The sequence below is a fragment of the Paenibacillus kobensis NBRC 15729 genome, from assembly GCF_004000825.1.
Classification (GTDB): Bacteria; Bacillota; Bacilli; order Paenibacillales; family Paenibacillaceae; genus Paenibacillus_T; species Paenibacillus_T kobensis.
The window spans coordinates 1-57,314 of sequence record NZ_BILZ01000039.1 but is presented as its reverse complement, the minus strand read 5'-3'; the positions used below and the strand labels follow the sequence as shown (position 1 = coordinate 57,314).

General features: G+C 47.5%; 55 protein-coding genes and 1 other annotated feature. Of the genes, 28 read left to right on the top strand and 27 right to left on the bottom strand.

All coding sequences use genetic code 11. From position 1 onward, the window contains the following. Positions 1–578 precede the first annotated feature (578 nt). Positions 579–2,264, top strand: coding sequence for an AIPR family protein (locus tag PKO01S_RS19990; protein ID WP_127533210.1), 1,686 nt, complete (start codon positions 579–581; stop codon positions 2,262–2,264). Positions 2,265–2,707: 443 nt separating this feature from the next. On the opposite strand, the gene PKO01S_RS19985 is transcribed toward PKO01S_RS19990, so the two are convergent. Then, positions 2,708–3,640, bottom strand: coding sequence for a hypothetical protein (locus tag PKO01S_RS19985; RefSeq protein ID WP_127533209.1), 933 nt, complete (start codon positions 3,638–3,640; stop codon positions 2,708–2,710). Positions 3,641–4,049: 409 nt separating this feature from the next. Here PKO01S_RS19985 and PKO01S_RS19980 point away from each other — a divergent pair, with 409 nt between their 5' ends. The 3 genes from PKO01S_RS19980 to PKO01S_RS19970 all read left to right on the top strand — a co-directional run bounded on the left by PKO01S_RS19980 (position 4,050) and on the right by PKO01S_RS19970 (position 7,751). Beyond that, positions 4,050–5,555, top strand: a complete 1,506-nt coding sequence (locus PKO01S_RS19980) for a hypothetical protein (RefSeq protein ID WP_127533208.1) — start codon at positions 4,050–4,052, stop codon at positions 5,553–5,555. 129 nt (positions 5,556–5,684) lie between these two features. Continuing rightward, positions 5,685–6,482 carry a nucleotidyltransferase domain-containing protein gene (locus PKO01S_RS19975; RefSeq protein WP_127533207.1) on the top strand — a complete coding sequence of 266 codons (798 nt, stop codon included), beginning with the start codon at positions 5,685–5,687 and terminating at the stop codon, positions 6,480–6,482. A 156-nt stretch (positions 6,483–6,638) separates the two neighbouring features. Further along, the gene (locus PKO01S_RS19970; RefSeq protein WP_127533206.1) at positions 6,639–7,751 is read left to right on the top strand and encodes a helix-turn-helix domain-containing protein; all 1,113 of its coding nucleotides are present in this window, start codon (positions 6,639–6,641) and stop codon (positions 7,749–7,751) included. A 59-nt stretch (positions 7,752–7,810) separates the two neighbouring features. On the opposite strand, the gene PKO01S_RS19965 is transcribed toward PKO01S_RS19970, so the two are convergent. From PKO01S_RS19965 to PKO01S_RS19930, 8 genes are all read right to left on the bottom strand, one after another. Further along, positions 7,811–8,272 (bottom strand): VOC family protein, encoded by a 462-nt coding sequence (locus tag PKO01S_RS19965; RefSeq protein ID WP_127533205.1) that lies wholly within the window; start codon positions 8,270–8,272, stop codon positions 7,811–7,813. 37 nt (positions 8,273–8,309) lie between these two features. Beyond that, positions 8,310–9,053, bottom strand: coding sequence for an SDR family NAD(P)-dependent oxidoreductase (locus PKO01S_RS19960; protein ID WP_164779680.1), 744 nt, complete (start codon positions 9,051–9,053; stop codon positions 8,310–8,312). A 24-nt stretch (positions 9,054–9,077) separates the two neighbouring features. After that, a complete protein-coding gene (locus PKO01S_RS19955; RefSeq protein WP_127533203.1) occupies positions 9,078–9,446 on the bottom strand; it encodes a tautomerase family protein in 369 nt (122 codons plus the stop codon). 39 nt (positions 9,447–9,485) lie between these two features. Beyond that, the gene (locus PKO01S_RS19950; RefSeq protein WP_127533202.1) at positions 9,486–10,274 is read right to left on the bottom strand and encodes a carbohydrate ABC transporter permease; all 789 of its coding nucleotides are present in this window, start codon (positions 10,272–10,274) and stop codon (positions 9,486–9,488) included. A gap of 1 nt (position 10,275) precedes the next feature. After that, complete coding sequence (locus PKO01S_RS19945; protein ID WP_127533201.1) at positions 10,276–11,157, bottom strand: carbohydrate ABC transporter permease; 882 nt, start codon at positions 11,155–11,157, stop codon at positions 10,276–10,278. 71 nt (positions 11,158–11,228) lie between these two features. Continuing rightward, on the bottom strand, positions 11,229–12,587 hold the full coding sequence (locus PKO01S_RS19940) for an ABC transporter substrate-binding protein (RefSeq protein ID WP_127533200.1): 1,359 nt from the start codon (positions 12,585–12,587) through the stop codon (positions 11,229–11,231). A 38-nt stretch (positions 12,588–12,625) separates the two neighbouring features. Beyond that, positions 12,626–13,444, bottom strand: coding sequence for a sugar phosphate isomerase/epimerase family protein (locus PKO01S_RS19935; protein WP_127533199.1), 819 nt, complete (start codon positions 13,442–13,444; stop codon positions 12,626–12,628). A gap of 1 nt (position 13,445) precedes the next feature. Continuing rightward, entirely contained in the window at positions 13,446–13,910 is a 465-nt protein-coding gene (locus PKO01S_RS19930; protein ID WP_127533198.1) for a VOC family protein, read from the bottom strand. 290 nt (positions 13,911–14,200) lie between these two features. On the opposite strand from PKO01S_RS19930, the gene PKO01S_RS19925 reads away from it, so the two are divergent. From PKO01S_RS19925 to PKO01S_RS19905, 5 genes are all read left to right on the top strand, one after another. Beyond that, the gene (locus tag PKO01S_RS19925; protein ID WP_127533197.1) at positions 14,201–15,079 is read left to right on the top strand and encodes a helix-turn-helix domain-containing protein; all 879 of its coding nucleotides are present in this window, start codon (positions 14,201–14,203) and stop codon (positions 15,077–15,079) included. 84 nt (positions 15,080–15,163) lie between these two features. Continuing rightward, on the top strand, positions 15,164–16,132 hold the full coding sequence (locus tag PKO01S_RS19920) for a helix-turn-helix transcriptional regulator (protein ID WP_127533196.1): 969 nt from the start codon (positions 15,164–15,166) through the stop codon (positions 16,130–16,132). A gap of 138 nt (positions 16,133–16,270) precedes the next feature. Continuing rightward, positions 16,271–17,071 (top strand): VOC family protein, encoded by an 801-nt coding sequence (locus PKO01S_RS19915; protein ID WP_407669675.1) that lies wholly within the window; start codon positions 16,271–16,273, stop codon positions 17,069–17,071. Positions 17,072–17,369: 298 nt separating this feature from the next. After that, positions 17,370–17,705 carry a YrdB family protein gene (locus tag PKO01S_RS19910; RefSeq protein WP_127533194.1) on the top strand — a complete coding sequence of 112 codons (336 nt, stop codon included), beginning with the start codon at positions 17,370–17,372 and terminating at the stop codon, positions 17,703–17,705. A gap of 49 nt (positions 17,706–17,754) precedes the next feature. Next, positions 17,755–18,048 carry a helix-turn-helix domain-containing protein gene (locus tag PKO01S_RS19905; RefSeq protein ID WP_164779679.1) on the top strand — a complete coding sequence of 98 codons (294 nt, stop codon included), beginning with the start codon at positions 17,755–17,757 and terminating at the stop codon, positions 18,046–18,048. A gap of 77 nt (positions 18,049–18,125) precedes the next feature. On the opposite strand, the gene PKO01S_RS19900 is transcribed toward PKO01S_RS19905, so the two are convergent. After that, positions 18,126–18,572 carry a nuclear transport factor 2 family protein gene (locus PKO01S_RS19900; RefSeq protein WP_127533192.1) on the bottom strand — a complete coding sequence of 149 codons (447 nt, stop codon included), beginning with the start codon at positions 18,570–18,572 and terminating at the stop codon, positions 18,126–18,128. A gap of 195 nt (positions 18,573–18,767) precedes the next feature. Here PKO01S_RS19900 and PKO01S_RS19895 point away from each other — a divergent pair, with 195 nt between their 5' ends. Next, positions 18,768–19,724 carry a sigma-70 family RNA polymerase sigma factor gene (locus tag PKO01S_RS19895; protein WP_127533191.1) on the top strand — a complete coding sequence of 319 codons (957 nt, stop codon included), beginning with the start codon at positions 18,768–18,770 and terminating at the stop codon, positions 19,722–19,724. 65 nt (positions 19,725–19,789) lie between these two features. Continuing rightward, positions 19,790–20,215 carry an SRPBCC family protein gene (locus PKO01S_RS19890; protein WP_127533190.1) on the top strand — a complete coding sequence of 142 codons (426 nt, stop codon included), beginning with the start codon at positions 19,790–19,792 and terminating at the stop codon, positions 20,213–20,215. An 89-nt stretch (positions 20,216–20,304) separates the two neighbouring features. On the opposite strand, the gene PKO01S_RS19885 is transcribed toward PKO01S_RS19890, so the two are convergent. Next, positions 20,305–21,900 carry a sulfate adenylyltransferase subunit 1 gene (locus PKO01S_RS19885; RefSeq protein WP_127533189.1) on the bottom strand — a complete coding sequence of 532 codons (1,596 nt, stop codon included), beginning with the start codon at positions 21,898–21,900 and terminating at the stop codon, positions 20,305–20,307. Beyond that, complete coding sequence (gene cysD / locus PKO01S_RS19880) at positions 21,900–22,796, bottom strand: sulfate adenylyltransferase subunit CysD (RefSeq protein ID WP_246070652.1); 897 nt, start codon at positions 22,794–22,796, stop codon at positions 21,900–21,902. Before cysD ends, PKO01S_RS19885 begins: the two co-directional genes overlap by 1 nt. A gap of 274 nt (positions 22,797–23,070) precedes the next feature. Here cysD and PKO01S_RS19875 point away from each other — a divergent pair, with 274 nt between their 5' ends. Further along, positions 23,071–24,093, top strand: coding sequence for a LacI family DNA-binding transcriptional regulator (locus tag PKO01S_RS19875; protein WP_127533188.1), 1,023 nt, complete (start codon positions 23,071–23,073; stop codon positions 24,091–24,093). A gap of 63 nt (positions 24,094–24,156) precedes the next feature. Here the strand turns inward: PKO01S_RS19875 and PKO01S_RS19870 are convergent, their stop codons facing one another. Beyond that, the gene (locus PKO01S_RS19870; protein WP_127533187.1) at positions 24,157–24,738 is read right to left on the bottom strand and encodes a TetR/AcrR family transcriptional regulator; all 582 of its coding nucleotides are present in this window, start codon (positions 24,736–24,738) and stop codon (positions 24,157–24,159) included. Between the two features lie 161 nt (positions 24,739–24,899). On the opposite strand from PKO01S_RS19870, the gene PKO01S_RS19865 reads away from it, so the two are divergent. After that, a complete protein-coding gene (locus tag PKO01S_RS19865; protein WP_127533186.1) occupies positions 24,900–25,790 on the top strand; it encodes a ketopantoate reductase family protein in 891 nt (296 codons plus the stop codon). Positions 25,791–25,867: 77 nt separating this feature from the next. On the opposite strand, the gene PKO01S_RS19860 is transcribed toward PKO01S_RS19865, so the two are convergent. Beyond that, positions 25,868–26,227, bottom strand: coding sequence for a winged helix-turn-helix transcriptional regulator (locus PKO01S_RS19860; protein WP_127533185.1), 360 nt, complete (start codon positions 26,225–26,227; stop codon positions 25,868–25,870). A gap of 133 nt (positions 26,228–26,360) precedes the next feature. Here PKO01S_RS19860 and PKO01S_RS19855 point away from each other — a divergent pair, with 133 nt between their 5' ends. Next, positions 26,361–26,993 carry an FMN-dependent NADH-azoreductase gene (locus tag PKO01S_RS19855; RefSeq protein WP_127533184.1) on the top strand — a complete coding sequence of 211 codons (633 nt, stop codon included), beginning with the start codon at positions 26,361–26,363 and terminating at the stop codon, positions 26,991–26,993. A gap of 50 nt (positions 26,994–27,043) precedes the next feature. On the opposite strand, the gene PKO01S_RS28890 is transcribed toward PKO01S_RS19855, so the two are convergent. Both PKO01S_RS28890 and PKO01S_RS19845 read right to left on the bottom strand, forming a co-directional pair. Next, entirely contained in the window at positions 27,044–27,931 is an 888-nt protein-coding gene (locus tag PKO01S_RS28890; protein ID WP_164779678.1) for a hypothetical protein, read from the bottom strand. A 402-nt stretch (positions 27,932–28,333) separates the two neighbouring features. Next, complete coding sequence (locus PKO01S_RS19845) at positions 28,334–28,984, bottom strand: NADPH-dependent F420 reductase (protein WP_127533183.1); 651 nt, start codon at positions 28,982–28,984, stop codon at positions 28,334–28,336. A gap of 140 nt (positions 28,985–29,124) precedes the next feature. Here PKO01S_RS19845 and PKO01S_RS19840 point away from each other — a divergent pair, with 140 nt between their 5' ends. The 4 genes from PKO01S_RS19840 to PKO01S_RS19825 all read left to right on the top strand — a co-directional run bounded on the left by PKO01S_RS19840 (position 29,125) and on the right by PKO01S_RS19825 (position 32,082). Further along, complete coding sequence (locus tag PKO01S_RS19840; protein WP_127533182.1) at positions 29,125–29,493, top strand: winged helix-turn-helix transcriptional regulator; 369 nt, start codon at positions 29,125–29,127, stop codon at positions 29,491–29,493. A 160-nt stretch (positions 29,494–29,653) separates the two neighbouring features. Beyond that, positions 29,654–29,884, top strand: coding sequence for a FeoA family protein (locus PKO01S_RS19835; protein WP_246070651.1), 231 nt, complete (start codon positions 29,654–29,656; stop codon positions 29,882–29,884). Continuing rightward, positions 29,881–31,893, top strand: a complete 2,013-nt coding sequence (gene feoB / locus PKO01S_RS19830) for a ferrous iron transport protein B (protein ID WP_127533181.1) — start codon at positions 29,881–29,883, stop codon at positions 31,891–31,893. Before PKO01S_RS19835 ends, feoB begins: the two co-directional genes overlap by 4 nt. 21 nt (positions 31,894–31,914) lie before the next feature. Further along, positions 31,915–32,082 carry a FeoB-associated Cys-rich membrane protein gene (locus PKO01S_RS19825; RefSeq protein ID WP_127533180.1) on the top strand — a complete coding sequence of 56 codons (168 nt, stop codon included), beginning with the start codon at positions 31,915–31,917 and terminating at the stop codon, positions 32,080–32,082. Positions 32,083–32,789: 707 nt separating this feature from the next. On the opposite strand, the gene PKO01S_RS19820 is transcribed toward PKO01S_RS19825, so the two are convergent. From PKO01S_RS19820 to PKO01S_RS19790, 7 genes are all read right to left on the bottom strand, one after another. Then, entirely contained in the window at positions 32,790–33,866 is a 1,077-nt protein-coding gene (locus PKO01S_RS19820; RefSeq protein ID WP_174818598.1) for a phosphotransferase enzyme family protein, read from the bottom strand. Between the two features lie 267 nt (positions 33,867–34,133). Next, positions 34,134–35,282 carry an ABC transporter permease gene (locus tag PKO01S_RS19815; protein WP_127533179.1) on the bottom strand — a complete coding sequence of 383 codons (1,149 nt, stop codon included), beginning with the start codon at positions 35,280–35,282 and terminating at the stop codon, positions 34,134–34,136. Position 35,283: 1 nt separating this feature from the next. Beyond that, positions 35,284–36,408 (bottom strand): ABC transporter permease, encoded by a 1,125-nt coding sequence (locus PKO01S_RS19810; protein ID WP_127533178.1) that lies wholly within the window; start codon positions 36,406–36,408, stop codon positions 35,284–35,286. A 14-nt stretch (positions 36,409–36,422) separates the two neighbouring features. Further along, entirely contained in the window at positions 36,423–37,358 is a 936-nt protein-coding gene (locus PKO01S_RS19805; RefSeq protein ID WP_127533177.1) for an ABC transporter ATP-binding protein, read from the bottom strand. A gap of 122 nt (positions 37,359–37,480) precedes the next feature. Further along, positions 37,481–38,596, bottom strand: coding sequence for a histidine kinase (locus PKO01S_RS19800; protein WP_127533176.1), 1,116 nt, complete (start codon positions 38,594–38,596; stop codon positions 37,481–37,483). 11 nt (positions 38,597–38,607) lie between these two features. Further along, positions 38,608–39,330, bottom strand: coding sequence for a response regulator transcription factor (locus PKO01S_RS19795; RefSeq protein WP_127533175.1), 723 nt, complete (start codon positions 39,328–39,330; stop codon positions 38,608–38,610). 54 nt (positions 39,331–39,384) lie between these two features. Then, positions 39,385–41,193 (bottom strand): putative bifunctional diguanylate cyclase/phosphodiesterase, encoded by a 1,809-nt coding sequence (locus PKO01S_RS19790; protein WP_127533174.1) that lies wholly within the window; start codon positions 41,191–41,193, stop codon positions 39,385–39,387. A gap of 576 nt (positions 41,194–41,769) precedes the next feature. On the opposite strand from PKO01S_RS19790, the gene PKO01S_RS19785 reads away from it, so the two are divergent. The 5 genes from PKO01S_RS19785 to secA2 all read left to right on the top strand — a co-directional run bounded on the left by PKO01S_RS19785 (position 41,770) and on the right by secA2 (position 48,883). Then, positions 41,770–42,441 (top strand): response regulator transcription factor, encoded by a 672-nt coding sequence (locus PKO01S_RS19785; RefSeq protein ID WP_127533173.1) that lies wholly within the window; start codon positions 41,770–41,772, stop codon positions 42,439–42,441. A 66-nt stretch (positions 42,442–42,507) separates the two neighbouring features. Beyond that, positions 42,508–44,706, top strand: a complete 2,199-nt coding sequence (locus PKO01S_RS19780; RefSeq protein ID WP_246070650.1) for a serine hydrolase domain-containing protein — start codon at positions 42,508–42,510, stop codon at positions 44,704–44,706. A 63-nt stretch (positions 44,707–44,769) separates the two neighbouring features. Next, complete coding sequence (locus tag PKO01S_RS19775; protein ID WP_127533172.1) at positions 44,770–46,092, top strand: sensor histidine kinase; 1,323 nt, start codon at positions 44,770–44,772, stop codon at positions 46,090–46,092. Next, positions 46,089–46,562 (top strand): small multi-drug export protein, encoded by a 474-nt coding sequence (locus PKO01S_RS19770; protein ID WP_127533171.1) that lies wholly within the window; start codon positions 46,089–46,091, stop codon positions 46,560–46,562. The genes PKO01S_RS19775 and PKO01S_RS19770 overlap by 4 nt, the downstream gene beginning before the upstream one ends. Before the next feature lie 38 nt (positions 46,563–46,600). Next, positions 46,601–48,883, top strand: coding sequence for an accessory Sec system translocase SecA2 (secA2, locus tag PKO01S_RS19765; protein ID WP_127533170.1), 2,283 nt, complete (start codon positions 46,601–46,603; stop codon positions 48,881–48,883). A 3-nt stretch (positions 48,884–48,886) separates the two neighbouring features. Here secA2 and PKO01S_RS19760 read toward each other — a convergent pair whose 3' ends face one another. After that, positions 48,887–49,756 carry a GNAT family N-acetyltransferase gene (locus tag PKO01S_RS19760; protein WP_127533169.1) on the bottom strand — a complete coding sequence of 290 codons (870 nt, stop codon included), beginning with the start codon at positions 49,754–49,756 and terminating at the stop codon, positions 48,887–48,889. A 59-nt stretch (positions 49,757–49,815) separates the two neighbouring features. Further along, positions 49,816–50,049 (bottom strand) — a binding site (T-box leader). A 283-nt stretch (positions 50,050–50,332) separates the two neighbouring features. Between PKO01S_RS19760 and PKO01S_RS19755 the strand changes: the two genes are divergently transcribed. Together PKO01S_RS19755 and PKO01S_RS19750 are read left to right on the top strand one after the other, a co-directional pair. Continuing rightward, positions 50,333–51,154, top strand: a complete 822-nt coding sequence (locus PKO01S_RS19755; RefSeq protein ID WP_127533168.1) for a formate/nitrite transporter family protein — start codon at positions 50,333–50,335, stop codon at positions 51,152–51,154. Next, positions 51,147–52,061: an L-lactate dehydrogenase gene (locus tag PKO01S_RS19750; RefSeq protein WP_127533167.1), complete on the top strand. Its 915-nt coding sequence runs from the start codon at positions 51,147–51,149 to the stop codon at positions 52,059–52,061. Before PKO01S_RS19755 ends, PKO01S_RS19750 begins: the two co-directional genes overlap by 8 nt. Before the next feature lie 82 nt (positions 52,062–52,143). Here the strand turns inward: PKO01S_RS19750 and PKO01S_RS19745 are convergent, their stop codons facing one another. Further along, complete coding sequence (locus PKO01S_RS19745) at positions 52,144–52,548, bottom strand: TerB family tellurite resistance protein (protein ID WP_127533166.1); 405 nt, start codon at positions 52,546–52,548, stop codon at positions 52,144–52,146. Positions 52,549–52,747: 199 nt separating this feature from the next. On the opposite strand from PKO01S_RS19745, the gene PKO01S_RS19740 reads away from it, so the two are divergent. After that, positions 52,748–53,224 carry a YiaA/YiaB family inner membrane protein gene (locus PKO01S_RS19740; protein ID WP_127533165.1) on the top strand — a complete coding sequence of 159 codons (477 nt, stop codon included), beginning with the start codon at positions 52,748–52,750 and terminating at the stop codon, positions 53,222–53,224. Between the two features lie 268 nt (positions 53,225–53,492). Continuing rightward, on the top strand, positions 53,493–54,431 hold the full coding sequence (locus tag PKO01S_RS19735; protein ID WP_127533164.1) for a phosphotransferase family protein: 939 nt from the start codon (positions 53,493–53,495) through the stop codon (positions 54,429–54,431). Between the two features lie 121 nt (positions 54,432–54,552). Here PKO01S_RS19735 and PKO01S_RS19730 read toward each other — a convergent pair whose 3' ends face one another. Continuing rightward, positions 54,553–54,768: a hypothetical protein gene (locus PKO01S_RS19730; protein WP_127533163.1), complete on the bottom strand. Its 216-nt coding sequence runs from the start codon at positions 54,766–54,768 to the stop codon at positions 54,553–54,555. 215 nt (positions 54,769–54,983) lie between these two features. Between PKO01S_RS19730 and PKO01S_RS19725 the strand changes: the two genes are divergently transcribed. Beyond that, the gene (locus PKO01S_RS19725) at positions 54,984–56,243 is read left to right on the top strand and encodes an MFS transporter (RefSeq protein WP_127533162.1); all 1,260 of its coding nucleotides are present in this window, start codon (positions 54,984–54,986) and stop codon (positions 56,241–56,243) included. A 117-nt stretch (positions 56,244–56,360) separates the two neighbouring features. Here the strand turns inward: PKO01S_RS19725 and PKO01S_RS19720 are convergent, their stop codons facing one another. After that, positions 56,361–56,867, bottom strand: a complete 507-nt coding sequence (locus PKO01S_RS19720) for a hypothetical protein (protein WP_127533161.1) — start codon at positions 56,865–56,867, stop codon at positions 56,361–56,363. Positions 56,868–57,314 lie beyond the last annotated feature (447 nt).

Below are 57,314 nucleotides of genomic sequence, written 5' to 3'. Positions count from 1 at the left end.
TTCAAATGTTCTGGTTCAAAGCTCGGTTACCCTAGCTTCGTCCCACTCCAAAGATAGTATAGAGTATTTTGAAATAAATGGCAAGATAAGAATTGGGTCGGCAGTCCGCATCTGAGCACCACGCTTCTTGATATTCCACGTATATGCTCTGAAAGGTTTCCGAAGCCAGCTCTTAAGCTGAGTGATTGGAGTAGTAATGGGGAGAATGCGGTTGCGGTGGGGGAAGAGTAAGGGTTGAAGAAAGTATAGTAGTATATGAATTGTAATGCAGAGCACGGCGAGAGGGTGCCGTTGCTCTGTATTTTTATTTTTTGGAAGTAAAAAAATCAACTGAAGAAAGTGTGTTGCAACGTTACCTCAGGGTGGTTGCATTCAAACTTCTTGTGGACATTGTTGCTTGGACTTACATGTCCTTTGAATCAACAATTAATATTACTTGGGTCAAATATCAACGAAGGATTAATAATTTAGAGTATAGGATTAATAAAATTAGAATCTTAGTACAAGAGATTTTTGGAGGGTAAATCCATTCTATGTAGAATAACTTATGTAACGATAATTATGGAGGAATACTTGGGATGAGCATGTTACACGTCAATCAAATTAAGAGTAAAATACTAGAATTATATGAGAATATTGTAGATTTAGGAGATGTTATGACTGCTCCTGATGAACATAAGAAAAACTATCTACTTACTAGATCTCTTGCAGCATATTCTCTTCAGCACTGTGCACAAATTGAGTCATCTTTAGCAGCTAGATCTATTACCGATGGCTCTGAAGATAATGGGATAGATGCGGTTTACTACGATGAGAGAAACAAGGTTTTGTATCTGGTCCAATCGAAATGGATACATAACGGGCGAGGAGAACCTGATTCTGGTGATGTCAAGAAGTTCGTTGATGGAGTTAAGGATTTATTTGATCTGTCTTTTGACAGATTTAATGAGAGAGTTAGAAAAGTTGAAGAGGTTATTACGAAGGCAGTATGTGACTCAAAAACTACATACCAATTGATTGTGTGCTATACGGGTTCCAATGATTTATCAGAACATTCGCGTAGAACTTTATATGATTTTTTAGATGAAATAAATGACACAAGTGAGCTGGTCTATCTTAATGTATTGCATCAAAAAGCCCTTCATTCATCGCTAGCTGTAGGACTTTCTGGTGAACCAATAGATTTAACTATTAGTATTAAATCTTGGGGTAGAGTTCAAGAACCAAGATTAGCATACTACGGGCAGGTTAGTGGTTTGGAAGTGGCTATGTGGTGGGACGACTACAGATCTAGGTTGTTTAATAAAAATATTAGGGGAATATTAGGGGATACAGATGTCAACGAAGAAATACGCAGGACTATAGAGAAAGAACCAGAAAAATTCTGGTATTACAATAACGGAGTAACCATGGTATGTAAGAAAGCTGAAAAGACTATGCTCGGTGGAGCGGACAGAGATGTTGGTCAATTCGTTTGTGAGGATATCAGTATTGTTAATGGAGCACAAACGGTAGGTACTATTGGTAAATATGGAGAGAAGACTAAGGAAAACTTAGATCGGGTTTATATTCCAATTAGAATTATATCTGTTGGCGAATCGGAAGATGATTTTGGTGAGCAGATTACAAAAAGCAACAATAAACAAAATAAAATTGATAGCCGGGATTTTGTTTCTCTAGATCCAGAACAAAGTAGGATAAAAACAGAGCTTGCAATTGATGGGGTAACCTATCATATTTTACGATCCGAAGTATTGGAGAAGAACGAAAACTCTTTTGATCTAAACGAAAGTACTACAGCCTTAGCATGTGCTACTGAAAATGTTAATACTGTAGTGCAACTAAAAAGTAAAATTAGTAAGATGTGGGACGACATTGAAAAAGGGTACTACAAGCAAATATTTAATCGTGCTACTACCGGTCATTACACTTGGCGTTGTGTGCAGGTACAGAGGTTAGTTGATGATGCACTTACAAATATTCTAAACGGAATTCCGAAGTCAGGAAGGGATTATGGGGTTGCAGTTCATGGGAATAGAATTATATCCATGCTTGTGTTTAAAGATTTAGATTGTAATAGGTTGAAGGATGTTAGTTTTAACTTTAACGGAGTGATCACTAAGCAGCTTATTTTTGATTATACACATAAATACTATCTTGAAATAAAAGATGTCATCGGGGAGAAATACCCTCAGGATACACTGGCTGTTTTGTTTAAAAATAGAACTAAGTGTACTGATATTGTAAATACAGTAATAAACTAGCCTTTTTATACTTGGGTCCTCATTTGAGGGCCTTTTAACTTGCTGTTACAACAGGTGAACAGTTATAAATTACTTTATTAGTTAGAGTGATTGGATAAGTTATGGGGGTAAGGGCGAAACAGACTAGACTATTATGACGAGATTTAGTAGTCCCCGCTTGAAAGAGACGGCTGGTTATAATGAGCCACAACGTTTTTTTGCCGACAGCTCTTTTGCGGGGAAACGTATCACAAGTTAACTCGACAGTTGGAGTGATTGGAGTTCGTACAGTGAAAACCCGGTTGTGACGGGAGATAAAGAAAAACCGCGTAAGGCATTACAATATGCAGATTGTAAATACATCGCCATTTGGGTTGTCCGTCACAGTGATATGTTTTTTCTTTTTTTATAGTAATTTATGTAAAAAAGCCATCAAGCAATGACGGGAATTTATGGTTAACAAATTATAATAAATGCCTAAATTCAAGATAATCCAGGCTGTTGATTCTAAAATTCAAATACGTAGTTGTAATATTATTTTTAGTATTTTCATTAAAATTCGGCTTACAATAAACAAAAAAACGCGCTCTACCTTTTAATGATAGAATTTCATTCAGTAAATTCTTCCAGTAACGTCGCATGTAGTGCTTATTTAACACTGATTCATGTACGTAAACTTCAGGATTAAAACACTTTCCCTCGTGATTAATTTGATCTATAAAACGAATTCTGTAGTCGTTGTTGCGAGCCTTAATTATTGTGGCTTCACCATAGTATATTCGTGGATATTCACTAAGTGCATTAAACTCTTGGCCATTCACTTCAACAAACATATCTTTGTAGCTTACTTTATAATCCGAGATTTTAATATGGTGCGTAGAGAGTGTACCCTCCAACAAGTAATCCTCAAATTTCGAGACCAATGGTTTTATCGTGCTATACTCAGGATCTCTTTTTGAGTTTCTCAACATGAAATAGCTCTGCTTCATTTTTTTCTTAATGTCCTTGGGGTCTACAACAGAAATACCGGAGTGAGTACTTACAATGCTTGAATGTTGTTTGAGACGTCTTAATAAGAGAACGTCTGTTTCGGAATCTACATAGCTGTTTCTAGGTACACTGGGGTCAGCGTCATCTTGTGGGCGATTTACCTTACTTTTATCAGATACAACATTACATTCTGATGAGTGAACACCATAAGATTTGAAATGAAGGATATTTTTCATTTTATCTCGTGCTTTATCTAGGTTCGCACATGTTATTCGAGCATCACAATTTTGATCGGGGCATTCAAAATTCCTTTTATCCCTAATTTCACCAGACCAAAAGAGGTCATATGCTTTTTCGGCATCCACAACATCATTATAGTCAGTGCTATATGCTTCCTCTATTTTCATTGGTTAGCTCCATTCGCTTTGGCTTATCAAAATTATAATACTAATTGTTAGAATTCTACAATTTTTTAGAGATTAAATTATAACGTTGATTAGATGCAAACAACCATTCAATGCTTCGATCTGAATCAGCCTCAGGTGTATGAAACGGTATTGCTTCCCGAGCCCCGTCATTTACGGGCTTACTGCTCTTAATGCACTCCCAAGCATCTCCAAAGAGATCGTTGCATATTGGCGTTGGCATATCCTCGGAGAGCTTAGGGTTTCGTGGGGGATAAGAAGCCGGAGTGATTGGAGCAGTAAGTGAAATTTCTACAGCTGTGTCATCTTTACTGCTGCAACCAGTTTTGTGATAAAGTAAATATAATTCTAAAACTTAATAATGCTATCGAAATGAGGTCATGAGGTCCAGATGGAGGATTTTAAAAACAAGCGGAAGATTATATATGCTAGTATGCTTTCCTTTCTCATGCTCTGTCTGCTGACTTCATGTGTACAAACGAAAGATAATGTTTCCGTTGCTCCAATGCCTACTAATACCCCCACGAAAATAGCGGATGAAGATCATTCGAGAAGGAATGATAAGCCGAAGCTAAGTTACAATCAGGCAATTGATTTAGCATGTGAGAAAATAGATATCCGTATAGATAAAATCAAGTATGTCGCTACTGACCCTACAAGTGGGTTTTATGAGGTATCCGTAGATGATATTTTTACTTATTACATAGACCCGGGAAATGGCGATTTCTTAGATGAGAATAAAGAGAAAATTATTAATCTTCTTGGTGTTCAAAATGAATACAAAGACGAAGAATATTCGGATCTTAGCATTGAGGACATCGTTATTGAAAATTTTAAAAATAATTCAAACCCTCATAGTGAAAATGTTAAATACTCGGCAGAACAAAATATCCCCTTCTTTAATTCATCCGGACAACGAAAAGAAGGGGGACTGATCATTGATAATACCTATACAACGTTGAGTGAATTGGGAATGAGCGAATCCCTTGATAGTGAATTTGGGCAATGCTATTTGACGGATGTTGATAATGACGGAATAGATGAGATAGGCTGCCATGGTTTAGGCGGAACAGGCCTTTATCCTTTTACACAATTTTTTAAAATTGACGAGGCAACCTCGAAATATTCAGAATGGAATCTTGAAATACCTGACGAAAGTGAGCATGAAGGGGAATATTCGGATATTCAATTTTTTAAGAGTAGTAATAAAGTATATCTGGTCGTGTTTGATGATATAGGACTGAGAATCTATTATGTACACGGTAATAAGGCAGAAAGGATAGCCAGCATTAATATTACCTATCCGACTTACGAAATTAGCACGAACAGTAATGAAGACGTGATCCTTTATCTTAAAGATAAATATGCTAAGAAAATGACTTTCTTTGACGAAGATATTCCAGATGAGCATGTGCTGCAAACTACTGATCATCTATATTCACTGATCGATCGTGATGCCAGGGAACCGTTTTTGGACAAAACATATACCATAGCAGACGTGGATAATGACGGAGAAGAAGAAATATTTTTTAAATGGGATGCTTGGTCACAAACTAGACTGAATTCAACATTATACGTAAATGGTTATGCAATATTTAAGAAGCAAAATAATAGGTATGAGTTGTATGACACCAATGATGAGGGGCGCAACTCCAAATATAAAATATATGATGAGAATGAAGGGTCGTCTTATCCTGAGAATATCTATTTTGAAAAGTATAAGGGTAAGATTTACACAATAATCATGGATAGAGCTTATTATGAGCATGTCGATTTTGATATACGTAATGCAGATACGATCAATGTTTATCGTATGGATAAAAGTGAGTTGAAGAAAATAGGCACAATAGATGTAGAATGGAAGCCGGATATAGCTATTACAAACCTTAAGAAGTAGCTGGCATTACAGCGTATTGGAGAATGTGTTGACAGATTTGCAGGAGCAGGTAACCTACCCTAACTCGAATCGGTGTATAATGGGAGCATCTGCAATCTATAAGATGCCAACCTAAGGGGAGTGTGCACAATGAATCAACACCATGTAGAAACGATAGAGAAATACGTCGCGCTCAACAAGGACGATCCAGCTGTATTAGCTATTTTGCTCGGAGGCTCCCTTGCACATGGTTTTGCTAAGCCGGATTCGGACGTTGATGTTATGCTCATCGTCGAAGAGTCCGAGTATGAGCGGAGGAAGGCAAGCAATCAACTTACCTTCAGTAGTTACGGCGAGTTGGACAATATTGCAAACTATCCCGGGGGCTACGTAGATTGTAAAATCGTCAGCTTGTCGCTGATAAACATGATCATAAGCCAAGGCAGCGATCCTGCGCGATATGCGTTCCAAGACTGCCGAATCCTTTGGTCCAGAATCGACAACATTCAAGAACTCATCAACCAAATCACTCAATTCCCTACACAGGATCAGAGCCGACGCCGAACTAGATTCGCTGCACAACTGTTGGCATGGAAGTGGTACTACAGCGAGGGAGTGAAGAAGGACAACCCTTACCTAAAGTCTGCTGCCATTCATAAAATCACGCTTTTCGCATGCCGCCTCATCTTGAACGAAAACCAGATGTTGTACCCTTTTCATAAATGGCTGCTAAACGTAGTCCGGTCTGCACCTCATAAACCCGCTAATTTTGACTCATCCATCGAGCATTTGCTGGCTAACCATACGCAGGATGATGTGAACGACTTCTGCCATCGAGTGCTGCAATTCATTGGGTTAGAAGAGAACTCGCTCGATTGGCCGAATCACTTCCTCCACGACAGCGAGCTCAACTGGATCGCGCATGAGCCGCCAATTGAAGACCTTTGAGTGAGCACCTAATAATACGTTGTACAGGCAAACAAATGGCCGGTGAGCCCCTCCCTTGAGGTGCATGCCGGCTTTTCTATATCGTTAGCAAAAACGGTCGAGAGCTAAAGAACGATTCGATGATAGTATTAAACCAGAACTTAGCCGGAGGAGAATATGCATTATTCAAAGCATGTACAGGAAGCCATCAACTACATCCATGCAAACCTTTCCGCAGAGATAACTCTGGCAGGCTTGGCTGACCATGTACATTTTTCTCCTTATCACTTTCATAGACTCTTTCTTCTGTGCACGGGAGAAGCGCCAATGAAATATGTACGCAGGTTACGGCTACGGGCAGCATCACAGGAATTAATATCAAAGCAGCTCAACATTATCGAAATAGCTGCAAAATACAAGTTCGAGTCTCAGGATGGATTCTGCAGAGCATTTAAAAAATATTACGGCTTAACTCCGGGTGATTACAAAAAGCTAAATGACAAAATGGCTGACCCTAAACTCGAGGAGGTAAGTACCATTATCTACGATATGAGGATTTACGAGAACCTGACTTGTAGCCATGATGAAAAGAGAGAAGCACTAAGAACGCTAGAGAAAGTGCTCGAGTTATCCGACAAGGCGCAACAGTCTGGACTATTGTCGCTTGAGCCGGAAATGGAGAGGGTCTACCCTGAATTTTTTAAAAAGTCCATTCAGTTGCTTATAGATGGAATCGAGCCGAAATCCTTAAGAGAAATCCTACAGAATTATGTCTTATGCGGAGGGTATAGAGGAAAGGAGCTGTTAATCAGAATACTCATTATGGAGGCCATGCTTTCTATTCAAGAAGGTGTCCATACTGTAGTTTTGCGGGAAAAGCTTTCTTCGTTCTTCGGTGATGATTTCATTGAAGAGATGGACAAGCATTTCGGATTGGATCGTGAATCTCAACGCAAGAAGCTGGAGACTTTTATTGCCGAGAATGAGAACAGATCCGCGGTCTCTAAAGAAACGTCCTTATTAGAGGAGCCAATCAGTCGGATGGATGACAGGTCTCTGCAGAGGCTGCTTAGGGATATTGATGAAGTCACCCTGGTTACAGCCATGTGTGGAGGAAGCGGTAAAATCCAGGCGAAGTTACTGAAGAATGTTTCGAACAAACGGGCTCTCGTTATGATGGACGGGATAAATACTGTAGGCACGCCTGCAATTTCAGATATGGCAATCTCTCAAAAACGGGTCCTCGAAACCATGCATAGTCTAAGAAATCAAGGAGATATTGTTATATAAGGATCGACACTTGGAGCACACGGAAAGAGGTGACGAACGAATTCGCCACCTCTTTTCCTTTATTTATACTGTTCTTTTACCTCAACTAAAACGCCAAGCACACTTGATGTGTCGAAGTATTCATACGCCTCATAGCCTTTTTCTTGTTTAAACAGTGATTCAAAGCCTGCATTCTTCATCGTTTCTTCGTCATTCTCTAAAGGTCCGTCCGACAACAAACAAATGGAGCAAATGGACGTGCCATGTTCCTTTAACCAAGCTGCCCAGGGGTCATTATCTCCGAGAGGCTGGATAATTTCAAACCAGAAATTATCGCTGAAAACACTCTCTACCTTCATTGGCGTATCTGTGATGTCGGCACCTTTATACTTCGTAAAAGGTGTTCTTACCGCTTTATGCTCTGCATGAAGCCCAGCAGGTTCTTTCCCTGTGCCGAGCAAAGCTTTATAGGCGGATGCTGTTTTTTCAAGATTGTCTGTTACGACAATAACCTTAACGATTTTCGTAGATGATAATGTCATTGTGATCTCCCTTTATATGATCTATTTTTTTATTCGATTATCGATTGGTGAAACCGCCGTCGGCAATAATTTCAGCGCCCGTCACATAAGAGGATTCGTCGGACGCTAAGAACAAGGCAACCGCCGCAATCTCGCTAGGTTGTCCGATATGCCCGATGGGGAGCTGCGAAACGATATGGTCTCGTAGTTCATCATCACCTTGTACAAAAGCCGTAAACGCCTTAGTATCCGTTGGACCAGGACTTATCGCATTTGCTCGAATTCCCTTCTCTGCAAGCTCTCCTGAGAACGAACGTGCCATAGATCTGACCGCTGCTTTCGCCGCGTTATAGATAATGGCGTTCTTCCCGCCTTGGAAGCCTGCGATGGACGATATGAGAACGATTGAAGATTTATCGGACATATAAGGAAGTACCTTCTGCACCGTGAAGAAAGCCGAGAAAACATTCAGGTTCATGGTCAAATGAAACTGCTCCGGCGTGACTTCTGAAATCGGGCTTGTCGGTCCGTTACCGACAATCGGTAGAACGGCCTTCAGTTTGCGCCCTGTTCTTCTAACGGATTCCGCTATTTTCTCTAAATCATTCACGTTGGTGGCATCAACCTGGAGAATGTCAACGACCTGACGGTTTCCCTCGTATAGTTTCTTTGCGTTGTCGATATTGCGATCCGCCACAATCAAATCGGCGCCTTCGCTTATGAAACGTTCTGCGATCGCTCTGCCGATGCCATTCGCTGCACCCGTGACAACGACCAATTCTTTATCCAATGACTTTCTCATTCCCATTCCTCCTAGCTGCTGCAATCAGACATCTCTTTCGCCGAGCGACCAATTCTCAGCACTGTTCTCAACAACGCAGACCAAAATATCGTCGCGCCTGATTCCAATGTCGACTAGCCTCTTTGTTAGTTCTTTATAGGTGTTTTTCTTCTGCTCCAGCGAAAACATACGAACCATTGTAATTCGAATGATGATCAAATCTTGTCTATCGCGATTGTCATAAGTCGGCGAGAAAATGATCTCTCCCTCATCATGCGGTCTAAACACCTGGAATAGATCGGTCGCATCCATGCCTAGACCCGCGACCAACGAATGATGAATGGCATTTGATAGTTCTTTTCCTTTATCCGCGAAAACCGACCTCATTAAGTCAACTTGAATCAACGGCATCATGATCACCTGCTTTTCACTAGTAATCTGCTTTTGCTGCGATTATTTCAAGGCACCGGCACTCATGCCTTTCTCAAAACTCTTCTGCATGAACAAATAAACAATGATGACGGGAATAGCGGTGAGCACGGCTGACGCTAAGATCTTCGTCTGATCATTCGTAAACTCACCTTGGAAGTATTGCGGAAGCAGCGTTACCGTCTGCATATCCGAGCTTTGCAGGAACAATAGCGGCAGGAGATAGGTGTTCCATGAGTTGATGAGCGTCAATACAATAATCGATGCAGCAATTGGTTTGGTAAGCGGAAGGATGATATACCAGAATGTCGCAACAACATTCGCGCCGTCAATTCTTGCTGCCTCCATTAACTGGCTAGGAATGCCGCTGTTAAAGTTTCTGGCAAGCAGAATGGTGAATGGCAGCTGCAATGCTGCAGTAGGTAAAATGACAGCCCAAAAGGTGTTAAACATATGCAGCTTTTGAAACGTGACGAACAATGGAGATAACAAAATAACTTCAGGTAAAGTGAGCGCAACAAGAATCAACCAGAAGAACACTTCTTTGCCGAATATGCGTAATTTCGCGAACCCGAAGCCGGCTGTCATACTGAATATATAAACCAGCAAAATGACGCCAGCCGATATAATGAACGAGTTTCTAAAATAGATTGGAACGACGCCTGTGTCCCAAACCGCCTTATAATTTAAAATTCCCGTTCCGCCGAGAGAGCCAAGGAACATTTGAACAAGCGGAATCGCATAAGGTATCGTCAGTAGAAGCAGAACGACTTGCAATACGACTTTGCTTTTTAAGCTTCTCGTTTCGAACAATTTATTTCTCGCCTCCTTTATTGGCTCTATTGATAAGGATTGCACCACAGATTGCGAGTAGAAGGAGCATGACGGATATTGCAGCCGCATAGCCAAGATGAGACTGCCTTATTCCCTGTTTGAAAATATACGTTCCTAAAAATTCGGTTGCGTGATTCGGCCCGCCGGTCGTAATCAGATAAGGAACATCGAATGTTTTTAAAGCACCTATGATCCCGAGCATGGCCAGAGAAACCGTCGTGCTTTTGCAGTTCGGCAGTACGATGCTCAATAACGCTCTGAACTTGCCTGCTCCATCTAAGTGCGACGCTTCAAGCATTTCTTTATCGATTTGACTCATCGCCGCATAATATAGAATGAAACTCATCCCCGTGAACTGCCAGACCGTAACGATCATGAGAATGAGAAGCGCCGAATCCGGACTTGCCAACCAATCAACGGTTATGCCTAAATGAAGCGTGTCGAATAGATCCTGCAGCATTCCCTGAGGCGAGAATAGCAATCGGAATACCGGTGCCATCGTCGCGGGCGCTAAGATTGTCGGTATAAAAATCAAGCACTTGTGCAATGTCGCTAACTTTACGTCTGAATGCAAAATGGCGGCAAATATAAAGCCCAAAAAGTTTTGAATGAAGAAGGTAACCAGGAAAAAAACAACCGTGTTTTTGATCGCTTTCCAGAAAATCCAGTCAGAAATCGCTTTATCATAATTGTTCATGCCTACCGTTGTCTGGATGGGATCAAGCCCATTCCAATCTAATGTAGACAATTTGAACGTATAAAATATCGAATAATAGATAAGTCCCGCAACAAAAATAAATGCTGGAAGAATCCACGGAAGTCCGTTCATCGCCGTGGATCTCGATGTATAATTGTTCTTCATGTTTACAGGTCTCCTAAACTCTACATAATAGGGGCGCTAGCATAACTAGGCCCCTATCAGAATATGATCCCCTACTCGCTATCCGCTTGAGTCTTGGCAAGCTGAGCAGCGCCATTGGAAGGAGTGATCGTTCCTCCCGCCACGCCGGCCAATACATCCATCAACGCTTGGTTCATATCCGCGTTTATTCCTCCAAAACGAGGGTTATCGCCGCTATTCATTGCGTTTTCAAGATATTTTTTGATAGGTTCGTTTTGTTGTTCGGGATTTACGAGTTTGACGTTATCCCAATCCGGAGTTGCCGTTTTCAGAGAAGGAACGACATTTAAGGAATCTGCAATAATCTGTTGACCGCTCTGAGAGGTTCCAAGCCAGACAGCAAACGTAGTTGCAGCTTTCATATTGCTCGATGTGGCAGACACTGCAGTCGAATAGTCTAAATCGCCGAACATGGATCCCGTATTTCCTGTTCCTGCAATGTCAGGGAATTGAATGGGAATCATGGTGAACGGCTCTTCTTTGGAAGCTGCGGACTCAATAGCGGACTTCATGGCATCTGGCAAAGCGTTAGACGTATACCAAGAGCCCATCATAACCATAGCCGCTTTTTGAGACATGAATAAATTGTTTGCTTCTGGATATTGTTGAAGACCAAGAGCACCTTTTTGCATAATTCCGTCATCGAACAAGCCTTTCCATAGCTCTAATGCTTTGACGATCGAATCATCACTCCATTGAATTTCGCCTCTTGTTGCTTTCGTGAAATTGCCAGGGCTTACATTGTCAGCGATTGCATGGAAAGTATCGATGTTAAATGCGCCTTGGCCTGCTCCTTGTACAAAACCATAGATGCCGTTCTTCTCGAAAATCTCGCAAGCTGCTTTCCACTCGGCAAGATTAGTAGGAATTTTTACATTATACTTATCGAATAGATCTTTGTTGATCCACAGATTTCCGGAATATACCGTTCCGACGCCTAGTGCTTTCAACTGGCCGTTGACCGTCATGGTGGTGATGGAGGCCTCGTTGAGCTTGTCTTTATAGTCTTCGCCCAAAGCCTTTTTGACAGCGTCAGTCAAGTCAATGGCTTGCCCTCCGAACACTTGAATGCCGCCATTGCCCGAACCCGCTGAAACCTCAAAGGCGTCGACGCCCTTGCCGTTTGCCAGAGCCGGTTTGAGAGCCGCGTCATAAGCATCGATCGATGTTTGTTTCCACGTCACTTTGATGTCCGGATACTCTTTGTTAAATTCCGCAATGTACTTCTCATTCGTTGGGGAACCTGGCGTCCATCCCCACCACATGACTTCGCCTTTCGTTTCAGATGAAGTATCTTCCGTCTTTTTGCTGCTGCCGCATCCCGTTAGTGCAGATGTCATCGCTAGCATTAAAGCGACTAAGCTCACAACGACTACTTTTGATTTTTTCATTCCAATTCACCCTTTCCACGATAATATTTGCTGAACGCTTAGAGCGTCATTAGTGACTTAATGTGCGCGACACTATTCAAATATTGTTCATCTGTATGAAGATGCTCGATAATAAACGGCATGTTCTTATCAAAGGATAATCCGGTTTCGATTAGGTGCTTGGTATTGATTCCACCGTCTTCGACACTGGTTTCCCTAAAGAACAGCGTATAGTCGTCCTCCATCTTGACACCCTTCAGATGGCAGCTCTTGATATGCTTGCCTAGCTTCTCGAAGCATTCGCTTATAAATTCCTCATGGAAGAAATATCTTCTTGGTGTCGTTATCCAGTTAAAAACGTCCATATGAACCGCGAATCTATCTCTGTCCACAGACTCAAGCAACTTCAGATATTCGTCTGGTCCCGTCGGGAACATCCATGGCATGGACTCGATTGTAAACCATGTATTCTTAGGGTTTACTTCATCGATGATCTGCTGAATCGTCCGAACAGCCAGTTCCCACGTTTCCTTCGTGAAATTCTCTTTATAAGCACCGTCCCAGCGGGGGCCTCGGGCGCCAATAATATTCACGCAGCAGCGGGAACCGATCCGATCAGCAAGCTCAAGCTGCCCGACGGCGTACTTCATAGTCTCTTTACGTGCAGCTTCATTCAAATCCAATGTATTGCGCCAAACCCCAACCTCTGCGATTACCAGGTCGTTGTTCCGGGCTTCTTTAACATACTCGTCAATAAGTGTTTCATCATCTTCATAAGAGAGATGGAAATTTACAGCTCCAAGTCCTAAGGCTTTATGCTTCATCACCCATTCCTGTGGACTGCTGTGGCTTAATGGCGAAGATGTCCCAAGTCTCATCTTACTTGTTGTAGCTCTCGAGGATTTCAATGACACATTTTAGATCCGGAGCATCAAAATAGTTATATTCACCGCTGCCGTCGCCATAAACGCCTCTTTGCACGAGTTGTAAACCAGCAGCTTCAGCACTTGCAATCGCAGTCTTGGAATCCTTCACTTGGAATGCAATGTGATGAATGCCCTCGCCCTTCTCCTCAAGAAAGTTTCTCCATGTCGAAGGTTCATCGTTAGGCTGAATCAGTTCAAGCTGCAGTCCCGGACCGACGTCGAAGAAAGCCATCCAGCAATAGGCACTTGGTGCCGATTTGCCCTTAAACTCTGTTTTTGTAACCGCATAATCACCAATCGGTTGCGTCGGAGGAACGTCAACACCTAATAACGCGGCCCACTTTTTCTTTGTTTCCTCCACATCTTTAACGATTAATCCTACTTGTGCCATCAAATTCGTTCCGAATACTCCAGACATTTGAAGTCTCCTCTCAGGATTGAAATTCAATATGTTTTTCTTGTCTATAAATTATCAATTTTACAAGCAACTCGCTCTCTGAAACTTGTTTATTACCTGCGCATATTTTGTTGAAATTTTTTTACATTGCAAATACTACAACCCGTAAAAACGTTGATATAAAAGCATTCTATTCATTATGTATGCGTTTTCATTCTTTTAACCTATCAAGTATTGCTCTTTTACAACGTAAATGATAGCCTAGCCATATCCAAAACTTCATCCATAACCAGTCAGGGAGGTTTGCGATCATGCAATTGAATAATTATTTCGAGAGATTGAATTTCAATAACGGGAAGAAAATTAATGTATCAAAGAAAGTCGATCTCAATTTTTCCGGGAAGATGCATTGGCATCCTTTTGTCGAGATCCTTGTAAGCCTTTACGATAATAATGAAGTAACGATTAATTACACCAAACACGTTCTTAAAACGAATGACTTGGTCATCATCTACCCGGGTGACTTGCACTCTTTTGATCATATAGATGAAAATGCTTTTATAATTGTTCAATTCCCGCTCGACTTACTGATGATCATGGGTGAATTTAATACAAACATCTCCATTTTTTATCAGTACCATTACATTAAATATGACCCCTCGAATATTGATGCTGATAGAATGATCATTTTAATCAAACAATTGCCCGATCTATATGATTCCGACACTCTGTTTAATGAAGTACGTATCTATTCGCTTCTTCTAGAGTTTTTTGTCATGCTTGGACGATACTGCGTCAATGCGAAGAAAGAAGGCTTCTCAGGCGATGCAAGCACCGATTATAAGGCTACTAAGCTAATGGCGGAAGCTTGTCTTTACATCTCGCAGAACTGCACGAGTCCCCTTACACTCGACGATGTTTCTCATCACGTAGGGGTTAGCAAATACCATTTCTCGCGTATATTCAACAAATTTACGAATATGACATTTATAGATTTCCTGACTACCGAACGAATCAAGAGGACGGAATCTTTGATTTTGAATCCCAACGCGCGTATAACGGATATTGCATTTGAGTCGGGATTCTCAAGCGTCTCTTCGTTTAACCGTTGTTTCAAAAAAATAAAAGGGATTTCCCCTAGCGAGTTTAGGGAAACGATGATTGATAACGCATTTCAGAGTCATCCATAAGTTAAACCGCAAGTAGAATCAAGCCATGCAATTTATACTCCTCTAGAATAACTATAGAATGGTTGAAACGAGGTGAGCAGACGAATGTACGAGTGGCACAAGCAAATCCAAATCATCGTTGATGAAATTGACGAGTGTATTAGAAATCGTAACGGTGAAGCCATAACGCTGCGATTTCTTTCCCGCAAGTTAGGGTATTCCGAATTTCATGCGACGAGAAAATTCAAGGAAATATCGGGTATGCCATTTAGGGATTATTTGCGGCATAGAAAATTAGCCTTTGCACTAAAAGAGGTTCGGGATAGTGAAAAAAGCATTTTGGATGTTGCGTTTGATTATGGTTTTTCATCACATGAAGCTTTTACCAGAGCTTTCAAGGGGACATATGGTGTAACGCCAAGCGAATACCGAAAACAGCCTATGCCTGTCGCCCTTCGTACAAAAATAAACCCTTTCGACCGCTACTTTTTCGGACTTGGGGAGATTGGTATGATGAAGTCTACTGATGATGTTAAAATTTATTTTGTAACCATTCCCGCACACCAATTTTTGCACATTAAGAATTATGAGAGTAATGGGTATTGGGATTTCTGGCAAAAGCAAAGCCTCATTCCGGGGCAGGACTGCGATACCATTTGCGGCTTACTCGATAGTATTAAGGGCAAATTGGATGACGACGGCGGGAGCGAATCTAACGGCGGCAGCGGTCAGATTATGGCGTACATGAATGACCCGGACGGCAGACTCTGCGATTGGGGTATTCCGCGTACAGAGTGTTATGGTGCACGTCTTCCTTGTGATTATAAAGGTGAAGTACCGTCACAACTGCTTATGATTGATGTTCCCGAAGCCGAGTATATTGTTTTTGAACATGGGCCATTCGATTATGAGCAGGAGAATCGTAGTGTGGAGGAAAAGATGGAAAAGGCAATGGCAGCTTTTGATTTTGCAGGCACCGGTTACGGCTTGGACACTTCCCCCGGTAGAATCATGTACTTCTCATATAATCCGGAGCGGTTCTGGAAGTATATCCGGCCAGTGCGGAAATTATAATCAATAAAACCCCACCCTAGCGGTGTACTAATCGGTTATTCTACTGTGATTGCCTCTCCGAAGTCTGGTCGACGTATAGACTATTAATATATACCGGAATATAATCAAGAGGTATTTGTAAAAAAATCCAATATAAGAATGGTACATGATGTTCACCGTTTAGAAAGGGGCATGATGGTGAGTCTGCTTTGTATACATGAGATCTATTTGCCCGTTGCTGATCTAACGAGATCGATCGAATGGTTTACGAGAGTATTTGGAGCGGAGATAGAATGGCGCTTCGAAGAAAAAGCTAAAATCAACTTTTCCAACCATACATCAATCGTCGTGGTACAATCCAATGAGCTTAATCGATATACGCATATCCCATTTAATCTGGAGTCTCATAATATGCCGAGGACAGTAGAGATGCTGCTTGAAAAAGGGGTCCGACTATCTAAATCATCTATTTCAGATGGATTTCACTGCGTTGATTTCTTTGACTCCGACGGGAATAGGATCGGACTTGTCGGTGCAGAAAAGCCGGCCCATATTGACTTGGAAGAAAATATTGCTGTTTGTGCGACATTTCTGGCAGTTAGAAACATCGATCGAGCTATCGAATGGTATTCGGATACTTTCGGCCTCACATTCAAACGCTGGTCGTTCACAGGAGGGGCCGGATACATCAGTAATACCGATGAACATAATCTGACGATAAAATATGCGGCGGCGGACTATCTTCAGCGGGATGGAATGGTATTCGCGGAAACCCCGAATGTAAATCGTTTGGCCCATACACCGTATGTACTTCAATCGTCTAACGCTTTCCAGATGTATAAAGAGCTGTTTGGAAAGGGTGTATCATTATCCCCACTTAACGAAGAGAACGGATTGAAATCATTTGAGTTTATTGATATCGAGGGAAATAATATTGGAATAGTTGAAGTCGTCGGGTAATCAAATTAGATCGGTATGTTGGCCCTATATGCAGAGCATGGTGGAATGACCGCCATCGCTCTGCATTTTTTTATATGGCCGAAATCAACACAGAATCAGCAGGCTAAATGCATATAATCTGGATTATCGATGCTGCGGTTTTTCTGCAGTAATCATGGAGTGCGCAGGCCACTTTAAAGTGCCTCCTTACGTACTTCCAATAAATCAATTATGGTTATCTTATGGAACTTAAATCAAATTGTCCGGTTGGATGGTCCGCACGGAAAGCTCGCGGGGCACCGACTAGAAAGGATAGGACATGGACATCGTTCAATATGTGCTCGATCCGTTGTGTTTTATTCTGGAGATCGCCGCGTTCGCAGCTTTCGGCTACTGGGGCTTCCGGCTCAAGGCGAATCTGCCGGTACGAATTTCACTGGGGCTCGGTACTCCGATCGCTGTCATCTATATGTGGGGCACCTTTCTCTCGCCCCGGGCTTCGATTCCGCCTCCTTTATGGGCAAGCATCATCCTGCAGTTAGCCGTATTTGCATTAGCCGCGCTCTCCTTATATGCGAGAAGGAGGAGGACGCTGGCGATCCTCCTCCTGTCGATTGCCTACTGTACGACGCTGCTGGTCTATTCTTTACAGTAATTCACCGAAAGGAAGGAACGATGAAGTGTTCAGCAGGCTCATAGATTATATGAAAGCAAACTTAGATCGGGATATTTCCTTAGCGGAATTATCGTCAGTCGTCCATCTCAGTCCGACGCATGTCAACCGTCTGTTCAAACAAGCGACCGGCTATACGCCTTATCAATACTTCCTCCATCTGAGAATCGAGAAAGCCAAGGAGCTTCTGAAGCGCAAGGAATTTGTGTTATCGGAAGTCGCACTCCAGCTCGGTTTCGCTAACCAAAGTCACTTCCATAGACACTTCAAAAGAGCGACCGGCCTTACACCGCGTGAGTACGAAAAGAGTTGCGAGCTTATCTAGCTGAGCGGTCGGACTTCAATTCCGAGAAATGTTCGGACCAGTCGATGACGGGCGTTGAGGCGGTTACCTCCGTCATCCTAATTCTTGCTTCTCAGCCGATCCGGAACGGGTTTCAGTTCGTCCCCCCACACGTTCCAGAAGAACTGGTCGGCTTTGTGCTGATCCACGGCAAAGTTCTGGGCTTGCTTAATACGTCCATTCTCGATTCGGTAGACAAGAACCCAGTTCATATCCACTTGATGTTCGCCGTACTCTCCCCAACCGCGATGCACATCGACGACATGGTTCTCACTGGCGGAAAGCGAAATCACTTCGGCTTTGAAATTCGCTGCGGCAATGGTAGCAAAATATTGAATGATCTCATCCGCACCATTCTTCACGCCTGCCAGCGGATGGTGGCCGGGAATAATCCACGTCACGTCTTCGGCTAAGATTTCGCGCTTCATCGTATCTAAGTCGCCGCTTCCGTAACACTCGAAAAATCTTCGAACCAATTCCAAGTTGTTGTTCGCTTCTTGAGTCATTTGATAACCAACCTCTCTTAATGGACTATGCTTCATTTCTTCCTATTTCAGCATAATGAATTCGCACTCCGTTTTCTTTTACATTACACTCTATTTTTTGTACAAAATGACCAAAAAGATCCGTACAATCCGGCTCATAAGTTATAATCGGAGTAAAGTAGAATATTGGAAGGACATCGACTCTAGGAGGCCAAGATGAACGAAGCAGCTTTTGATATGAAGTTATTTGAAAGCTTTAAACCGGGGCTAACATCGTTCTGTTACCGAATGTTAGGATCCATGGATGACGCTGACGATGCTGTTCAGGAAACCAGCATTCGGGCATGGCAAAGCTGGAGCAAGTTCAGGCAGGATTCATCCATTAAGACCTGGATCTACCGTATAGCGTCGAACTTATGCTTGGACAAGCTGAGGCAATCCAAGCGGCGCACTCTTCCCGTTGACCTAGCCGACCCAGCGGTCTCCATTGTCGAACCGAACGAAGTGCTGCCGGAATCGTCCTGGATCTGGCCCGCGCCTGAATTTGGGGAGAATCCGGAAGACATTCTCGTTCGCAAGGATACCCTTCAGCTCTGCTTTATTGCACTCTTGCAAACGTTGCCGCCCCGGCAACGGGCGGTACTCATTCTGAAGGACGTCTTTGAATGGTCCTCCAAGCAAATCGCAGAAACGTTAGGGATAACGCCGGCAGCGGTGAACAGCGCGTTGCAACGAGCCAGGGAGACGATGGACCGAACGCAGCTTCGTTCGGATGAATACAGCAAGATGGATGTCCATCCCGATTCTGATCTCCTCTCGCGTTATGTGGAAGCCTTCGAACAATTTAATATCGATGCGCTTGTGTCGTTGTTCCATGAGGAAGGCTGTATGTCCATGCCGCCTTTCGCCATGTGGATCAGCGGCCAAGACGATTTGTCCAAGTTCTTCGCGCTTACACGCTGGCATTGCGAGGGATCTAAGTTTTTGCGGGTTACGGTGAATGGCGGTTATCCCGCTCTGGCGCAGTATGTGCCGAGTGAGGAGGCACCTGTCCTGGTGCCGTGGGGCATCCACGTGCTTGAAGTGAAAGATAATCGAATAGTCCATGTTCTTAATTTCATAAACACCAAATTATTTTCTCGATTGGGCCTCCCAGAACAAATTGACCGATGAAAAAGGCAATTGGCATTCGTCTATATTAGTGAGAAGCAAAATCCCCTAGAGAGGTGTTAATTAATATGGAAACGAGTAATCAAGCGAAAGTAACCGTAGAGACTGTCATTCAAGCCCCAGTGGCCAAAGTATGGAGTTATTGGACCAAGCCGGACCACATTACGAAGTGGAATCAGCCTTCAGAGGATTGGCATGCGCCAAGAGCGGAGAACGATTTGCGAGCCGGCGGCGCGTTCCTGACAAGGATGGAAGCAAGAGATGGCAGCATGGGCTTCGATTTTGCCGGGATTTACGATGAAGTGAAGCTGCATGAGGCGATTTCCTACACAATCGGAGACGGGCGGAAGGTAGACATTCGTTTTGTTGAACAAGGTGACGCAACGAAGGTCGTTGAAATCTTCGACCCGGAGAACACGCACCCCGTTGAGTTCCAGAAGGCGGGCTGGCAAGCGATTATGGATAGCTTCAAACGATATGTCGAACAATCCTAGAGATAAAAAATAAAGCCTCTATAACACATAACCCAGTACCGCTACGGTACTGGGTTGTGTTCATAGATCGGTCTATCCGTCTCTATGGCTTATCCTTTATTGCGAACGAGAATATTACGGTATTTGCCGAAGTCACCGGTGCCTGCTTCCAGTCCGTTGAGATCAAGTAAAGGCAATTGCGGCTCGCGAGTGCCGAAGCCTGTAAAGATGCCGCCGCGGATATTAGCGAAGCCAGCATCCGACTGCAGATCGAAATCAGAAGGATATTCGCATTGAGCGCTTTGCAGAGGGAGTACATCTCCCTTGTTGAACGTAGCGGCTGGATGCTTATGGCGCAGCACCATGTTCACATCAGGCTCAAACCAGAAGCTGTCAAACAGATTGACTTGCTGCTTGGCATCGCCATCCTGTAAGAACACGCCATCCCGGTTCTCGCTGCCTACGGATACAACCACACCGCATGCTGCCGTGGCATGGGTGACACGGTCAATCAGAATAAGTGCGCCCATCGTTTTGTGCTGCAGGAACTCATCGACAACGAGAGGTTCGGAGACGACGATATCGCAGCTGACGAGCTCGTTCTTGACTGCGGTAGCCGTCACAAGCAAGCTGCCGTTATTGACGTCTACCTTATGGTGCAGATCGGTCACCACGGCCGGAAGCATCTTCGTACCCAGCTTAATCCAGTATTCCTTGCTCGGAACCAGCTGTTGTTCATCCATCCACAAGAGTGTCGTCGTGATGGTGGTCGCCGTTTTTAAGCCTGCATCCTTGGTCAGCACGCAGCCGCGTGAAACGTCGACTTCGCGGTCAAGCTGAATCGTAACCGGCTGCCCAGCGATAGCGCTGCCTGCGTTCTTATCTCCGATATGAATAGACTTAACGATTGCCGTCTCGCCGCTTGGCAGAATCGTCAGCGTCTCGCCGACTTCAACCTTGCCTGTCTCAATCTGTCCTTGGAAGCCGCGGAAGGTGTGATCCGGACGGCTCACGCGCTGAACCGGCATGTAGAAGCCGATTTCGGTGTTGTCCGTAGAAAGATCCACCGTTTCCAGATGCTCGAGCAATGCCGGACCGTTATACCATTCCATATTGGCAGAGCGCTTCGTTACGTTGTCGCCTTCTGTTGCCGAGACCGGAATGATAACCGCATTCTCCAAGCGAAGCTCATCACGAAGCTGCTGAATATCCTCTGTAATTTGCAGGAAGCGTTGTTTATCGTAGCCCACCAGATCGATTTTGTTCACTGCGAATATAAAATGCTTAATCCCCATCAACGCGCATATACGAGCGTGGCGGCGAGTTTGCACCAGAACGCCTTGCTTAGCATCGATCAAGATGATAGCGAGATCGGCGAAAGCTGCGCCGACGGCCATATTACGAGTATATTCTTCATGTCCCGGCGTATCGGCAACGATAAAGCTGCGACGCTCGGTGTTAAAGTAACGGTAGGCAACGTCAATCGTGATCCCTTGTTCACGCTCAGCCATCAGACCGTCAAGCAGCAGGGAATAGTCGATCGCTCCGTTGCGGCTGCCAACCTGACTGTCCAGCATAAGGGCCTGCTCTTGGTCGGCATAGAGCATTTTGGAATCGTAAAGAATATGACCGATAAGCGTTGACTTGCCGTCGTCCACGCTGCCGCAAGTTATAAATTTAAGAAGACTGCTTGTTGTCTGACTCATTAGAAATACCCCTCCCGTTTGCGCCGCTCCATGCTGCCTGCAGCTTCCTTGTCAATGACGCGGCTTGTTCGTTCGGAAGTCGTTGCTGACAACGTCTCTGCGATAACCTCTTCGAGCGTATCCGCCTCCGACTCAACCCCGCCTGTGAGAGGGTAGCAGCCTAATGTACGGAAACGCACTGTCTTCATCTCGGGCGTTTCTCCTGGCAGCAGCCGCATGCGGCTATCGTCCACCATAATCAGGTTGCCGTCACGCTCAACAACCGGACGCTCTGCTGCAAAGTACAGCGGAACAATCTCGATATTCTCGCGCTGGATATACTGCCAGATGTCCTTCTCCGTCCAGTTGGAGATTGGGAATACGCGCATGCTTTCACCCTTATTGATGCGGGTATTGTAAAGCTTCCACATTTCCGGACGTTGGTTCTTAGGATCCCATGCATGCTTCTCGTTGCGGAACGAGAAGATACGCTCCTTCGCGCGGGACTTCTCTTCATCACGCCGTGCGCCTCCGAAAGCGGCGGTGAACTGATGCTTCGTCAGGGCTTCTTTGAGCGTCTGTGTCTTCATAATGTCCGTATACGCCGATCCGTGATCGAACGGATTGATGCCCTCTGCAATAGCGGCTTCGTTGCGATGAACAATCAGGTCAACGCCGAGCTCCTGCGCTCTGCGGTCACGGAACTGAATCATTTCTTGGAATTTCCAACTCGTATCGACATGGAGCAGCGGGAATGGCAGCTTTTCAGGATAAAAGGCCTTCAATGCCAGGTGCAGCAATACCGATGAATCTTTGCCTACCGAATAGAGCATAACCGGGCGTTCGCATTCAGCGGCAACCTCCCGGAAAATGTGGATCGCCTCTGCCTCAAGTTTATCTAAGTGTGTCAGCGACAAGTGTATCACTCCTATATTGCTAATTTGAATCGCAGCGGACTGCGAAATATCGATGTGGTTGATATCGTTTTTCCTCGACATAGCCCACGACAAAATCAGCATAATGTTCATCTAAGTATATGGTTTTTCGATATGGAAGACCAGCATTGATTACGCAAACGTTTCACCTAAATTTCTCGCAAAAATTGCGTTCGCTTTGCGCAAATCTACTTTAATTTTGCGTAAAAACAAGCTATCATACTCAGTAAACTTACATGAACGCGGGAGATGTCTGATGACTTTAAAGCAGATCGCAAATATGGCGGGTGTATCTATCTCGACGGTATCGCGTATTTTGAATTCCCCTGACAATAGCTTTGCCACCAAAGAAGTTCGCGACAGGGTCTGGAGGTTTGCGAGAGAAATCGGTTATGTACCGGATCAGAATGCCAGAGAACTCAAACTTGGCAGACGTACTTCCCGCAAGTCGTCCCCTCCTTCCATCTCGTGCATCTTGGGGCGCACCAGACAATTGGAGGATGATCCTTTCTTTGCGCAGATGTCGCGTGCCATCGAACAGCAAGCGCTGGATCTGGGCTATGCCGTTCGTCATTCTTACTCGCTCTTTGATATAGAAACCGATACGCTGCTGGATCAGATCGAATCATCACATACGGATGGCGCCATTATATTGGGCCGCTTCAGTAACGACAGCATGAGCTTTCTCGAGAAGCATTACAAAAATTTGGTCTATGTAGGGCGAAATTTCATTTCTGCTAGCTGTGATCAGGTCATATGCGACGGGTATGAAGCTACGCAAATAGCGATGATGCACTTGATTGCCAATGGACACAAACGAATCGGGTATATTGGTGAGACGGTAAACGAGGTAAGGTATGAAGCCTACTGTGATATCATTCGCAAACACGGACTGGAATACTCCGATAAGTGGGTGAGTAACTGCCCGCAGAACGGCCCTGGCGGCTACCAGGGAGCCGAGGAGCTTCTGGCGAAAGCCTCGCCGCTTCCGACTGCCGTATTCTGTGCAACCGACATTGCAGCAATAGCCGCGCTGCGGCGATTCGCGGAGGCAAGAATCAAGGTGCCGGAGCAGCTGTCGATTATTAGCATGGACAATATCGAGCTGTCCGGTTATGTATCCCCGATGCTGACGACTGTGGGAATGCCAATCGTCGAGATGGGCAACTGGGCGGTTCAGCTTTTAATTAATCGTCTCGGCAAGCGTCACGAGCTGCCGGTCAAAGTGCTGCTGCCGAACAAGCTGATTATTCGTGAAAGCGTTGCGAAGAGAAGATAAAGATAAAGAGGGGATGAGGGCTGTGGCGGGTTACCGGTGAGTGACCTGCTGCGGCTCTCTTTATTAATGCAATTTTCGATACAGCCCCAGACCGTTCATGACATAGGGCCGAACGATGTCTACAAGCCCACCGGCTAGATTCTTTTCCTCGACATTTAAACAATAATGCGCAGCCTCATAGATAGATGAACTGGTCATGGCCGCCATGAGTTTTATATGATGCCTGTCCGCCTCGTGGTGGCTATCTCCTCTCAGAATGCTTTCTATAGTTTGCTGCAGCATTTTCTGTATTTTATCGTCGACAAGCGTAGCCATCGATTTGGAATCCATTCTGCAGATTCGATAAAAATCCACGATGTATTGGTGGGTCATCAAGATCAACTGGTTACATATTTCATCCGTAAATTCCTGTGCATTCGCCACTTGCTCTGGAAACCTCTCATGAAAAGCCTGTTCTGTTATTTCCTCAAGCAAAGCAAATTTATCTTCAAAATGGGCGTAAAAGGTGGCACGGTTAATGGTAGCTTCCTGAGCGATATCTTTGATGGTGATTGCATCAAATCCTTTTCTATGCAACAGATCTCTGAACGCTTCTCTAATTAACTGTCGTGTGCGCAACACCCTCGGATCTTCCTGATTTACCATGTCTCCGCCCCCTTGTTAAACATCAAATAACACAATGTGTTGCCTACGCAACATTCCTCTAACACTGCCGGTTGAAATCATTAGCACTGCGAAATTATTATCTTATCAAACAGGTGTTGCTTAAACAATCTGAGACTCATTCTTTGAAAGGAAGGATCATATTGAACACCAAACCGTATAGACTTTTGATATTTGGCGCCGGCGTGATTGGCAGTGTATATGCACTCCGGTTAGCACAGTCGGGACTGAACGTCACTATACTGGCACGAGGAAAGAGATTGGAGACACTGAAAAGGGAAGGGCTGAAATATAACGATAATGGAACGATCAAGCAAATATCGATCCAGACGATCGAGAAACTTGATAACGACGACATTTATGATTTTATTTTGGTCCCAGTCAGATATGATCAAGCCGAATCTGCCCTGTCAGCGATCAAGCATAATCGGAGCAAGACCATCGTCACCTTGACCAACACCATAGGATATGACTCTTGGCTTGAAATCGTGGGTGATCGCTTACTCCCGGGATTCCCAGGCGCTGGTGGAGACATTAAGGAGGGTGTTCTATACGCCCAATTCGGTTCCGAGAAACATCAAGGAACCATTTTTGGAGAAATAAATGGACTGACGACCGAGAGAGTGAAAGAACTCGGCCGAATATTTGAATCAGCGGATCTGCATTATCAAATCCAAAAAGATATTCAGGCATTCCATATTTCGCATACTGCGCTGGCTATTGTCAACAAGCATTTCTATACGAATGACGGAATGGTGGATATAGAGACGGCAAGAAGTGTGAGCACCCTAAGCAAGATTGCCGCAGAGATTAAACAAAACATTCAACTGGTAGAGCAAGCCGGCATTCCGGTAATCCCACCCGAAACGAAGGCAATGGGGGAATTGCCGGACGACGATATTATTTCTCGTTACCGCCAGATGCTGAGCAATGACTTCATTATTGATGTGAAGCTTGGGAACCACGCCGTCAGCCAAAAAGCAGAAATCCTATTATTAGACGAGATGTTTCATAAGATGATATCGATCAGGTGATGACATCGCCGGAGGGTTCATAATATCGCCCCCCTGGATGATGTATCAACCGAAACGGACTAGCGTAATTTCGAACGCTAGTCCGTTTCGGTTTGTTCATTATTCTTCTGTTTGAACTGCATTCGCTCGACATGGGCGGCTCCCCATTGATGCAGGGTTTCCAGAATCGGAGACAGGCTCATGCCGTATTCCGTGATGGAGTATTCCACTTTCGGCGGGATCTGCGGATAAATGACTCGTGTAACGAGCTCTTCCTCCTCCAATTCGCGCAGGTGGAGCGTAAGCATCCTCTGCGTAATCCCGGGCAGCAATCTTCTTAGCTCATTGAACCGCAGAGGCTTACCTTGAAGCAAATGATAAAGGATGATCGGCTTCCACTTGCCGACGATCGAATCCAGCGCCGCAACGAATTGACATTGGGCAGGTTTATCTGGCATACGTTGGCCTCCGTTACAGTACCTTTTTTCATACTATACCACATTATTGTGCCTTCTTTAAATAAGTAAGTACATAATATATGATTACTCCTGTAGATGTACTTCATTTCATTATAGAAAGGAAGTTTTGATCATGGCGACTGTACTGTACATCACCGCACATCCCCTTGATCCTCAGGAATCTGTTAGCCTCGCGGTAGGTAAACAATTTATTGAAGCGTACCATGAAGCTAATCCAACAGATGAAGTTGTGCATTTGGATCTGTACAAAGAGAATATTCCACAATTTGATGCAGATGTATTGCGTGGTTGGGAAAAACTTCGGTCGGGTTCGTCTTTCGATCAACTGTCCGAAGCCGAGCAATCAAAAGTGGCTCGTCTTGACGCGATTGTCGATCAATACGTGGCTGCCGATAAGTACGTGTATGTTTCCCCCATGTGGAATTTCTCGGTCCCGCCGGTTCTGAAAGCATACACGGATGCGACTTCAATTCCGGGCAAAACGTTCAAGTATACCAAGGATGGTCCTGTAGGTCTGTTGTCCGGCAAGAAAGCCTTGCACATTCAAGCTAGCGGTTCCGTTTATTCGGAAGGTCCTCTTGCTGAAATCGAAATGGGATACAGCTATCTGAAAAAGATTTTGCAGTTCTATGGGATTCAATCTACGGAGGCTATTTTTGCTGAAGGAACGGCATCATCAGAGCGGGCTCCAGCCATTAAAGAAGAGGCAATTGCGCATGCTAAGAAAGTAGCGGAACGTTTCTAATACGGGGTTTTTCAAAAGGTTGGGGCGCTCGCAAGAGCGCCCTGTTCTGTTCAAAACCGAAGGCGCTCGCCTGCGGTTTTTCTTATTTCGGACTGCAATAACTTCCGATTGAAATAACAACAAAAGAGAAGAGTCCAAATATCCGCCGATGAAAATAAGACAAGTATCCAAAAAGAAGAAATAATAAAGATATGCAGCTGAATCAGCACTAGATAACCAACAAATAATAAAACCGGAACGAACGCCTTGATGATCCAGTGGAGGCTGCAGAAGCAAACCACAGCGATCACTGAACTCCGTGTTAACAAGATAACGATAATAACCGCAATAGTATCCCTCACAGGATCAGCAAACCACCCGCCTGCAAGCCGGTAAGCCTCAAAAATAACAGGCAGAGCCGCAATGACCGCATAGTTCCCATAATTAATGCAGAATAGGGTGAAGAACCTGACCAAACGGGAGGAGGGATGCAGTAAGTAGTTATACCATTTCTTTGAGATCGCAAAATAGATGACCAACCCGACTGCAGTATACGCCGGATGCCACCAATTGAGCTTGTAGATCCCCAGGAATAGAAACAAGTATTCGATGCCAACAAACATTGCGGTAAATAGTATATTCCAGCGAAACCGGAGATGATATGCAGCGATTAACAAGGCTATTGAGGTAATGTAATACGATTGGGAGAAGTAAGCTCCCAGCGCATTGTCGGCATAGGGCTGTTTCAATATTCCAGGCTTGTACTCGTAGCTGTTTAAGAAGATAAAAATGGCGTCTTCCAAAAAAAGCGATATGGCATTTAAACATAAATACAGCATCCACAGCTTTAGATCCTTTTTCCTCCAAAAAATAACGATGAAGAGGATCGTGCAGAGCACAGCAGGAATGACGAACCATAGGGCTGTCAGCGGAATATCTGTCCGTATCTTTGAAAGCATTTGGTTTGTCCCCAATCGGAATTCTTATAATCCCCAGTATTGCCGTAATACGCAGGAGCACAAACCAAATTGAACCCAATTCGTCTACAGCAGGCGTTCCTCTCTGCGGCTCTAGATAAGTCCTGACATTCTCAGCCACGTTCATGACTTCCTGCAGATCCGTATGTTCGGCCGCGGCGATGGATTGCTTAAAATTCACGGTGTCTTCTGAATACACGGAGCCTTGCAGCACTCAGAACGTGAAAACATCGCCATGCGGCCAACTCGCCGCCGGCGATGTATTTTTTAGGTGCCGAGGTCGGCATGGAGTCGCCAATATTCGATGAATACAGAGCAAGGCATGGACATCGCCTTTGCTCTGTATTTTTGACACGGGGTCAATTATCATATCGTTATGAGGGGTTAATGCGAGACCTTGAAGTTCATCATTCCGTGTCCCAGGGCTGAAGCAACACGAGAAGCCAGTAAGGCCAGCCCTTCTGTTGCTTGCGCACCCGATATATCGCCAATATCGTATATTCGTTTCCAACCGAACGCCTGTTGAAGCAGGGTTGAGACTGCCTGCTTGGCGGCGCCGTCGTTCCCGCTCATAAACAGATCATGATCCCCGTCAGCGACACTGTTGGGATTCACCATCACTCCGGCGGCAATATGGTTCATGACTTTGACCACTTTAGATTCAGGGAATGCGAATTGAATTCGTTCGCCTAGCGATTCTCCGGTCGATGTAAACAGCGACATTCGGCCGTCCTTGAAATCAATCGGCAGTGACACGTCCAAGAGGACTTTTCCATGCAGATTTTGTTCCCCAGCCAGATTAAGAGCCTCGATCGCATCACGACCCGTTACCGCGTGAATAAGCAATTCGCCAAAAGCGGCCGCCTCACTAAGCGTACCGACAAAGATTGTTGTATGGTCCGCATTCTCTACTTGAACCCAATCCGCAAGTTTCTCTGGTCGCCGGGATCCAAGCATTACGGGATAACCCTGCTTGGCTAACGCAGACCCTAACGTTTTGCCGGCGTTGCCGGCTCCAATAATTCCGATCTTCATCGTATTCTCCGCCTCCTAGGGTAATTTGTGGTCCCCCTGGAAAGAGCATATAACGGACGATGTTTCTCGAAAAGAACGCAATTTTTTTTGCCATACTCTACTTTTCTGGATCAACTAATGTTTTGTAAGGAGGAATTGCCGTGAATCAACCCAATGAGAGTGAATTGCCTTGCTACCCAGCCATTGTTGCCGCAATCGAGGTGATTAGCGGTAAGTGGTCGTATTCTGTGATTTCTCAGCTGTGCCAAGGGGCCCAGCGTTTCAATCAACTTCATCGAAGTCTAACTGGCATTAGCATCCAGTCACTTACTGACACGCTTCGTCATTTGGAGCAGCGCGGTATCGTTATTCGTAAAGTGTTTCCAACTGTACCGGTAACCGTCGAATATGCATTAACGGAGAGCGGAATGGCGTATAGCGAGGTGCTTGTACAGATGCGTGACTGGGGAGTGAAATGGGGAGTGCAATCCCCTGATAACGGAACCAACTCCACAGTTGGAGTGCCGTGAACAGCTTCTCACTGCCGGAAATCTCTCCAGGGGAATTAATTGGTGCGAAGTTCGCCATCAGATTGTGATTGAAAATGCTGCCCGCATCCTCTATTATTAGACATTGATAATCATTATCGTCGGTTTATAAATTTGGAATTGAACTATAGATGGAGTGAACATGATGACACTGCTGGAAACGACCGCCGGTTCCAACGTTAAAGTTACGAATTTAGATAGCGTCCATGCGCTAGTTCGCCGACGTCTTGGGGACCTCGGCGTCATGGTGGGATCCGTCATTTCACTCCGCAAGACGATGCCGTTCGGCGGTCCTTGCACGATTGAGATTAAGGGGCAATGGATAGCTATCCGTCGCAAGGATGCAGGCAGCATTCTGGTAGAGGGCGTATGATCAAGCTTGCATTGACCGGCAACCCCAATACCGGCAAAACCTCGCTCTTCAATATGCTGACGGATTCCTATGAATATGTCGGTAATTGGGCCGGCGTTACGATCGAGAAGAAGGTCGGCATGCTGAACAATAAACGCGGCCAGCTCATCGACTTGCCGGGCATTTACTCGCTCAGTCCTCTGTCGCGTGACGAAGGGGTAACGACGCTGTATTTGCTGGACGAGACGCCTTCCATGCTATTGAATGTCGTGGATGCTTCGCAGCTGGAGCGCAACCTGCATCTGACGATCCAGCTGCTGGAATATGGCCGTCCGGTCGTCTTGGCGCTCAATATGATTGATGTAGCCAAGAAGCGCGGCTTGAACATTGATGTGGAGCAGCTTGCGAAGCAGATCGGCATTCCGATTGTACCTGTCATCGCACGCACCGGATACGGCTGTGATGCGCTGCTGGAAACCTCGATTCAATCGAGCGGTGACAGCGGCATTGCCGCTAGTCCGCGCCGATTCGATTACGGACCGGTGCTGGAGGGAGCGATCAGTAGACTGGAAGCAATGCTGCCGAAGGAACTGACGTCCGCAAGATGGCTTGCGCTGCAACTGCTGGAGGGTAACATTCCAGTTCTGCAGAAGCTTCGCCAGTATGTCGATCCGGTGCAGCTGCAGGCTTGTTACGTTGAAACGGAGAAGCTCGTTCAGGAAACTGGCGGCATAAGGCTGGCGGATTATATCCGCGACCGGCGTGCCGCCATCATCCAGGGATGGCTGCAGCAATCTGTTCGCGAGACGAAAGAGCAGCATACGACGCTATCAGAGCGTATCGATGCCATCGTCATGAACAAGTTTCTAGGTATTCCCGTGTTCTTGGCGTTTATGTATTTGACGTTCAAGCTCACCTTCGATTGGTTCGGCACACCGCTATCCGACGCGCTCGATTCGCTGCTCAATGGTTTTGTGCGAGACAACGTTTCCTCGTTCCTCGATTCGGCTGGCGCGGCCGCTTTCATTAAAGCGGTCTTGCTCGATGGGGTGATTTCCGGGGTGGGCGGGGTGCTTGTGTTCGTACCGCAGATCTTCATGCTGTTCCTCATTATTTCCTTTATTGAGGACTCTGGTTATATGGCGAGGATTGCGACTGTTATGGACAAACTGCTCGAAGGCGTCGGACTGAACGGCAAAGCATTCATCCCGATGATCATTGGGTTCGGCTGCAACGTACCGGGCATCATGGCTGCACGGACGATCGAGCAGCCCAAGGAGCGTCTGCTCACGATTCTGCTGACGCCGTTGATGTCATGCTCCGCGCGTCTGTCCGTGTATAGTTTGTTCGTCGGAACGTTCTTCGAGAAGAATCAAGCCCTTATCGTGCTGTCGCTGTATGTGCTTGGCGTCGTCGTAGCGCTGGCGCTTGCGAAACTGTTCTCCTTCACGCTCGCCAAGGAGGAGGAGTCAATGTTTATCGTCGAGATGCCGCCGTACCGCATTCCGCAGTGGCGGACGCTCTCCCGCAGCACGTGGGAGAAGGGCAAGGGCTTCGTCCGCAAAGCCGGAACGTTCATTTTCGGCGGTTCCGTCGTGATCTGGATGCTGGGTTATTCGGGCTTCTCCGGCTGGAATGTGCCAATGAACGAAAGCTTCTTGCAGACGATCGGTTCAGTTATATCGCCGATTATGCAGCCGCTTGGCTTCGGAAACTGGCAGGCAGGGGCGGCGCTTATCACAGGCTTTTTGGCCAAAGAGGTCGTCGTATCGACGATGGGCATCATCTATGCTGCGCCGACCGATGCTGGACTGGAAGGGGCGATCACGCAATTCTTCACCCCGCTGCAGGCATACAGCTTCATGGTATTCATACTGTTATATGTTCCTTGCTTGGCAACGGTCGGCGTGATTCGCAGCGAGACGAAGTCCGCGAAGTGGACTTGGTTCTCGGTCATCTATGCACTTATTGTCGCTTACATTATCGCATTCATTATTTATCGCGCAGGTCTGTTATTGGGCTTTCACTAATTCCCGGGAGGAACTGGAACCATGCTGTTCAACATTATCGCAGGTGCTGCGATCTTCGGCTATGCAGGCTGGACGCTGATGCGTTACGTGCGTAAGACTAAGCAGGGCAAATGTGCTGCGTGCTCGCTTCAATCCTCATGCCAGACGGCATGCTCCAGCGTTAGCAGCCCGCCTGCTCGCGTGGAATGAATGCTGTTATAATCTAATGACAGCGAAGGCTCTCCGAACGTCGTCGAACGATGACCTCGGAGAGCCTTTTCTTTATGACCCTCTGAGCCAACATTCGGCTTCCCTGATTATTAGCCAATACGGTATAATCCTCAAATAAACATACAAATATTTGCTCTTTTGGCGAAGCGGGAGAGTGCCCATGAATTCTGGTAAAAAAATTCTGATCGTCGAAGATGAGAGGGGATTCTTCAACGGAAGAAATTGCGTATAAAATGAAAAAGGCTACAACGGATCCAGCCCGTATTCATAAAAACGATCCCGGACACCCGGACATCTGTCCCATATACGCTTACCATCGAGCATTCCGGCCGAAGGACTCCTCTGAAATTCGCGAGGGATGCGAGAAGGCGACGATCGGGTGTTCTGCCTGCAAAGGGCTTATTACATCTGCATTAGAGCGGCTTATTGAACCGATGAGAGAACGCAGGTCTTATTATGCCGCAAGACCGGATGTTATTGATGACATTCTAATAACCGGGACTCGGCGTGCCCGCGGGATAGCGCAGGAAACGATGAAAGAAGTGCGAGAAGCGATGAGTCTTAACTATTTTGACTGAATCGGCCATAACGAAAAACACCTGCCGACAGGCTGCAAGTAAAACGGATACCCCCAATTGGAGGTATCCGTTCTTGCATCACGGTATAAATGACTTCACAACAATAGGCTAAATCCTCCGTACCTCACACTCAAAAGGCTCTTCGCACGAGTAAATCTCGTCGAAAAATCCCTCATACGGAATATCGTCCTCCATGCATTTGATGAGATAGGACAACCTCTCGTCGCACTCCGGCTCTTCGCCATTGTTACGCATGACCTCGAAGGCATCGACGATGCTTTCCAAGATCGTTACCTTAATAAATAAGGGCAGTTGTTCGAGCATGGATTGTTCGATTTCGGTCTCGGACCGGTAACCCGCAAGGACGGTTTCAAAATAATCGTCCATGAACTTTCGGCGTTTGTCGACGTCCTGCTCGAATTGGATCCAGCCGACGCCATGCGTCCAGACATTCGCCAGATCGTACATGTACCAGCAGAAACAAGAATTATCGAAATCGAATACAGTGATCTGCCCGGTGCCATAGTCAATCATATAATTGCCGTCGCTATAATCAAAATGGACCATACCGAATGACTCCGGGTTCTGATCCAACTCCGTTAATGTTCCAAGGAGCTCTGCAAGCTTTTCCTTCAGAAGGGACAACGAGTCGGGTATCAGCTTATCGATATACTCGGTGTTGTACTTATCAAAAAAGCTATACCTGCGATGGGTAGGCGTATACCCTTTCGATAGTTGGTGCATCTTGCCGAGGGTTTTGCCGCAGTTATAATAATATTCGGTAATTGGAGCGCCCTCCCGATACCGGTAATGATTGTCCGCAAGCAACATTCCCTTGGCCTTATCGAATACGCAGACAAAAAAGGGATGCTGACGATGAAGGATCTCTTCGAGCAGATTTCCCTTCTTGGAGCGGACTACATCCGAGACGCTGCCGCCGTGTTCGAACAGATACCGGATATATTCAACTTCTGCCAGAAAATATTCCCGGCTCCTGTCGCTTAAGAAGGCTATACGGATTACTTTGGCGCTAGCGCCTTCTTTCTCACAGGTATAAGCCACATTCCGTCCACCATCATGTGCATCGACAGGTCTGATTTCGTAACCTTCCAGCCCGTACAATTCCGATATCAATGGAAGCAAAAACTCGTCGCCAATCTTAACAACTTCGTTATAAGTGATCATAACTCTCTCCTTTAATTACGGAGAGCTAGATTATCGTTACTCTCCGTTTATTTTGACTGTTCAAGCTCATTTGCATAAATGTCACCCTTCGTATATGAAATATCTATCTGAACACAAGGAAACCTTGTGGTGCTGCATATATCATAATTTAATACAACATATGTGGCAATAAATTCATAAATTGGAGGATTAAAAGTTACAGAGCAGGACAAAAGCGCCATCTCCCAAGCGGGAGATGGCGCTTCTTCGCATACACATAATCCGAGCTTAGATAAACTGCCTTACATCGTTATTGCGGCTAAAGCGGTAGATGGCGACCAGCGTGAACACGGCGGCGAAGGCGATAAGAATGGCCAGGTTGAGCCCGAGACTTCCGATCGCTTGACCGTCCTGCAGCTTCGTAATCGTGTCGAGTAGCCAATGCTGCGGAAGGAAGCTCGAGATTTTCTGCACGGTATCCGGCATAATCTCAGCTGGGAAGAAGCAGCCGGCAAGCAGGCAAGTCGGCGTAATGATCAGCGTCTGCAATGCGCTGGCGCCTCTTCTGTTCTTCGAGAACGCGGTGATCAGCAAGCCAAGGCTGATGGCGACAGGCGAGAACAGGAGGAGCGTGCCGAGCAAATCTCGCAGCGGGACGCCAGAGTCGATGCCGATGGCGTACTTCAGGATCAACAGCGTAACGACAATCTGCAGCACCTGAATGATGAAGGCGACCAGCACGTTCGCAAGCACGAATCCCCGGGCCGACAGCGGCGATGAGAGCAGGCGAAGGAAGGTACGATCTTCTCTCTCCTTCAGAATGAGTTCGCTCATGTTGACCGCGGAGAAGAGGAGGAACATCAGCAGGAAGCCGATCGATTGATACGTCATGTCTTTATACTTCGCAGTATCCTTCAGCGACTCGGATTCGAGCTTGAAGCTGGACTGTTTGTAATCTGCATAGATGGCGTCGAACGCCTCCGCGTCGCTCTTCGTCGCTTGGCCGATCGCGGCGACGTTGCCAAGGTAGCCGTTAAGCAGTGCCTTCACGTAAGCGGTCACTTCCGCTCCTTTGGCGGAGACGAGGCGCAGACGGGCCGGCTCGCCGTCCCGGACGCTGTCCGCGAATCCTTGCTCGAAGATAAGGCCGCTATCCAGCTTGCCGGAGGCGATGTCCTTGTTCATGGACGCTTCGTCCGTCATCGTGATCTTCACGTTGTTCAGACCTTCGACAAAATGAATCGTATCTTGCGTCAACGTCTTGCCGCCGTCCTGATTGAGGACGCCGACGTGTAAGCTGCCGCCGCTTGCGCTTCCGTAGATCAGCATGGAGAGCAGGATGGCGGCGACTGGCAAGCCGAAGTAGACGATCCAGCTCGATTTCTTGCGGAAGGTCGTGCGGAGCAACCTGCGAACAATCCACATCATGTTATTCATATTAGAACGCCTCCCGTTTGCGCATCGTAATGGCGACGAATGCGAGGAATGCTGCCGCTATCGCGGTATTAAGCCCGATGACCGGGAACACGGCATTCAAGTCGTCGTTATAGATCAAGTTCATCAACGCCTCATTCGCCCAGCGCAGAGGCGAGACATTGGCGAGTCCGCTGAAGAAGCCGGATGCCTCGTCGACGGGGAAGTAGGCGCCGCCGAACATGGATGCCAATTGAACGAAGAGCATCATGACGGCGTTGACCGATTCGTCTTTGAATAGGAAGGCGACGCCAAGGCCGAAGCTGACCGCTAGCAGAACTTCGGTGAACAGCAGGAGGAACACGAAGCCGAGGTGATGGCCCCAGTTGGCGCCGAACGCGTATTTGCTGAACAAGACGACCGCGAGAATGCACAGGAAGTTGATGATGGAGCTTGCAATTACCTTGCCTGCGAAAATTTCCAGCTTCCCGACAGGTGCTGCGGCCAGCCGGAGCGCCGTCTTCCGCTTCACTTCACCGCGAATGAGCCAGCTAGCCGACATGCACGCATAGAGAGCAATCATCGTCGATTGCGCGATCGCGTAATAATCGATGGAGCCCGGTTTACGGTCTGGATCGAGCGAGGACTCCTGGACGAACGAACCGGCCGACGTCGATCCCGCGATGATGCCTTCCGCCGCTTCGGGATTGTTTCTTACCGCTGCCGCGGCTAAGCTGTATTTGTCGGCGAACGAGGTTAGCATGCCTTGGATGATATTGCTCGAGATCGTCTCGCGGCTGCTTCCGTAGAAGCGAATGCCGTTGTCGTCGATCTCCGCGTACGCCGTAAACTGATTATCTTGAACGGCTTCCTTGCCTTTGATGTCGTTCGCGGCAGGCGTCACCTCGACGCCTTCTCGGCCGATCGCTTGAGCGAAGCCGTTCCAATAGCTTTGCAGCTGCTGGTTCTGGGCGGTATTGTTCACAAGCAGCTTCATATCTCCGACTTCGATTCCGCTATTGAAGGCGTTCGTGAGCGCCGTTCCGAGGATCAGAATAAGCACGATCGGAAAGGCAAGCATAAAGAGCAGGGTGCGCCTATCCCGCAAGTCCTTCTTGATCTCGAATAATGCAATGCGAAGCACATTCACGTTGTTCGTCCTCCTTAGTCGCGCAGGTTCCGGCCGGTTAAAGTCAGGAACACCGTCTCCAGATTGGGCGCTTGCTCTTCGACCGAGCTGATCTCGACTTGATCACCGATCAACTGTTGGATAACCCAATTGAGATTGTTGATCTCGCCTCTCGATACGATCTTGACCGTCTGTTCTTCCAACCGAACGGAATTGACGCCGGAAATTCGCTTCAGCGCGTCCAGGTCAAGACGCTCGGGGTTCCTCACGCCGATCCAGGTCTCCTTCGTATCGGTGATGATGGACTTGAGCTGCTCTTTCGTGCCCTCCGCGATGATCTTGCCGTGGTCGACGATCGCGATTCGTGTGCAGATCTCTTCGACCTCCTCCATATAGTGGCTCGTATAGATAACCGAGCAGCCCATCTGATTCAGCTTCTTGACCGAATTCAGAATATAGTTGCGCGACTGAGGATCGATCCCTACGGTCGGTTCGTCCATGATGATGAGCTTCGGGCGGTGGGCGATGGCGCAGGCGATGTTGAGGCGCCGTTTCATGCCGCCGGAGAAGCTCTTCGGCAGAGCCTTATGCTTGTCGCCGAGACCGACGAACTCCAGCGCCTCCTCCGTGCGTTCCTTCAGCAGCGAGCCGCGGAGACCGTACAATCCGGCGAAGAAGCTCACATTCTCATAGGCGGACATCTCTTCGTAGATCGCGAGATCCTGCGGTACGATGCCGATGTTCATCTTGGCGAATTTATTCTCCTTCACGATGTCTCGGCCGAGAAGCTGAATCTCTCCCTTCGAGATCCGCAGCAGAGAGGAGATCATGTTAATCGTCGTGCTCTTGCCTGCGCCGTTCGCTCCGAGGAAGCCGAAGATTTCTCCTTCGCGAACGCTGAGATTCATGTTATCGACGGCGATGAAGTCGCCGAATTTTTTGGTCAGGTTGCGGATTTCCAATACGTTCATCCGTATCACTCCGTTTTCGTTAATGGTTATGGCTTAATTCTAATAAAAAAGGATGACCTCATGTCAGTGCATAAGTTCATCCTTTGCATATGAGAAATTTCATGTTCTGAGCATGAGTTCTTTCATCTGCCCTTCTGGAAGGGCAGGAGAGTGGCCACGCGGAAGCCTTTCGCACCGTCGACAATGACGGTTCCTCCTGCTGACGCGGCTCTCTCCTCCATGCCGACAATGCCCAGCCCTTTGACGATCTTGTCCGCGCCTTGGCCGTTGTCGGCGACGACGGACTGGATCATGCGGTTCAGCACGCGAATCTCGAACTCGATGACAGTCGCCTCTCCGTACTTCAGCGAATTCGTGACTGCCTCCGTCGTGTTCTCATGGATGATCTTCCATTGAAGAGGCGTGATTAGATTCAGATCTCCCGTATGCGTGACGGTCGCGTTCACCGCGTGATTGGCGGACAGCTCGTCAGCGAACAGCCGAAGCCGGTGGATGCCAAGCTCCTCCGAGCGGGGCTTCATATCCTTAAGAGTAAGCCGGATACGCTCCAGCCCCTCCTTGGAGATGGCAATTGCATTGCCGAGCAACTCCGACGCCTTGTCCGGATTCGCGACGAACAGACGCCTGGACGCTTCCATCTGGATGAGCGCCCCGGCCATCGCATGGCCGACCTCGTCGTGAATCTGCTGCGACAGCCGATTGCGCTCCTCCAGCTTGATGGTGTGCTCGGATTGGCGTATATATTCCTCGTTCATGATAAGGGATTGCCTCAGACGCTGCAGATCGAGGCGAAGCGTCTCCTTCTCCTCGCTGAGCTTCTCGAGCTTCTCCGTATGAACCCGCATGCCATAGTAGAGAAGCAGGCTTAAGGAGGTCGCGAGCGGATAGACCGGCGTCTCATCGCTTGGGATGAGGAACAGCGGGACAATGCCAAGCAGCAGGGCCAGGCGGTTCCTTCCTCCCGACAGCAGCACCATTTCATAGAGATTGACGGGCAGTAGGAGGATAAAAATCGTATTCATACGAAAGGCGAGCAGAGTGACCAATACGGCCGAGGCGATCACCCCCAAGAGCTGAAGGCGTCTGTGCTTCCTCAGAATCGGAATGGCCATGTTCACGCATAAGTAGGACAAGTAGGCGAGCATCTCCCAAGGAGACGCTCCGCGCACGACGGAATAAGAGACGAAGATGACATAGAAGAGCAATATAGCCTTGTTGCCAATGATCCAGAATTCCATGTCGAGATCCCCTAATCTTCCGATGGCTTGACTTCGCCCGTCAAATAATAGATCGCGATCTGCGTCCGGTGTTCAAGTCCCGTCTTGTTCAGAATGGACGTGATGTAATTGGCGGTCGTGCCCTCGGAGATGAATAACTTCTTCGAGATTTCCTTGTTGGAGAGCCCTTTGGCGATTTGCGCCATAACGTCGAGCTCGCGCTCTGTGAACGGGCTGCGGTCAAACCGATCCGAACCGGAGGCGGGTTGAACCGGCTTGGAAGCCGCAGTCGGATCGTTATGCGCTTCGCGGCTGGTCTGAGGAGTCACTTGCGCACCCATTACCAGATTGGATTTGATCTTATCCAGAACGACGTCTTGGAGAACGTGATGGTCGTTGTACACGCTCTTGATGGCGTCACGGATTCGCTCGGGGTCATTGTTCTTCAGGAGGTACCCTCTGGCGCCTGACCGAACCGCCTCGAGAATGTATTCATCGTCGTCGAACGTCGTAAGGATCAGCGGCTTCGCCTTCGTGTGCTCGGTTAGGAGGCGGGTTGCCTCGACGCCGTTCATGTTCGGCATTCGCACATCGAGCAGGGCGACGTCCACTTCGTGCGAGCGGCAATAATCGATCGCCTCCGCTCCGTCGGCAACGGTGGCGACCACCTCGAACTCGTCGAATGTGGTGAGGATAATCTTCATTCCTTCTCGGATAAATGAATTATCGTCTGCAATCAACACTTTTATTTTCAATAGATACGGCCTCCTCATGAACTCGTTTGCGTAGTGTGATCTAGTATGGACCCATTAAATTGCCGGATCCAATTGGTTCAATAGAGGCTGGATCTCTTCCGAAGGAGCAGGACGGTGATAATAATAGCCTTGGCCAATCTCGCAACCATACTGCTGTAGAATGGCGATTTCTTCTTCATGTTCGATGCCCTCGCAGACAACCTCCAGGTTCATGCTGTGGCCGATATCGATAATCAGCTTAACGATTGAAGCGGAAGGAGCGTCGGTCGTCAATTCGCGCGTGAACGACCGGTCGATCTTCAGCAGATCAACGGGCAGGTGGCGCAGAACGCTCAGCGAGGAGTAACCCGTCCCGAAGTCATCGATTGATATCTTCACGCCCAGGCTCTTCAGTTCACCGAGTACCGTGATCGACTGGCTTAGGTTTTGCATTAAACTCTCCGTAACTTCCAACTCTAGCAGGGCAGGATCGAAGTCTGTCTCGCTCAGAATCCGCGCAACGGTCTCGGCTAAGCCAGGCGACTTGAACTGGCGAATGGAGATGTTCACAGCCAACGTCAGCTCAGGGTTGCCGGCCGTTTGCCAACTTTTCACCTGCCTGCACGCTTCCTCTAGAACCCATTCGCCCAGCTCGACAATGACACCGGTCTGTTCAGCCAACGGAATGAACACGGACGGTGCGATTGGCCCGAGCTCAGGATGCGTCCAGCGGAGAAGCGCCTCAACACCCCAGATTCGTCCGGAGTTTAGTTCTACCAAGGGTTGATAGTGGACAGTGAACTCCTGTTTGCTGAGCGCACTGTGAAGATCGTTCTCCAGCTTCACTTGATAGAGCAGTTCGGTGCTCTTGGAGGCGGAGAAGAACTGAAACCCGTTTTTCTCGCTTGTTTTGACATCATACATCGCCTTGTCCGAATATTGAATCAGAGTCTCAACATCGCGGGCGTCCTCTGGGTGTAAGCTTATGCCGATGCTCGGCGTAGAATAGATCCATTTATTATGGATAAGGAAAGGTGTGCGGAAGGAGCGAATCAGCTGTTTAGCCAATGTCTCGATCTCTTCCCGATGCCTGTATGGAAACAGCAGGATGAATTCATCTCCCGCATACCGCGAGATAAAGCAAGACTCGCCGAGAACGTTGCGGAGATGGATAGCGACGTCTCGGAGCATATGATCTCCCGAGTTGTGACCCATCATATCGTTGACGTTCTTAAAATTGTCCAAGTCAAGGAACATAACGGCCGTCTGTGTCCCGTTGGACAATTCCTCGGCCATCCGCTTCTTCAGCAATTCCCGGTTGGGCAGCCCGGTGAGTGAATCGTAGTACGCCATATGTTCCAGCTTGCCGAATGCCGCTTGAAGCTGTACATTCAACTCCTCGTTAATTTTATTCTTGTGACTCAGACCTCGGAAGTAGAAGGCCAGCAGAGAATATAGAACACAATTGATGACAGCACCGATCATGATCGTGCTGATCATCTCCGGCTGCACCTCGGGCGAATAGGACGGGGTGAAGTATAGATAATAGCCTGTGGCGACCATCGTTGGCACTGGAGACGGCAGCAGGAAGGCCAGGAAGACAAGCGACAAGTACATGACGCTGACCAGCTTATCGAAAGTCAACTCAGGCAAAGCGCTGAAAAAAGCGACGAAGGCCGCAGCAGAAAGCACGTACTTGATTGGGATCGAGCGGACAAGAATGGAAGAGAAACTTAGAACAGCGAAGCAGAGAGCAGCAATGAGGCCTCGCGAACTGTTAACGGAGCTGGTGAGATTCAAGGAGAGGGAAGCTGCAACGAGTACGGTGATAATAAGAGGCGTTTTTTGTATTAGGCGTTGCACAACGAATTGAAGGGATTTCATTAACCGGCACCTACTTAAATATTGATAACCATTGGTGTAATATTACAACTTCTGTACATAGATTGAAACAAATTCTTTACGAAAGTCGCGGGTAGAAAGAAGTTTCTTAGATAGCCCCAATCAACGGAGATTGCTGAGGAGAATCGGGCTGAATCACGTGACACACGATGTCCCGATAACGAATGAGCAATTAATAAGCAGGAAAAACATGCAATTTGTAGAAGATTGTAAAAAATAATCAATATCTACGAGAAAGGTAGTTGAATGCGATTGAATCGGGACAGTGAACGAAATATTTTTCGACTACGAATACATCGAAATGGAAAGCGTTGGCCATCGTGTTCGGAATCATCGTTCTTCTGTTTTTAATGGTTACGCTTTTTGTCTGAAAGGCATCTTCCGCAAATGTTGAAAACATCGCCAGGCGGCTTATCGCCTTGGCGATGTTTTTATGTTCGAACTCAACAAACGATACCTGAAAGTAAGGGTATGCTGGGAATATTTCTATCGAGTGGCTCACAAATAAATCCTAATATGTTAACCTATCCTCATATTCGTTCATCCATGGAGGAACTTATGAAGCTATTAATCGTTGAGGACGATATTGCGATTTCATATACGATTGCAAGGGTTATGCGGGATGAAGGGTACGAGGTTATGGAATGCCATAACGGAGAAGAGGGCCTGCATCACGCCATGTACGGCGAGTTCGATCTGATTATTTTGGATATTATGCTGCCTAAGGTTGATGGATTCACGTTTATCCAAGAGACTAGGAAGCTAGGAGTGGAGACACCAATCCTCTGTCTGACGGCCAAAGACGGGTTGAGCGACCGGGTAAAGGGGCTGACGATCGGAGCGGACGATTATGTGGTGAAGCCGTTCGAGGTCCCTGAGCTGATCGTTCGAGTCAAAGTGCTGCTGCGCCGCTATGGCAAGATTAATCAAGAAGAGCAGATTAACTACGGGCCGATCGCCATTCAAGCCAGAAATCGGGTGGTAACCGTTAAGGGGGAAGAGCTGACTCTAACGGAAAAAGAATATGAGCTGCTTGAGTACTTGCTTATGAATAAAGAGCAGATTGTAACAAAGGAGCAAATCTATAACCGGATTTGGGGGCTCGACTCGGAAGCGGGAATCGGCATCGTCGAGCTTTATGTCCATTATCTCCGGAAGAAGCTGTCCTCCTGGCAGGCGGATCAATTGATCCAAACGGTAAGGGGCTTGGGGTACAAGCTCAAAATGTAGTCAAAGGAAAATCTAAGGTTCACTCATTATATTCTCCTTAATCAATAAATAAGGGGGATACAATTCATGAGCCTTCTAAGACAGATATTTCAGAATACTCGGTTGACCTTCTTCATGGGAGTTGCCCTATCTTCCTGTCTGCTGCTGACCTCCTGCGATGACAATCCTGCAACGACAGAGGCGCAGCATACTTCGGTTGCGCTGGATGCATCCGAGGCGACCGGGTCAAGCGATGCTTCGATCAACGGCTCGACGGCAGCATCGGACTCGTCTTCGAGCAAGGCTTTGATCACCTACGAAGCAACCCGGAAGGATGCCCAGGAGAAGGCGGCTCTCCTCACGACAAGATACGGCACGAACAGCGTGCAGTACGCCATCATCGATCATGGCAGCATCGTCGTATCCGGCCAATCCGGCAAGAATGATGAGCAGGGACAAACGCCGCTCACGAAAGAGACGATGTACGGGATCGGATCGACGAGTAAAATGTTTACCACGGTTGCCGTCATGCAGCTGGTCGACCAAGGGAAAATCGATATCGATATGCCGATCGTCCAATATATCCCCGAGTTTACGATGAAAGATGAACGCTATAAGCAAATTACGCCTCGCATGCTGCTGAATCATTCTTCCGGTCTGAACGGATCGTCGTTTACGGACGCTTTTTTATTCGAAGACAATGATACTTACGTCCACGACACGCTGCTGAAGCAGCTGGCCGGACAGACTTTGAAGGCGGACCCGGGCGCTTACTCGGTTTACTGCAATGACGGATTTACGCTGGCCGAGATTCTGGTTGAGCGTGTCAGCGGCATGGATTTCACCTCTTACATCCATAAGTATATTACGGAGCCTCTCGGTATGGCTAATACGGAGACGCCGCTCGATTCCCCGAACGCAGCCGAGATGGCGGGGCTCTATTATCCTGCTTATACAGGGCAACTTCCCCACCAGACGGTCAACGTGATTGGAGCGGGGGGCATCTATTCCACGGCAGAAGATTTGGTTCGATTCTCGCAAATTTTCACGGGGAAAGCGAAGGAAGTGTTGTCCGGCCAATCGGTTGCGTCTATGGCGGATGAAGAGTATAAGACGTCATTGTGGCCTGACGATGCGGACAGTCTAGTCGGATACGGTCTCGGATGGGACAGTGTCAATCTGTATCCTTTCAGCGAATATGGGATAAAGGCGCTTAGTAAAGGCGGGGACACGATTCTCTATAAAGCGTCGCTCGTTGTGCTTCCCGAGCAGAACATGGCAGCAGCTGTCGTCACTTCCGGCGGGGATAGCGGGTACGACCAGCTTCTGGCGAACGAAATGCTGCTTCAGGCGCTGAAGGAGAAGGGGGCGATCACCGAGTTCAAGCCTGAGAAGTCATACGGCGCGGCAGTAAAGGCCGAGATGCCGGAGTCCGTTCTGCAGTACTCGGGAATTTATGGGGCGTACAACGGAACGTCTAACATCGATATTACCGACGGTGGCGTCCTGACCATCACTTCGGAGCAGTCGCCCAATATTCCAGCTCAGATCTACGAATATTCGGCGGACGGTACGTTCCGGAGCTTGGATGGGAATGTGATGATCAGCTTCGTGACCGAGGAGAACGGCCGTACCTACTTATGGATTCGCCGATACGCTTCGGTTCCTGGTCTTGGGCAGACGGCTGTGTCAGAGTACAATGCCGAGAGGCTCCAGCCTCGAGATCTTCCGACTGGGACAATGAAGGCATGGAAGGAGCGTGACGGCAAGAAGTATTATCTGTTGAATCAGAAGTATACGTCGCTTGTTTATTTGATGGCGTCGCCCGATCAATTCAATATGTCGCAACAATTGCCGGGGTACGTGTTGGATAAGCGAATAACAGGCCCGAATACGGCCGTCTCCGAATTGCAAATTCCGGGAAACAATGGGCGCGATCTCTTCGGGTTAACGTTCTTCACGGAGAATGGTGTTGAGTATCTGAGAACGGGTGGAAGCATCTTGATGAACGGGGATGCCGTGAAGCCCATCGACGTCGGTAAGAAGTCTATCGTTAAGATCCCGTCGAGCGGATACGCCCAGTGGTATACGATAAGCGACGAGGACGAGGGAAAGAGCATTAACGTAAGCATGTCCTCGAAAGCGTCCTTCGCTATTTATGATGCGGATGGAATATGCACCTATTTCAGTATTATCGGACACAAAGATCAGATCACGCTGCCTGCGGGAGGAACCATCGTATTCGCCGGAGATGCCGGCTCGAAGTTCGAAATTTCTCAAGAGTAACGTGGAACAGCAAGTGAATTCATACCTCCAATCGGTTCAATACAAAGGAGAGCAAACCCCAGCATGATCAAACGCACACTTGTACAAATGACGATATGGAACAGCTTCATCGTATTTCTGTTGTTCGTCATGCTGGGGGGTTCTTTATACGGACTGGCGCGTTATAAGATTTATTCCGATATTGACCGTCTGCTGGTGTTCGATATTGATCACATGCGGCAGGTGTCCCTGAGCACGGGGGAGCAAGTCATCAGCATTGATTCGAATGAACCGGAACGGTTCACGGTGGTTTACTACTGGGATTCGAACGATGACCTAGTAGGACGCGTTTATTATAAAGAGCCATTGATCTCGGTAAGTTCGGTTCTTCGGGAGAAACAAAATAGCATGGGACCCGAGACGATACATTTGGACAAGAAAATCTACCGGTTCGTAAGCAGACCTTATCAGGGCCAATTACCGGATGTTGAGAAGCTGTCGAAATTACCCTTGAAGACGGTCCAGATCATGACGGAAATTACGGCCGAGGCGTATTATTTGAACCGGTTGTTATGGAGTATCGGATTCGGAATAAGTGTCGGTGCTTTATTGTCGGTCATCGCGGGTTATGCATTGGCTAGAAGGGCGCTCGTGCCGATTCAGAAAGCTTGGGACAAGCAGCAGCAATTCGTGGCAGATGCCTCCCACGAGTTAAGAAGTCCGCTATCCGTCGTTAGAGGGCAAGCGCAGTTATTGTTACGCCATCCTGACCGTACAATCGAAGAGGAAATCGTCCCTATTTCCGTCATTTTGAAAGAAACGAAAAGGTTGAGCAACATGGTAGACGGGCTGCTTCTTCTGGCAAGAGGCGATTCGAATGAGGAAGTTATCTCCTGCAAGCCTGTGCGATTGGACGGAATTATTAAAGAGCTTGCAAACAGTATTGAGCCAATAATGGCATATAAGCAGTTGCGGCTGCAACTCCATGTCGAAGATGCAGAATTGCTCATTCATGGAGATGAGGACCGGCTTGTACAGATGCTCATGATTTTGCTGGACAATGCAATGAAATTTACGCAGGAGCACGGACAGATCGACCTTGGATGCGTAAGGCAGGGGAAATCCGTTCTTGTGACCGTTAAGGACAATGGGGCAGGGATTCCGGAGCGCGAGCTGCCGTTCGTATTTAACCGCTTTTATAAAGGGGACTCCGCTAGACAAAGAGGGGGTCATGGAGCGGGCTTAGGGCTATCGATCGTTCGCTGGATCGTTGACCAGCATCAGGGCTCTGTCCATATTAGTAGCGAAGTGGGACAGGGCACAACGGTTGCCATTCGTTTTCCGGTGTTGAACGCTTATGAGATGCGCAAAGGGATTGAAGCTAAAGTACAGGGGGTTAACGAATGATCGAGGAATACCTTCAAGAATGGTCTTACTTGGCCGTGTTCATGTTGTCGGCGCTGCCGTGGATTGAGTCTTCGGCGGTTGTTGTCCTTGCCATCGCGCTTGGATTAAATCCGATTTGGTCCACGCTTCTTGCTTTTACGGGAAATTGGCTAACCGTGGTACTCATGATTTTCCTCTTTCATAGATGGCAGGAATGGAGAAACAGAAAACGCATGGCCAGCGGGAAGCCGGCGCAGGAGAGCAAAAAAAGCAAACGCGCCCATCACGTATTCGTCAAGTACGGATTGCCGGGTCTTGCCGTCATCGGTCCGCTGCTGATCGGAACGGAGATTGCCGTCGCCGTCGCCATGATTTTTAAAGCCCCGCGTAAAAAGATCCTCATTTGGATGACGACGAGCCTTGCATTTTGGACCATTCTTTTCGCGGCAGCTGCGTATTACGGTGTTGGATTTGTTGAATTTATGAAATGAGGTCAAGCAAGCTGTAGCGAGGGGAGGGCCAGGTCCGCATGAACATGATCGCCAGATTGGTGCAAAGAGCGAAAGAGCGCGAAGTGCTGCACAAGCTGAATGGTTATCGGGACATAGCCGCAACGATAAATAAACAGGATTTGCGAGCGTGGAACGACGAGCAGCTTAAAGCTGAATCGTTACGGCTGCAAAGTGAGGCCAAGGCGGGAACACCGCTCGACAAGCTGCTGACAGATGCGTACGCATTAGTGTGCGAGGCGGCGCAGCGGACGCTTGGCATGCGGCCTTTCGAGGTTCAAGTGATGGCGGCCATTGCCCTTCACGAGGGGAAATTGGTTGAAATGCAGACAGGCGAAGGGAAGACGCTTGCGGCCGTTATGCCGGCGTATTTGAACGCGATAACGGGCAAAGGGGTGCATGTCCTGACGTTTAACGATTATTTGGCGAACAGGGACGCGGAGTGGATGGGACCGGTCTATCGGCTTCTCGGCCTATCGGTAGGGGCGGTTCAATCGGGTATGAGCTTAGCTGAGAAACAGCAAGCTTATTCGGCGGACATTACTTACGTGACGGCCAAAGAAGCGGGTTTTGATTATTTGCGCGACTCGATTGCGATGACCACAGGCGACACCGTCCATCGGGCATTTCATTACGTGATCGTCGACGAAGCGGATTCGCTGCTGCTCGACGAGGCGCGCATTCCGCTCGTAATCGCAGATGAAGCTGCAACTGCTGGACAGGACGGCACAAGGTTCGCGGATGTGGCGAAGCAATTGCATCTTGACGAGCATTTTATTTTCGATGAATTTAAGCGCAACGTCTTTTTAACCGAAGCGGGCTCCGACAAGGTAGAGTCGCTATTGAACTGCGGTAATTTATACGAAGCCCATAACGTTCATTTGTTAACGTCCATCCATTGCGCTCTCCACGCCGATGCTCTATTACAACGGGATATCGACTACATCGTACGCGACGGCCGAATCGAACTGATCGACGAATATACCGGACGCGTGGCGGAAAACCGGCATTTGCCGGAAGGGCTGCAAGCCGCGTTGGAAGCGAAGGAAGGGCTTGCTTCGAAGGTCGGTGGCACCATACTCGGCACGATCACGCTTCAGCATTTGTTGAGATTATATCCGACCATCAGCGGAATGACGGCTACCGCTCAAGCCTCGGCGGACGAATTCGACTATGTTTATTCGCTGCAGGTTGTTCGAATTCCGCCCAACCGTCCTTGCATCCGCATCGATCACCCTCACCAGATTTATACCCGCAAGGAAGCGAAGCTGAGAGCGCTGGTCGATGAAATTGCGTCTGTCCACGCGACCGGAAGGCCGATTCTGATCGGCACGTCGAGTGTCCAGGAATCAGACATTTTGGCGGATCGGCTCAGGGAAGTGGGAGTTAGCTACCATGTGCTTAACGCGAAGAACGATTCGGAAGAAGCCGAAATCATTGCCAGAGCGGGAGAAATTGGCGCCGTGACGGTGTCCACCAATATGGCTGGACGAGGCGTGGATATACGGCTTGGCGGCGGAGACGCGAAGCAGGCGGATGCTGTCGTGGAGCTTGGCGGTTTGTATATCATCGGTACGCTCGTGAACGAAAGCGTTCGAATCGACAACCAATTGCGCGGCCGCGCAGGACGGCAAGGAGATCCGGGAGCGTCCAGATTTTTTGTAAGCTTAGAGGACGATTTGCTATTGCATCGCTCCGGCATCGACCAGGCGATCCCTTCCTCCTACAGGAAACTCAGACAGGACGAGCCGCTCGATAAACCGGCGCTGCGCAATAAAATCGGTCATGTTCAGCGTGTGATCATGGGCCAGAACTTCCAAATCCGCCAAGAGTTGAACCGCTATTCGGATATGGTGGAGGAGCAAAGGCTCATCCTGTATAAAGACCGCCTCGCTATTCTGACCGGTGAAATGCCAATGAGTCCCTCGGAACAGCGCGTCAGATTGTTCTATATCGACAAGTTGTGGGCTGAGCATCTTGCTTATGTATCGTATATTCGCGAAGGCATTCATCTGGAAAGTCTTGCGGACCTTAATCCGATCGACGAGTTTCATGCGCGGATTATCAAGGCGTTCGGACGAATTCAAGCGAAGATCGAGAAAGAGACTTCAAGAATGCTGGAAAGGCTCAGCGATTCGAACGATCCCTCCGAGTGGGAGCGGTTAGGCTTGAAAGGCCCTTCTTCGACGCGGACGTATATCATAAATGATCATTATACGCAGAGATTAACCTCTTTGGTTGAAGTTGCGGTTCTGAAAATGGTTCGGAAAGTGAAACATGCAATTGGCCATGAAAGTTCGTAAATACTATTCAAATTTTAACTGAAGCGAATCACAAATTGGCGTATAGCCTATCTTTTGATAGATGCTATTAGATGTAGGGTTTGCTAAGTCCGTATATAAGACGCACTTAGTAAATCCTTTATCCAATGCTAGTTGGCTTATTTGCGCCACAATTGAAGAAGCGTAACCCTTCCTGCGCTCATATGGAGGGGTATATACAAAGGCCACTCCAATAGCCGTTTGCATTTCCCTCGTATATCCTGCCATAGAAACGGGTATCCCGTTGTCCTCTAAAATATAGAGTTTTTTTGATGCTATTCGGTAGAGGTAAGGGTCTGCATTTTGTTGCGGGATGGACATTTCTGTTTTGCCATAACTCCCCGCTGCATAGAATGCTTCAGCCCAGTATGGGAAGAAGTGCATGTCCTTTTCATCTAGCAATCGAACGGTACCAACCATTTTAATGTCCGGGTTTACTGCCGTAAGTTCATATATACGTTGGCTCATGGTTGTTTTGAAGGTTCTTCCCTTGCGCAAGGTATATTCTTTGGCAAAATACTCTGCCAAGGTTTTTTCGGATATAACACCTGGAATTTCACGGTCCTTCAGCCCATCTATCAGACAGTCTACAGCTCCTGGGCTAATAATGTTGTCTGTTGCATAAAGCGTAATATGGTGCGGCGGCGTCATTACGGCGGTAAGTTGTATGCCCTTAGCATCCGAAATAGTTGCCATAAGCCAATTTACAGGGTCGCGCCAGTCTGTTTTGTCTTTTCCTTCATGCCCGATTATGATATTGCCAAGAGGAATCAAATTTTGTGCTTCGTGACGCATCAGCACATCATAGGTATCGTTGTAAAACTCATGCACATCCGTATACAACTTGAATTTCATTGCAATATCACCCTTTCATCTGCTCTTTCATTTATGAAGACGCAAAAAAGCCCCATCCCATTAGAGACGGAGTTTCTCCGCGGTACCACTCTGATTGACGTTATAATAAACGCCCCCTTAGCCACCGTCCAACAACGGTGCTTCTTTGTAACGGTAGAATCCCGGGCCCATCTACTATTCATTCGGGGGCCAGCTCTGAGGTGATTTTTGATTCGGATATCCGCTGCCTCGCACCAACCGGCAGTTCTCTGAACGGCGTTTCCGGATCTACTTGTCCTCGTCATCGCATTCGATAATTATAAATTAAGTTCAATATAAGATATGCAGAATATTCTGTCAATAACTCAAACAACAACAGCTCACATTATTAAACAGTCCCCACCAACTGGATGAGGGCTATTTGACGTTTGCGCTGCTTATGAATCCCTTTAATTCACCGTTGAAGTCACATGCGGTGTGATCATTATCACAGCTAGATGTCCGCATATTCTTTATGATCTGAATAACCGGTGATCATCATCTCACCGAGCTAAGGTTTGAGCTAGTTTACAATCTCAAAATTAGAGGTGAACGGATATGGAAGCTGCCGCACTTAAGAAGGTGGAACAGCTGGCCTTGAAGAAGCTCAAGGTGTTCAAGCAGAGCCGGCTTCGGTATATTGCGCGTTCCGCGCTAGCGAGTATGTTCATCGGGTTCGGTGTTATCGTGGCATTCAAGACGGGCAGCTTCTTCTATGGGGAGCATTCCCCGCTCACTTATCCGATGGCGGCGATTACGTTCGGGGCGGCCATCATCCTGATCTCCTACGGGGGAGGGGATCTGTTCACCGGCAACACCTTTTACTACACGTACACCGCGCTGAGGCGAAAAATGGAATGGAGTACCGTACTGAAACTATGGCTGTACACCTACATTGGCAACATTATCGGCGCAGCCTTTTTCGCATTCATGATCTATACGACCGGGTTATTCGCTGAGTCGTCCGTTAACGGATTCCTGCTCAGCGTCGTGGATAAGAAGATGAATTTGCCTATGACGGAGCTGTTCTTCCGGGCTATTCTCTGTAACTGGCTCGTCTGTCTTGCCTTCTTCATCCCGTTGTCCCTTAAGGGCGACGGTGCGAAGATGTTCGCCATGATTCTGTTCGTGTTCTGCTTCTTCATCTCGGGTTACGAGCATAGCATAGCCAACATGTGCACGTTCGCGATTGCGCTGGTACTGCATCATCCGGGGACGATATCCATGGGCGGGGTCGCTCATAACCTGATTCCGGTCACCTTAGGCAATATTATAGGCGGAGCGGTACTGATGGGCATCATGTACTACTACGTGAACAAGCCATTTCTGGATGAACTCGATGCAACGACTACTATTACGGAGGGCGATTCGAATGAGTAAAACAAAGATCGTAGTTATTGGAGTAGGAGCCGTCGGCGCGACGACTGCTTATACGCTGTTGCTCAGGGAGCGGGCGGACGAGCTGGTGCTCATTGACGCTAACAAAGGCAAGGCGAAAGGCGACGCCATCGACATGAACCACGGCCTTCCTTTCCTCGGGAGAACGAAGGTGTGGGCGGGCGATTATGAGGATTGCCGCGATGCCAACATTATTATCATTACGGCGGGCGCTGCCCAGAAGCCAGGCGAGACGAGAATCGATCTGTTGAAGAGAAATGTCGACATCTTCGACAGCATCATGACGGAGGTGCTTAAGTATAACCAGGATGGCGTTCTGCTGATCGCATCCAACCCGGTCGACATCATGAGCTACTTCACGTTGCACAAGTCGAAGTGGCCGGCTAATCGGGTTGTCGGCTCGGGCACGCTGCTCGACAGCGCGCGCTTTCGTTATCTGATCGGCGAAGAGCTAGGCATCGACCCTCGCAGCGTGCACGCCCATATTATCGGCGAGCATGGCGATTCCGAGCTTCCGGTGTGGAGCTTGGCCAATGTCGCCGGAACCCGCATTCCGTTCGACGAAGAGACGAAGGAGAGAATTTTCACAAGCACAAGGGATGCGGCTTACGAGATTATCTCGGCTAAGGGGGCTACCTACTACGCGATTGCCCTCGCGCTGGACCGGATCTGCACCGCAATTCTCCGCGACGAAGGCGCCGTGCTTAATGTTTCGACGCTGCTTCAGGACTACCATGGCGTATCGGATGTTTATCTGGGCGTTCCTTGCGTCGTGGATCGCACCGGCGTCCGCGAGGTACTCCAGCTGGAAATTTCGGATGGAGAACGCGAGAAGCTTCACCGTTCGGCACAGAAACTGAAGGAGCTTATTCAATCGATCCAAGTGTAGAGATAAAGCAAAGAGCCTGAAGGGATAGCTTCCCTCAGGCTCCTTTTCATTTAAAGAAGAGAAGACTGCGTTTGCTAATAGACTAAAGCTTAGGCATGTTCAGAATGAGCTTCACGCCCTCGATCTTCAGCTGATCCATGCGAACCACCCAATCCTTGAACGCTTCGTATTTCTCGTCGGAGATACCGAATTGCCGCTTCATCTCCATAATGATTTCCTTCTCATCGTCATTGTAATCGCCGTCGGCATAGCTAAGCAGCAGCATTTCCACCATAAAAATATGCCGTACCTGCTCATCCTGCACGCAGCCGAGAATGTCCGTGAGTGTACGCGATGCCGGAGCCGCCTGCAAATCCAGCTCTGCCGCAATTATGCGCAGCCCGCCTTTTTCCTTAAGACTAACGAAGCCGTCGGCGCTAGCTACGATATTCGCCAGCTCGAGGAAGGCTTCCTTATGCTCCTTCTGTTGCAAAAAGTGTAAAAACACGCTGTCAGCTCCCTTATGGTTATAATCGTCGAGTATTCTTAGTTTCTACATAAACCGTTATTTTCCTACCGTGCCCGGTACTATACGAAATTAGTACTATCACAGATCCAATTACTACCTTACAATAAGCTTAGAATTCGCAGGGAGCAATGGAAAATAGTACAAAGATTTTCTAATCTACTGTAGGAGAGGATTCCTCATGAATCACAGATATCGCAGACGCAACACGGCGGCATTCACGGGAGCATCGTATTTTGCGCTAATTGCAGGTCTCTTTCTATTCTGTCTTGGCGTATATAACGCGGACTGGGAATTGAACGTCAAAGGGTATTATCTGCTTTGCATGGTGTTGATCACGATTACTTGTATCATGGTGCAGAAGGTTGTCCGTGATAATGCTGAAGATAAAGAAATACGATTGGATAATCCGAAACATAGGATGAGGAATACACAGGCATTCACGGGTGTAGCCATTGCGGGTTTAGTTATCGGATATGCGATGTTCTTCATCGGCCTTTACAACGCAACATTCGAATTGAATGTCAAAGGATACTACATTGCGGTTATTCTGCTGATCTCCTATAGTGCGATTGGCGTTCAGAAAGTGACGAGGGATAACGCGGAAGACAAAGAGATTCTCGCCGAGCAAGATGCGGGGCGCGAAATTAGAGGGTAATGAATGTTAAAGGCCGGGTCAGCTCATAGGTGAGCTCCCGGCCCTTCTCATATATTAAGGTTCATTGTTAGTCTCGAATCAACAACGAAGCATCAACTCCGCAAATACATAGACCCTAATCAACACTCTAACAGACCGGAAAGAAACAGTCTATACTTTTCTATGCAATTTTTATACATTTATGTTGCCGGCCGGCAAATACAGATGAACGGAGCGTTATACGATGAAACCTGCTAGTCATCTCACTCATGGAGAAATACAGGAGTATATGCACCAAGTATTTGGCACCGGCTATTCCGTGGCTGAAGTCGCAAGAACTTACGGTGGCGCGCAAAAAGTCATTTACAAGATCGACTGCAAGAACGGGTTTGCTTGTGTGCTCTATGTGTGGGATCTGTCCCGCAACTACTTCCAGGAAGAGGTCTTGAACGATCCGGCATTCCAACGTTCATACGGCAGCCATCTCTTCGCTATGAACAATCGTTATCTCCGACAACATGGAGTCCAGACGCCTGCCTTATATGATCTGAATAACAAGAAAGACCGGCATCCTTTTGACTTTGCACTTGTCGAGTATATAGAAGGGCAGAAAGCCGAGGCATATTTTCACCATGAAGACCCCAAAGTTCAGGATGAGTTGTTTCACCGGATTGGGAGTATGTTGTCTAACATGCACGCAATCGAAAGGGATTATTACGGAAATGCCGACTTTGACGGAAGCAACGATAGACCGTGTTCTGAAGCTCAGCGGAAGCATGCGGAAATGTCCCTATCGTATGCCTTCGAGCACATGCAGGATGTGAGGGAGAGTTATAGCACCTTGCTTGATAAGTTATACGAACTGGAAGCAGATATAGAGCCCGGGAGCCGGTACAGCTTCATACATGGGGAACTCGGTCCTGATCATATATTAATAGATAGTAAAATGCAGCCGTACCTTATTGATATTGAAGGAGCGGGATTCTTCGATCCCGAACATGAACACAGCTTCTTAGAGCTTCGGTTCGGAGAGTTCTATCGTTACTTAAGGAATAACAATCTTGATCCGAAGCGGATGATGTTTTACCGGTATTGCCATCACCTGTCGTTGACAGCAGGGGGATTGAAGCTGCTTCACCGGCATTTTCCCGATCAGCAATTCGCGAAGAGTCTCGCAGAGTATCATGCCCGATGTGCGATTCAGATAGCTACCGGCCGAAATCGATAGCATTCAAGCCAAAAAGCCGCACTTCGTGCGGCTTTTTGAGTTACCAGACGGTGTGGCGGATGGGAGTTGGGATCGTTTCAGCTTGCGGTGACCATGATTATCGCAGGGACGAAGAGCGAGATTATGCTAAGTCATCCCGGTGATTGGAATGAATCGACTGATCCAATGACTGATCCAATGACTGATCCAATGACTGATCCAATGACGGATCTTCGATCTTCCGATCATGATCGTCGGAGGGCTCATTCTCATCCGGCGAGAGGGCGGCGTTCATTGCCGATAGAGCCTCAAGGCTTACGAGATCTTCCACTGCGTCGAATGGCTTGTTATCGCTCATGGCAATTCTCCTTCAGTAAGGGTTTCATTACCACAGTGATTATTCGCCCGTGAGATGCATTTTATTCCGAGCGAGATCGCCAGCTTTCGATAAACGTGTTCAGAAACGGTAATCTGACAACCTTACAAAGTTCCTCAAGAATCACTTGTTGACAAAATGGTAAACCAAGGATACCGTAAAAGATACCAATCGGTATTTTTTAGGGAGTGAAGAGCATGTGGTTCAAGGAACCCAAGTACGCTTGGCTCATCGTCGGCTTTTTATGGATATTCGGATTTCTGGGCTCCGTAGGTCGTATCATCGTTCAATATTATCAAGCCCCGATCTCCGAGTCGCTTGATGTTACGAGAGGCTTTATTGGCTATGCATGGTCTGCCAGCATCTTGATCGGCTCGTTGTGCGCCCCGTTAGGCGGTTGGTTGACCGACAGGCTCGGGTACAAGGTGACGATGACGGCGGGAACCGCCATGGGGGTCGTCTCTGCGATCGTTATTTTGGCGTTTCGGCATCCCGCCGGCTATTTTATCGGATTCGGTGTGCTGGGCGGGCTGGCGGGGATCGGTGCAAGCACCAGCTATGTGATCGTTGCGCAGTGGTTCCGGCATCACCGGGCCAAAGCATTGATGATCATCAGCAGCGCCAGCTCGATCGGCTTGGCTGCGATTACACCGATTTTTGTGCATAATGATTCGTGGCTCACGTGGATGACGGCTTACAAGATTTCCATCGCCATTGGATTGTCGTCGATATTGCTATTATGGCTTGTAATGAGGGAGAACAAAGATAAGTTCGAAGAAGGTCCGCAGTCTGAACAAAGTCCGGACGATGACCGCGCAGAACGGAAAGCTGGATGGAAACAGTCGATGAAGACGTTGTCCGGCTACACGCGGAATCCGACGGTCATGACGGTTATCTTTGCTCTGTTTACCTGCGGATTCAGCATAGGCACAGTCGAGATGCATCTGATGGCTATTCAGCAGACCGCGCATGTGTCCCATTCGATGTTTATCGCTTCGCTAAGCATTCTTGGTGTGCTGGAGATGGTTGGCGGTTTCGTATTCGCAGCGCTGCTGGACAAAATGCCGCGGGCGCTGGCACTGGGCTGCCTGTACTTGATTCGAGCTATTGCGTTCGCAGTGCTGTTCGCTCAATTTCACTTGTCTCCCGTACTATTTACCTTAATCTTCGGAGCCACTTATCTCGGCGCGATTCCGGGAGGCATTCTGCTGGCGGGCGAAAGCCTCAAAACAAAGTCAATCGGTCTACAAACCGGCATTTTCTTATTGTTTCATCAATTAGGGGGAGTGGCTGCTGCCAATGTAGGCGGCTTGAACTATGATCTGTTTCATAATTACCAAGCGTTAATCGCCATTAATGTGGTTCTGAGTCTGCTCAGCAGCGTGGGCTATGTACGGGTATACAAAAGTAAAAGAACGGGACGGGATGTCGGGGGCGTGCAAGGGGTGGCGAGTTAATCGTAATTCCTTGGCCCGGCAACCGTGATGAAGATATTCGAATTTAGAGGATTTAGAATCTGACACAAACGAAGCCGCCGAGACCTCGGCGGCTTTCTTCTATCTTCTTCATGCCAATCAGCAATTGCCTTTGCAATTATTATAGATGGCGTCGGCTTCCTGTAAGCATTCTTGTGCAGGTCTGCCCCTTAGCCTGCAGGCAACAATGTATTGGGAATAGGCAAGACGGCATAATGGGAGCCTGATAAAGCAAGGCACCGCAGCAGAAGCAGCGGATTTTCTCGTTTGAGATGTGATCAACTCGCGTCTTAGCTTGCGAAAGACCAGCGTTATAGCACTGCTGAGTTCTTTAATCTTGTTGCGGTTATAGACTTGAATTTGTTGCCGGACGCGTCTTGTTTTACAGTTGCAGTTCTTGCAGTGGCATGATTTCGGTTTGCCGCTGCTTGAGGCAATAATCAAAGGCTTGCCGTTCAAGGAGATTTGCAGCACTCCGTTCAAGCTGCCTTTCGGTATGCGTTGGGTTTCTACAAAATTGACCTCCAGGATGCCTTGCTTGGTCTTCACTTCGGCATCAGCGGAGAATATCGCGGTATTCCCGACTCTTTTGAATATAACGGCCATTTCGGGTCTCCTCTCATATGCATCTACCCATTCATATATGAAGGAAACAGACACAAAGGAAACCGGACAGCCGCCTATTTTGAATGCATCGGGCTGCTACCCGTATTAGTGGTAACAGGATGGCAACTTCAGCACTTTGTATCGTTATTTTATAATGGTTAAAATTGGTGATTGATTATTGGGGAAGATGCGTGCTAAGATAGATCTCGCCGCCAAAACGGCAAACAATTTACGAGAAACACAAACACAACAGCGCATTAAACGCGGTGAAAAAAGTGTTTGACACTCGAAGTTGAAATGTGTTACATTATAGATCCTGTCGCGAACAACGACATGGAGACGAAAGATTTGTTCCTTGAAAACTGAACAATGAGCGATATGTTTTAATAGCAAGTCAGCTTTAAATGAGCTAAACAAGCACTTCTTTTATGGAGAGTTTGATCCTGG

What these genes read in the sequence shown, in the direction of transcription:
- PKO01S_RS19965 (WP_127533205.1), bottom strand. Translation starts at nt 8,272, where the DNA reads ATGACATTATCATCTACGAAAATCGTTAAGGTTATTGTCGTAACAGAC.
- PKO01S_RS19755 (WP_127533168.1), top strand. Translation starts at nt 50,333, where the DNA reads ATGGAAGCTGCCGCACTTAAGAAGGTGGAACAGCTGGCCTTGAAGAAG.
- PKO01S_RS19855 (WP_127533184.1), top strand. Translation starts at nt 26,361, where the DNA reads ATGGCGACTGTACTGTACATCACCGCACATCCCCTTGATCCTCAGGAA.
- PKO01S_RS19945 (WP_127533201.1), bottom strand. Translation starts at nt 11,157, where the DNA reads ATGAAGAACAATTATACATCGAGATCCACGGCGATGAACGGACTTCCG.
- PKO01S_RS19860 (WP_127533185.1), bottom strand. Translation starts at nt 26,227, where the DNA reads ATGCCAGATAAACCTGCCCAATGTCAATTCGTTGCGGCGCTGGATTCG.
- PKO01S_RS19750 (WP_127533167.1), top strand. Translation starts at nt 51,147, where the DNA reads ATGAGTAAAACAAAGATCGTAGTTATTGGAGTAGGAGCCGTCGGCGCG.
- PKO01S_RS19720 (WP_127533161.1), bottom strand. Translation starts at nt 56,867, where the DNA reads ATGGCCGTTATATTCAAAAGAGTCGGGAATACCGCGATATTCTCCGCT.
- PKO01S_RS19905 (WP_164779679.1), top strand. Translation starts at nt 17,755, where the DNA reads ATGAAAGCAAACTTAGATCGGGATATTTCCTTAGCGGAATTATCGTCA.
- PKO01S_RS19845 (WP_127533183.1), bottom strand. Translation starts at nt 28,984, where the DNA reads ATGAAGATCGGAATTATTGGAGCCGGCAACGCCGGCAAAACGTTAGGG.
- PKO01S_RS19775 (WP_127533172.1), top strand. Translation starts at nt 44,770, where the DNA reads ATGATCAAACGCACACTTGTACAAATGACGATATGGAACAGCTTCATC.
- PKO01S_RS19895 (WP_127533191.1), top strand. Translation starts at nt 18,768, where the DNA reads ATGAACGAAGCAGCTTTTGATATGAAGTTATTTGAAAGCTTTAAACCG.
- PKO01S_RS19990 (WP_127533210.1), top strand. Translation starts at nt 579, where the DNA reads ATGAGCATGTTACACGTCAATCAAATTAAGAGTAAAATACTAGAATTA.
- PKO01S_RS19955 (WP_127533203.1), bottom strand. Translation starts at nt 9,446, where the DNA reads ATGATGCCGTTGATTCAAGTTGACTTAATGAGGTCGGTTTTCGCGGAT.
- PKO01S_RS19910 (WP_127533194.1), top strand. Translation starts at nt 17,370, where the DNA reads ATGGACATCGTTCAATATGTGCTCGATCCGTTGTGTTTTATTCTGGAG.
- PKO01S_RS19920 (WP_127533196.1), top strand. Translation starts at nt 15,164, where the DNA reads ATGTACGAGTGGCACAAGCAAATCCAAATCATCGTTGATGAAATTGAC.
- PKO01S_RS19915 (WP_407669675.1), top strand. Translation starts at nt 16,271, where the DNA reads ATGGTACATGATGTTCACCGTTTAGAAAGGGGCATGATGGTGAGTCTG.
- secA2 (WP_127533170.1), top strand. Translation starts at nt 46,601, where the DNA reads ATGAACATGATCGCCAGATTGGTGCAAAGAGCGAAAGAGCGCGAAGTG.
- PKO01S_RS19770 (WP_127533171.1), top strand. Translation starts at nt 46,089, where the DNA reads ATGATCGAGGAATACCTTCAAGAATGGTCTTACTTGGCCGTGTTCATG.
- PKO01S_RS19940 (WP_127533200.1), bottom strand. Translation starts at nt 12,587, where the DNA reads ATGAAAAAATCAAAAGTAGTCGTTGTGAGCTTAGTCGCTTTAATGCTA.
- PKO01S_RS19730 (WP_127533163.1), bottom strand. Translation starts at nt 54,768, where the DNA reads ATGAGCGATAACAAGCCATTCGACGCAGTGGAAGATCTCGTAAGCCTT.
- PKO01S_RS19870 (WP_127533187.1), bottom strand. Translation starts at nt 24,738, where the DNA reads ATGGTAAATCAGGAAGATCCGAGGGTGTTGCGCACACGACAGTTAATT.
- PKO01S_RS19980 (WP_127533208.1), top strand. Translation starts at nt 4,050, where the DNA reads ATGGAGGATTTTAAAAACAAGCGGAAGATTATATATGCTAGTATGCTT.
- PKO01S_RS19825 (WP_127533180.1), top strand. Translation starts at nt 31,915, where the DNA reads ATGCTGTTCAACATTATCGCAGGTGCTGCGATCTTCGGCTATGCAGGC.
- PKO01S_RS19760 (WP_127533169.1), bottom strand. Translation starts at nt 49,756, where the DNA reads ATGAAATTCAAGTTGTATACGGATGTGCATGAGTTTTACAACGATACC.
- PKO01S_RS19960 (WP_164779680.1), bottom strand. Translation starts at nt 9,053, where the DNA reads ATGAGAAAGTCATTGGATAAAGAATTGGTCGTTGTCACGGGTGCAGCG.
- PKO01S_RS19815 (WP_127533179.1), bottom strand. Translation starts at nt 35,282, where the DNA reads ATGAATAACATGATGTGGATTGTTCGCAGGTTGCTCCGCACGACCTTC.
- PKO01S_RS19930 (WP_127533198.1), bottom strand. Translation starts at nt 13,910, where the DNA reads ATGTCTGGAGTATTCGGAACGAATTTGATGGCACAAGTAGGATTAATC.
- PKO01S_RS19800 (WP_127533176.1), bottom strand. Translation starts at nt 38,596, where the DNA reads ATGGAATTCTGGATCATTGGCAACAAGGCTATATTGCTCTTCTATGTC.
- PKO01S_RS19735 (WP_127533164.1), top strand. Translation starts at nt 53,493, where the DNA reads ATGCACCAAGTATTTGGCACCGGCTATTCCGTGGCTGAAGTCGCAAGA.
- PKO01S_RS19935 (WP_127533199.1), bottom strand. Translation starts at nt 13,444, where the DNA reads ATGAGACTTGGGACATCTTCGCCATTAAGCCACAGCAGTCCACAGGAA.
- PKO01S_RS19875 (WP_127533188.1), top strand. Translation starts at nt 23,071, where the DNA reads ATGACTTTAAAGCAGATCGCAAATATGGCGGGTGTATCTATCTCGACG.
- PKO01S_RS19820 (WP_174818598.1), bottom strand. Translation starts at nt 33,866, where the DNA reads ATGATCACTTATAACGAAGTTGTTAAGATTGGCGACGAGTTTTTGCTT.
- PKO01S_RS19900 (WP_127533192.1), bottom strand. Translation starts at nt 18,572, where the DNA reads ATGACTCAAGAAGCGAACAACAACTTGGAATTGGTTCGAAGATTTTTC.
- feoB (WP_127533181.1), top strand. Translation starts at nt 29,881, where the DNA reads ATGATCAAGCTTGCATTGACCGGCAACCCCAATACCGGCAAAACCTCG.
- PKO01S_RS19805 (WP_127533177.1), bottom strand. Translation starts at nt 37,358, where the DNA reads ATGAACGTATTGGAAATCCGCAACCTGACCAAAAAATTCGGCGACTTC.
- PKO01S_RS28890 (WP_164779678.1), bottom strand. Translation starts at nt 27,931, where the DNA reads ATGCTTTCAAAGATACGGACAGATATTCCGCTGACAGCCCTATGGTTC.
- PKO01S_RS19970 (WP_127533206.1), top strand. Translation starts at nt 6,639, where the DNA reads ATGCATTATTCAAAGCATGTACAGGAAGCCATCAACTACATCCATGCA.
- PKO01S_RS19985 (WP_127533209.1), bottom strand. Translation starts at nt 3,640, where the DNA reads ATGAAAATAGAGGAAGCATATAGCACTGACTATAATGATGTTGTGGAT.
- PKO01S_RS19725 (WP_127533162.1), top strand. Translation starts at nt 54,984, where the DNA reads ATGTGGTTCAAGGAACCCAAGTACGCTTGGCTCATCGTCGGCTTTTTA.
- PKO01S_RS19885 (WP_127533189.1), bottom strand. Translation starts at nt 21,900, where the DNA reads ATGAGTCAGACAACAAGCAGTCTTCTTAAATTTATAACTTGCGGCAGC.
- PKO01S_RS19925 (WP_127533197.1), top strand. Translation starts at nt 14,201, where the DNA reads ATGCAATTGAATAATTATTTCGAGAGATTGAATTTCAATAACGGGAAG.
- PKO01S_RS19785 (WP_127533173.1), top strand. Translation starts at nt 41,770, where the DNA reads ATGAAGCTATTAATCGTTGAGGACGATATTGCGATTTCATATACGATT.
- PKO01S_RS19890 (WP_127533190.1), top strand. Translation starts at nt 19,790, where the DNA reads ATGGAAACGAGTAATCAAGCGAAAGTAACCGTAGAGACTGTCATTCAA.
- PKO01S_RS19975 (WP_127533207.1), top strand. Translation starts at nt 5,685, where the DNA reads ATGAATCAACACCATGTAGAAACGATAGAGAAATACGTCGCGCTCAAC.
- PKO01S_RS19790 (WP_127533174.1), bottom strand. Translation starts at nt 41,193, where the DNA reads ATGAAATCCCTTCAATTCGTTGTGCAACGCCTAATACAAAAAACGCCT.
- PKO01S_RS19780 (WP_246070650.1), top strand. Translation starts at nt 42,508, where the DNA reads ATGAGCCTTCTAAGACAGATATTTCAGAATACTCGGTTGACCTTCTTC.
- PKO01S_RS19740 (WP_127533165.1), top strand. Translation starts at nt 52,748, where the DNA reads ATGAATCACAGATATCGCAGACGCAACACGGCGGCATTCACGGGAGCA.
- PKO01S_RS19835 (WP_246070651.1), top strand. Translation starts at nt 29,654, where the DNA reads ATGATGACACTGCTGGAAACGACCGCCGGTTCCAACGTTAAAGTTACG.